The sequence below is a fragment of the Stenotrophomonas sp. YJH_SMC_6 genome, assembly GCF_059371335.1.
In genome coordinates this window covers 54,987-111,576 of record NZ_JCAFUM010000013.1, presented here as the reverse complement: position 1 = coordinate 111,576, position 56,590 = coordinate 54,987, and the positions used below count along the sequence as shown (strand labels likewise).

General features: G+C 65.8%; 50 protein-coding genes, 1 tRNA gene and 2 pseudogenes (2 of these 53 only partly in view). 37 read left to right on the top strand and 16 right to left on the bottom strand.

Features of this window, described 5'->3' with window-relative positions; all coding sequences use genetic code 11:
• From AC5P9N_RS15865 to AC5P9N_RS15850, 4 genes are all read right to left on the bottom strand, one after another.
• On the bottom strand, positions 1-2,101 hold the 5' portion of the coding sequence (locus tag AC5P9N_RS15865) for a TonB-dependent receptor (protein WP_208180523.1). 995 nt of this gene lie to the left of the window's left edge; 2,101 of the gene's 3,096 nt are visible here — the first part of the coding sequence; its start codon is at positions 2,099-2,101; the stop codon falls past the left edge of the window.
• 272 nt (positions 2,102-2,373) lie between these two features.
• Positions 2,374-4,476 carry a M13 family metallopeptidase gene (locus AC5P9N_RS15860; protein ID WP_043034822.1) on the bottom strand — a complete coding sequence of 701 codons (2,103 nt, stop codon included), beginning with the start codon at positions 4,474-4,476 and terminating at the stop codon, positions 2,374-2,376.
• A gap of 296 nt (positions 4,477-4,772) precedes the next feature.
• Entirely contained in the window at positions 4,773-7,595 is a 2,823-nt protein-coding gene (locus AC5P9N_RS15855; RefSeq protein ID WP_043034756.1) for a TonB-dependent receptor domain-containing protein, read from the bottom strand.
• A gap of 362 nt (positions 7,596-7,957) precedes the next feature.
• Positions 7,958-10,765: a TonB-dependent receptor plug domain-containing protein gene (locus tag AC5P9N_RS15850; RefSeq protein ID WP_005410501.1), complete on the bottom strand. Its 2,808-nt coding sequence runs from the start codon at positions 10,763-10,765 to the stop codon at positions 7,958-7,960.
• Between the two features lie 213 nt (positions 10,766-10,978).
• Here AC5P9N_RS15850 and apbC point away from each other — a divergent pair, with 213 nt between their 5' ends.
• Both apbC and dcd read left to right on the top strand, forming a co-directional pair.
• Complete coding sequence (gene apbC / locus AC5P9N_RS15845; RefSeq protein ID WP_005414099.1) at positions 10,979-11,833, top strand: iron-sulfur cluster carrier protein ApbC; 855 nt, start codon at positions 10,979-10,981, stop codon at positions 11,831-11,833.
• 78 nt (positions 11,834-11,911) lie between these two features.
• Positions 11,912-12,484, top strand: coding sequence for a dCTP deaminase (gene dcd, locus AC5P9N_RS15840; protein WP_005410499.1), 573 nt, complete (start codon positions 11,912-11,914; stop codon positions 12,482-12,484).
• 106 nt (positions 12,485-12,590) lie between these two features.
• On the opposite strand, the gene AC5P9N_RS15835 is transcribed toward dcd, so the two are convergent.
• From AC5P9N_RS15835 to AC5P9N_RS15825, 3 genes are read right to left on the bottom strand one after another with little or no spacing between them, the layout of a single operon-like run.
• A complete protein-coding gene (locus tag AC5P9N_RS15835) occupies positions 12,591-12,758 on the bottom strand; it encodes a LiaI-LiaF-like domain-containing protein (protein WP_005410498.1) in 168 nt (55 codons plus the stop codon).
• Between the two features lie 15 nt (positions 12,759-12,773).
• Positions 12,774-13,196 (bottom strand): HIT domain-containing protein, encoded by a 423-nt coding sequence (locus tag AC5P9N_RS15830; RefSeq protein ID WP_005410497.1) that lies wholly within the window; start codon positions 13,194-13,196, stop codon positions 12,774-12,776.
• The gene (locus AC5P9N_RS15825) at positions 13,193-13,864 is read right to left on the bottom strand and encodes a dienelactone hydrolase family protein (protein ID WP_005410496.1); all 672 of its coding nucleotides are present in this window, start codon (positions 13,862-13,864) and stop codon (positions 13,193-13,195) included. Before AC5P9N_RS15825 ends, AC5P9N_RS15830 begins: the two co-directional genes overlap by 4 nt.
• A 204-nt stretch (positions 13,865-14,068) precedes the next feature.
• Between AC5P9N_RS15825 and rimO the strand changes: the two genes are divergently transcribed.
• Together rimO and AC5P9N_RS15815 are read left to right on the top strand one after the other, a co-directional pair.
• A complete protein-coding gene (rimO, locus tag AC5P9N_RS15820; protein ID WP_164212688.1) occupies positions 14,069-15,430 on the top strand; it encodes a 30S ribosomal protein S12 methylthiotransferase RimO in 1,362 nt (453 codons plus the stop codon).
• Complete coding sequence (locus tag AC5P9N_RS15815; protein WP_099484893.1) at positions 15,427-16,263, top strand: DUF3025 domain-containing protein; 837 nt, start codon at positions 15,427-15,429, stop codon at positions 16,261-16,263. The genes rimO and AC5P9N_RS15815 overlap by 4 nt, the downstream gene beginning before the upstream one ends.
• 157 nt (positions 16,264-16,420) lie before the next feature.
• Here the strand turns inward: AC5P9N_RS15815 and greB are convergent, their stop codons facing one another.
• Positions 16,421-16,927: a transcription elongation factor GreB gene (gene greB, locus AC5P9N_RS15810; protein ID WP_099484892.1), complete on the bottom strand. Its 507-nt coding sequence runs from the start codon at positions 16,925-16,927 to the stop codon at positions 16,421-16,423.
• 79 nt (positions 16,928-17,006) lie between these two features.
• Positions 17,007-18,512: a helicase HerA-like domain-containing protein gene (locus AC5P9N_RS15805; RefSeq protein WP_012480897.1), complete on the bottom strand. Its 1,506-nt coding sequence runs from the start codon at positions 18,510-18,512 to the stop codon at positions 17,007-17,009.
• 122 nt (positions 18,513-18,634) lie between these two features.
• On the opposite strand from AC5P9N_RS15805, the gene AC5P9N_RS15800 reads away from it, so the two are divergent.
• Entirely contained in the window at positions 18,635-20,239 is a 1,605-nt protein-coding gene (locus tag AC5P9N_RS15800; protein WP_043034818.1) for a transglycosylase SLT domain-containing protein, read from the top strand.
• 22 nt (positions 20,240-20,261) lie between these two features.
• On the top strand, positions 20,262-20,609 hold the full coding sequence (locus tag AC5P9N_RS15795; protein WP_005410490.1) for a ribonuclease E inhibitor RraB: 348 nt from the start codon (positions 20,262-20,264) through the stop codon (positions 20,607-20,609).
• A 91-nt stretch (positions 20,610-20,700) separates the two neighbouring features.
• Here the strand turns inward: AC5P9N_RS15795 and asd are convergent, their stop codons facing one another.
• Both asd and AC5P9N_RS15785 read right to left on the bottom strand, forming a co-directional pair.
• Positions 20,701-21,543, bottom strand: coding sequence for an archaetidylserine decarboxylase (gene asd, locus AC5P9N_RS15790; protein ID WP_005410489.1), 843 nt, complete (start codon positions 21,541-21,543; stop codon positions 20,701-20,703).
• On the bottom strand, positions 21,540-22,190 hold the full coding sequence (locus tag AC5P9N_RS15785) for an SCO family protein (RefSeq protein ID WP_005410488.1): 651 nt from the start codon (positions 22,188-22,190) through the stop codon (positions 21,540-21,542). Before AC5P9N_RS15785 ends, asd begins: the two co-directional genes overlap by 4 nt.
• Before the next feature lie 123 nt (positions 22,191-22,313).
• On the opposite strand from AC5P9N_RS15785, the gene prmB reads away from it, so the two are divergent.
• The 10 genes and pseudogenes from prmB to AC5P9N_RS15735 all read left to right on the top strand — a co-directional run.
• Entirely contained in the window at positions 22,314-23,243 is a 930-nt protein-coding gene (gene prmB, locus AC5P9N_RS15780) for a 50S ribosomal protein L3 N(5)-glutamine methyltransferase (protein ID WP_005410487.1), read from the top strand.
• The gene (gene aroC, locus AC5P9N_RS15775; protein ID WP_005410486.1) at positions 23,240-24,343 is read left to right on the top strand and encodes a chorismate synthase; all 1,104 of its coding nucleotides are present in this window, start codon (positions 23,240-23,242) and stop codon (positions 24,341-24,343) included. The genes prmB and aroC overlap by 4 nt, the downstream gene beginning before the upstream one ends.
• Positions 24,336-25,373: a 2-hydroxyacid dehydrogenase gene (locus AC5P9N_RS15770; RefSeq protein ID WP_099484891.1), complete on the top strand. Its 1,038-nt coding sequence runs from the start codon at positions 24,336-24,338 to the stop codon at positions 25,371-25,373. The genes aroC and AC5P9N_RS15770 overlap by 8 nt, the downstream gene beginning before the upstream one ends.
• Positions 25,374-25,464: 91 nt before the next feature.
• The gene (locus AC5P9N_RS15765) at positions 25,465-26,493 is read left to right on the top strand and encodes an aspartate-semialdehyde dehydrogenase (protein ID WP_005410484.1); all 1,029 of its coding nucleotides are present in this window, start codon (positions 25,465-25,467) and stop codon (positions 26,491-26,493) included.
• 150 nt (positions 26,494-26,643) lie between these two features.
• Complete coding sequence (locus AC5P9N_RS15760) at positions 26,644-28,704, top strand: FimV/HubP family polar landmark protein (protein WP_099484890.1); 2,061 nt, start codon at positions 26,644-26,646, stop codon at positions 28,702-28,704.
• 26 nt (positions 28,705-28,730) lie between these two features.
• On the top strand, positions 28,731-29,093 hold the full coding sequence (locus AC5P9N_RS15755; RefSeq protein WP_099484889.1) for a VOC family protein: 363 nt from the start codon (positions 28,731-28,733) through the stop codon (positions 29,091-29,093).
• Between the two features lie 32 nt (positions 29,094-29,125).
• On the top strand, positions 29,126-29,896 hold the full coding sequence (truA, locus tag AC5P9N_RS15750; RefSeq protein WP_005410481.1) for a tRNA pseudouridine(38-40) synthase TruA: 771 nt from the start codon (positions 29,126-29,128) through the stop codon (positions 29,894-29,896).
• The gene (locus AC5P9N_RS15745; RefSeq protein WP_005410480.1) at positions 29,893-30,549 is read left to right on the top strand and encodes a phosphoribosylanthranilate isomerase; all 657 of its coding nucleotides are present in this window, start codon (positions 29,893-29,895) and stop codon (positions 30,547-30,549) included. Before truA ends, AC5P9N_RS15745 begins: the two co-directional genes overlap by 4 nt.
• 281 nt (positions 30,550-30,830) lie before the next feature.
• Positions 30,831-31,521 (top strand): annotated as a pseudogene (locus AC5P9N_RS15740) (hypothetical protein).
• Between the two features lie 4 nt (positions 31,522-31,525).
• Positions 31,526-31,735, top strand: a pseudogene (locus tag AC5P9N_RS15735) (peptidoglycan-binding protein); the annotation flags it as partial.
• Between the two features lie 47 nt (positions 31,736-31,782).
• On the opposite strand, the gene AC5P9N_RS15730 reads toward AC5P9N_RS15735, so the two are convergent.
• Positions 31,783-32,670, bottom strand: a complete 888-nt coding sequence (locus AC5P9N_RS15730; RefSeq protein WP_043035579.1) for a LysR family transcriptional regulator — start codon at positions 32,668-32,670, stop codon at positions 31,783-31,785.
• A 96-nt stretch (positions 32,671-32,766) separates the two neighbouring features.
• On the opposite strand from AC5P9N_RS15730, the gene trpB reads away from it, so the two are divergent.
• From trpB to glmM, 5 genes are all read left to right on the top strand, one after another.
• Positions 32,767-33,984 (top strand): tryptophan synthase subunit beta, encoded by a 1,218-nt coding sequence (trpB, locus tag AC5P9N_RS15725; RefSeq protein ID WP_005414084.1) that lies wholly within the window; start codon positions 32,767-32,769, stop codon positions 33,982-33,984.
• A complete protein-coding gene (locus tag AC5P9N_RS15720) occupies positions 33,981-34,661 on the top strand; it encodes a hypothetical protein (protein ID WP_024958315.1) in 681 nt (226 codons plus the stop codon). The genes trpB and AC5P9N_RS15720 overlap by 4 nt, the downstream gene beginning before the upstream one ends.
• A 1-nt stretch (position 34,662) precedes the next feature.
• Positions 34,663-35,472, top strand: a complete 810-nt coding sequence (gene trpA, locus AC5P9N_RS15715) for a tryptophan synthase subunit alpha (RefSeq protein WP_024958316.1) — start codon at positions 34,663-34,665, stop codon at positions 35,470-35,472.
• Positions 35,473-35,732: 260 nt separating this feature from the next.
• The gene (accD, locus tag AC5P9N_RS15710; protein WP_005410473.1) at positions 35,733-36,608 is read left to right on the top strand and encodes an acetyl-CoA carboxylase, carboxyltransferase subunit beta; all 876 of its coding nucleotides are present in this window, start codon (positions 35,733-35,735) and stop codon (positions 36,606-36,608) included.
• Positions 36,608-37,969 carry a phosphoglucosamine mutase gene (gene glmM / locus AC5P9N_RS15705; RefSeq protein WP_043035581.1) on the top strand — a complete coding sequence of 454 codons (1,362 nt, stop codon included), beginning with the start codon at positions 36,608-36,610 and terminating at the stop codon, positions 37,967-37,969. The genes accD and glmM overlap by 1 nt, the downstream gene beginning before the upstream one ends.
• A gap of 168 nt (positions 37,970-38,137) precedes the next feature.
• Here the strand turns inward: glmM and galE are convergent, their stop codons facing one another.
• The 4 genes from galE to AC5P9N_RS15685 form a co-directional block, all read right to left on the bottom strand.
• Entirely contained in the window at positions 38,138-39,178 is a 1,041-nt protein-coding gene (galE, locus tag AC5P9N_RS15700; RefSeq protein ID WP_099479367.1) for a UDP-glucose 4-epimerase GalE, read from the bottom strand.
• 67 nt (positions 39,179-39,245) lie between these two features.
• Positions 39,246-40,103 carry a polysaccharide deacetylase family protein gene (locus AC5P9N_RS15695; RefSeq protein ID WP_005410470.1) on the bottom strand — a complete coding sequence of 286 codons (858 nt, stop codon included), beginning with the start codon at positions 40,101-40,103 and terminating at the stop codon, positions 39,246-39,248.
• Complete coding sequence (locus AC5P9N_RS15690) at positions 40,096-41,241, bottom strand: glycosyltransferase family 4 protein (RefSeq protein ID WP_005410469.1); 1,146 nt, start codon at positions 41,239-41,241, stop codon at positions 40,096-40,098. The genes AC5P9N_RS15695 and AC5P9N_RS15690 overlap by 8 nt, the downstream gene beginning before the upstream one ends.
• Positions 41,242-41,259: 18 nt before the next feature.
• The gene (locus AC5P9N_RS15685; protein ID WP_012480882.1) at positions 41,260-43,140 is read right to left on the bottom strand and encodes a DUF3413 domain-containing protein; all 1,881 of its coding nucleotides are present in this window, start codon (positions 43,138-43,140) and stop codon (positions 41,260-41,262) included.
• Positions 43,141-43,293: 153 nt separating this feature from the next.
• Between AC5P9N_RS15685 and AC5P9N_RS15680 the strand changes: the two genes are divergently transcribed.
• The 16 genes from AC5P9N_RS15680 to nuoL form a co-directional block, all read left to right on the top strand.
• Positions 43,294-44,271, top strand: a complete 978-nt coding sequence (locus AC5P9N_RS15680) for an isopenicillin N synthase family dioxygenase (protein ID WP_099484888.1) — start codon at positions 43,294-43,296, stop codon at positions 44,269-44,271.
• 787 nt (positions 44,272-45,058) lie between these two features.
• On the top strand, positions 45,059-45,814 hold the full coding sequence (gene tpiA, locus AC5P9N_RS15675) for a triose-phosphate isomerase (protein WP_005410466.1): 756 nt from the start codon (positions 45,059-45,061) through the stop codon (positions 45,812-45,814).
• A 31-nt stretch (positions 45,815-45,845) separates the two neighbouring features.
• Positions 45,846-46,283, top strand: coding sequence for a preprotein translocase subunit SecG (secG, locus tag AC5P9N_RS15670; protein WP_005410465.1), 438 nt, complete (start codon positions 45,846-45,848; stop codon positions 46,281-46,283).
• A 51-nt stretch (positions 46,284-46,334) separates the two neighbouring features.
• Positions 46,335-46,419 (top strand) — tRNA-Leu (locus AC5P9N_RS15665).
• Between the two features lie 111 nt (positions 46,420-46,530).
• A complete protein-coding gene (locus AC5P9N_RS15660) occupies positions 46,531-46,887 on the top strand; it encodes an NADH-quinone oxidoreductase subunit A (RefSeq protein WP_005414075.1) in 357 nt (118 codons plus the stop codon).
• Complete coding sequence (locus AC5P9N_RS15655) at positions 46,878-47,432, top strand: NuoB/complex I 20 kDa subunit family protein (protein WP_005410463.1); 555 nt, start codon at positions 46,878-46,880, stop codon at positions 47,430-47,432. The genes AC5P9N_RS15660 and AC5P9N_RS15655 overlap by 10 nt, the downstream gene beginning before the upstream one ends.
• Before the next feature lie 33 nt (positions 47,433-47,465).
• Positions 47,466-48,215, top strand: a complete 750-nt coding sequence (locus AC5P9N_RS15650) for an NADH-quinone oxidoreductase subunit C (protein ID WP_005410462.1) — start codon at positions 47,466-47,468, stop codon at positions 48,213-48,215.
• On the top strand, positions 48,212-49,519 hold the full coding sequence (locus AC5P9N_RS15645; RefSeq protein ID WP_005410461.1) for an NADH-quinone oxidoreductase subunit D: 1,308 nt from the start codon (positions 48,212-48,214) through the stop codon (positions 49,517-49,519). The genes AC5P9N_RS15650 and AC5P9N_RS15645 overlap by 4 nt, the downstream gene beginning before the upstream one ends.
• Positions 49,520-49,616: 97 nt before the next feature.
• Positions 49,617-50,144 (top strand): NADH-quinone oxidoreductase subunit NuoE, encoded by a 528-nt coding sequence (gene nuoE, locus AC5P9N_RS15640; RefSeq protein WP_005410460.1) that lies wholly within the window; start codon positions 49,617-49,619, stop codon positions 50,142-50,144.
• 4 nt (positions 50,145-50,148) lie between these two features.
• Positions 50,149-51,489: an NADH-quinone oxidoreductase subunit NuoF gene (gene nuoF, locus AC5P9N_RS15635; RefSeq protein ID WP_010486436.1), complete on the top strand. Its 1,341-nt coding sequence runs from the start codon at positions 50,149-50,151 to the stop codon at positions 51,487-51,489.
• A complete protein-coding gene (gene nuoG, locus AC5P9N_RS15630; protein WP_099484387.1) occupies positions 51,486-53,720 on the top strand; it encodes an NADH-quinone oxidoreductase subunit NuoG in 2,235 nt (744 codons plus the stop codon). Before nuoF ends, nuoG begins: the two co-directional genes overlap by 4 nt.
• On the top strand, positions 53,717-54,811 hold the full coding sequence (nuoH, locus tag AC5P9N_RS15625; RefSeq protein WP_005410457.1) for an NADH-quinone oxidoreductase subunit NuoH: 1,095 nt from the start codon (positions 53,717-53,719) through the stop codon (positions 54,809-54,811). The genes nuoG and nuoH overlap by 4 nt, the downstream gene beginning before the upstream one ends.
• 4 nt (positions 54,812-54,815) lie before the next feature.
• Positions 54,816-55,304, top strand: a complete 489-nt coding sequence (nuoI, locus tag AC5P9N_RS15620; RefSeq protein WP_005410456.1) for an NADH-quinone oxidoreductase subunit NuoI — start codon at positions 54,816-54,818, stop codon at positions 55,302-55,304.
• Between the two features lie 9 nt (positions 55,305-55,313).
• Positions 55,314-55,970: an NADH-quinone oxidoreductase subunit J gene (locus tag AC5P9N_RS15615; RefSeq protein WP_010486441.1), complete on the top strand. Its 657-nt coding sequence runs from the start codon at positions 55,314-55,316 to the stop codon at positions 55,968-55,970.
• The gene (nuoK, locus tag AC5P9N_RS15610) at positions 55,967-56,272 is read left to right on the top strand and encodes an NADH-quinone oxidoreductase subunit NuoK (protein WP_005410454.1); all 306 of its coding nucleotides are present in this window, start codon (positions 55,967-55,969) and stop codon (positions 56,270-56,272) included. Before AC5P9N_RS15615 ends, nuoK begins: the two co-directional genes overlap by 4 nt.
• Before the next feature lie 7 nt (positions 56,273-56,279).
• Positions 56,280-56,590: the 5' portion of an NADH-quinone oxidoreductase subunit L gene (gene nuoL, locus AC5P9N_RS15605; RefSeq protein ID WP_076739788.1), read on the top strand. It continues 1,849 nt past the right edge of the window; only the first 311 of its 2,160 coding nucleotides appear in the window; the start codon lies at positions 56,280-56,282; its stop codon lies off the right edge, out of view.

Here is a 56,590-nt window from a genome sequence, read left to right as displayed (position 1 = left end):
CGAGGTTGGACGAGATTGCATTCGGCTTGCCGGGGCAGGTGTAGCCCTTGCTCTGGTCCACGGGCACGTTCACCAGGCCGGTCGGCGTACCATCGGCGGCGACGCCGGTGTAGGTGAAGTACTCCATGGTGTACAGAGAGCCGGAAGCGGCGCGCACGGCGACGTTGTTCGGCAGTGCCAGGTGGTAACGGCCGGCATTGGCAAACAGCTTCAGGGTCGAATCACCATGGACGTCCCAGACAGCGCCCAGGCGCGGAGCCCACTGGTTGTCCTGCTTGACGTACACCTCACCGGCGCTGGTGTAGTTCTTGAAGGTCTCGTTGCGCAGGCCCAGCTGCAGCAACAGGTTGTCGGTAACCTGCCAGCGATCTTCGATGTACTGCGCGCTCTGCTTGGTCTTCACCTGAGCAATCTGGGTGTAGTACTGCTGGCGCACGTAGTAGCCCTGGTTGCCCAGGCCGCCGGCTGCGGCCGGGGAGCCTACGCCATGGGAGGCGTCAATGGCGGCGTTCGGGTTGTTGGTGCGCGAGTAGACCCAGACGAAACCGCCACCGTATTCGCTACCGGTGAACGACTCCGCTTCCATGTTGTCCAGACCCGCTCGAAGGTCGTGGTTGCCCAGACGATAGTTGACGTCGAAGCGGAAGCCCTTGGTTTCGTCATAGGCGCCCGGGACGTTGACGGTAGCCGCAGTCCAGCAACCTGCGTAGTTGGCAGCCGGAATGCCTGGTGCGCGCGTGGTGGCCGAAGACGAGGTGCGCGGGCACGCCGGGTTGTAGCCCCAGGGCGACTGGCTGTGATCGACCTTCTGCGTACCGTACAGGGCCGAGATGGTCAGGTCGTCAGTCAGGTAGCCGGTGTACTTGCCGACGTACAGACGTGCCTTGTCTTCGTTGTAGGTGCCTGCGTTCTGGACGTTGCCCGGGGTTCCGGTGGCGTAGTCGTAGGTGTAGCCATCGCTGTAGTACTTGGTGACGTCGGATACACCGGTCAGCTCAAGGAGATGGTTGTCGGTGATGTTCCAGTCGATCTTCGCAGCCCAGCGGGGGTACTCGTACTCGTACTCCTGCCATGCATTGGTGGTGGTCGCCGCTGCCTGCGATGTGGAGGCCACGCCTTCACCCTGTCGCTTGGTCAGTTCGACGTTTGCGTAGAAGAACAGCTTGTCCTGCACGATCGGGCCGCTGGCATAGATGCCGCTGCTCTGGGTCCAGCTCTGGGACTTCTTGCGAGTCTGGTACAGCTTGCCGTCGGTGCGCTTGGTCGGGTCGGCGTTGTCATCGCCGTAGAAGCCCGTATTCGGGAAGTACAGGTCCTTGGGTTCCGAACGAAGCGATTCCGGGCTCCAGTAGGTGTACGCACCGGCATGGAACTCGTTGGAGCCGCGCTTGGTGACCACGTTCACCACACCACCGGTGGCGCGACCAAACTCGGCACCATAGCCGCCCGTGAGCGTCTGCTGCTGGGCCAGGGCATCGAAGGGCAGCGTGGTGAAGCCGATGGAGGTCAGCGGATTGGTGACCGGATAGCCGTTGATGTAATAGGCATTCTCGGAGGAGGCTGCACCACCGAAGCTCGGTACCGTATTGCCATTGGCGGTATAGGCGGAGTTGGACACCACGCTCGGTGCCAACAGGGCGATGCTGGCAATGTCACGGCCGACGGCGATCTTGTTGATCTGCTCGGCGGTGAACACGGTGCGGGTGTCGATCTGGGTAACGTCCACGCGCGGAACAGCTGCAGCGGTTACTTCCACGCGGTCCAGATTCTGCACATTGCCGCCCGCGCCGAAGGAGACGTCGGTACCGCTGGCAATGATCACCTGCACGGAGTCGCGGGTCGCCACGACCTCGCCGTTCTTCTGCAGGGTGACCTTGTAGTTGCCGTTGGGCAGGTCAGCTGCACGGTAGCGGCCGTTCTTGTCCACGGTCACGGTGCGGCTCAAGCCGGTGCCCAGATTCTGGACGGTCACGGTGCTGCCAGGCTCGCCAGAACCATAGATGTTGCCGGTCACGGATTGGGCGTGTGCGGCGCCCGCCAGGCACAGGCCCAGCGCCACAGTCAGACCCGCGCGACGCAGCTGCTTGGAATGCTTGCTCATCGAGTTCCCCGAAAGTGAATATTGAAAATTAACAGGGGTTGAACAGACCCCTGAATCAATGAATAACAGATGAACTCACATGGGCGCAACCGATTCGTAATGTTTTTTTCACAGATCTGCGCTAAGCCCTTGTGGCACAAGGGCTTGACGTCGATCACAAAAAAGGCCCGGAACCAGGTCCGGGCCTTCAACAGCCTTCCGACATCGCCGGATGGCGCCAAAAACTCACATTTTATTCAGGTTGAGTGGACGTTCTGATCGCTCTTCACGGCTTACCAGATCACCACCTGCTGGTCGCCGCTGCGGGCCATCGGCGAACCGGCCTTGCACTGGAACGCGGCGGCGAAGGTCGGCAGGTTCGACGGCGCACCCATGGCGCGGAACTGCGCCGGGGCGTGCGGGTCGGTCGCCAGGCGGACCTTGGCGTTCTCCGGGGTGTACTTGGTGCGCCACACGGTGGCCCAGTTGAAGAAGAAGCGCTGGTCGCGGGTGAAGCCGTCCACCTTCGGGTCTTCCTTGCCGGCGCTGGCCTTCTGCAGGGCATCGTAGGCGGTAGCCAGGCCGCCCAGGTCGGCGATGTTCTCACCCAGGGTCAGGTGGCCGTTCACCGCCTGGCCGTCGACCTTGTACTGGTCGAACTGCTTGACCAGCTTGCCGGTCAGGCCTTCGAAGTTCTTCTTGTCAGCGGCGGTCCACCAGTCTTCCATGTTGCCGGTCGGCCCGAAACGTGCGCCCTGGTCGTCGTAACCGTGGGTCATTTCGTGGCCGATCACCGCGCCGATGCCGCCGTAGTTCAGTGCGTCGTCGGCCTTCGGATCGAAGAACGGCGGCTGCAGGATGGCGGCCGGGAACACGATCTCGTTCTGCAGCGGGTTGTAGTAGGCGTTGACCGTCTGCGGGGTCATGCCCCACTCGGTCTTGTCCACCGGCTTGCCGATCTTGGACAGGTTGAACTTGTAGTTGAACTCGTTGGCCGCGCGCACGTTGCCCAGGAAGCTGTCGCGCTGGGTCTGCAGGCCCGACCAGTCACGCCACTTGTCCGGGTAGCCGATCTTCGGGGTGAAGGTTTCCCACTTGGCGATGGCCTTGGCCTTGGTTTCATCGCTCATCCAGCTCAGGCCCTGGATGCGGTCCTTCAGCGAGGCGGCCAGGTTCTTCACCAGTTCTTCCATCTTCGCCTTGGCTTCCGGCGAGAAGGCCACCTTCACGTACAGCTGGCCAAAGGCTTCACCGGCGTCATTCTCGATGGTGCCCAGCACACGCTTCCAGCGCGGCTTCTGCTCCTTCTGGCCGTTGAGGGTTTTGCCGTAGAACTCGTAGTTCTCCTGCACGAAGGCATCGGCCAGGTACGGCGAGGCGCTGTCCACGGTGTGGAAGCGCAGGTAGGCACGCCACACCGACGGATCGGTGTCGCCCAGCGCCTTGCTCACTTCCTCATGGAAGGCCGGCATGGCCAGCGAGAACTTCTCCGGTGCGGCCACGCCCTGCGACTTGAAGAACTCGGTCCAGCTGAAGTTCGGGGTCAGCTTGTCCGCGTCGGCCACGGTGACCGGGTTGTAGTACAGCTCGACGTTGCGCGAAAGTTCGACACGCGACTTGGACGCCTTGGCCAGGCGGGTCTCGAACTTGACCACGTCCTCGGCCTGCTTGGCAGCGTCGGCAGCAGCGACGCCGGACAGCTCCAGCACCTTGGCGACGTGCGCCTGGTAGGCCTTCAGCTTGTCGGCGTTCTTGGCATCGGTGTAGTAGGTGCTGTCCGGCAGGCCCAGGCCGCCCTGGCTGGCGTAGGCCATGTTCACGGCCGAGTTCTTGAAGTCGGCTTCGGCGCCGAAGCCGAACAGGACGTTGTCACCCTTGGCGGCGCTGGTGCGCAGGTAGTTGGCGATGGCCGCCTTGTCCTGCAGGCCATCGATCGCGGTCAGGTCGGCCTTCAGCGGCTCGATGCCCTGGGCGTTGATCTTGGCCTCGTCCATGCCGGTGGCCCACAGGTCACCGACGATCTTCTCGATGTGGTTCGGGGTCTTCACCTGCGCGACCTGTTCGGCCAGCTGGTGCTGCACGGCCACCGAACGCTCGTCGAGGATGGTGAAGGCGCCCCAGCTGGTGCGGTCGCCCGGGATTTCATTGGCGGCCAGCCACTTGCTGTTGACGTAGTCGCCGAAGGCGCCACAGGCGTCCTTGCTGGTATCGAGGTCGCTGGGCTGGAAGGCGTTGTAGGCCGGCAGCTTGCTCTCGTCCAGCGTGTAGTTTGTGGCTTCGGCGGCAGCCGGCGTGGAGGCGGTGGCATCCTTGGCCGGGGTTTCGTTCTTGCCGCAGCCAACCAGCGCGGCCGAAACGGCCAGGGTCAGCAGCACGATCTTGGGAGTACGGGTCACTTTGATGGCCTCCAGGCCGAGTGAGTCAGGGAAGGGCCGCAGGGACGGCCGTGGGCCGAACGATACGCCGCCGGCCTGGCCTGCAAGGGTGTCGAAGGTCATGGGCGGGCGCAAGGGCCAGAAACGGAAAAGACCCGATGCGGGACATCGGGTCTCAGGGCGGCCTCAGTCATGGGAGGCGCTGTTCAGGGTAACGCTCCGGGTGCGATGAGCAGCACCGATGCCCTTGCGGGCAAGCATCCGGTTTCCGCAGGGAGGCCCCTCGATGAGAGGCTCCCACCATCCTGCGGCTGTGCTTACTTCCTGCCGAAGTCGTACTGGGCCTGGACGTAGATCGCCCTTCCGTAGGCGTTGTACAGGGAGTTGTTGTACGGCACGTCGATGTTGCCCGCGTAGGAGTGCTGCTGGTTGTCCGGCACCTTGTTGAACAGGTTGTTGACCATCAGCGAGAACGTCAGGTTGTCCATCGCGCGGTAGTTCACGCTCAGGTTGTACGTCGTGTAAGAGCCCCACTTGCCAGCCTTGTAGCCGGACGTCGGATCGACATAGTCATAGCCACGGCCCAGGTAGGACAGGTAGTTCGGCGTGCGGCCGATGTAATTGAAGTACAGCGTGGTGGTGAACTTGTCGATCGCCCAGCCGATCGAGCCGTCAGCCCGGACCTTGGCGTAGGAGTCGTACACCCACATTGCGTACGGGTTGCCCAGCAGATCCAGGAACGGGTCGTTGAGCTGCGGCTGCAGTTCACGCTTGAGCATGTTGGTGTAGTTGCTGGAGAACTGCAGCGAACCGAAGCGACCGATGTCCTGTACGTACTTGAAGCTGGCAGTGACCGCCTCGAGGTTCTGCCGTGCCACGTTCAGCTTCGGCGTGTAGATCTCCTCCAGCGCGCCGGTGGCATCACGGGTGACCCAGTTGGCCACTTCCTCGCAGGTGGCGCCGGCGGTGTTGGTCAGGCCGTTGCGGCAGTAGTACTCGGCCAGCAGCAACTGGTCGGAGCTGAGGGTGTTGACCTCGTTCTTGATCTTCCAGTTGTAGTAGTCCAGGGACACCGACAGGTTGTTGATCGGCGCCCACACCAGGCCCGCGTTCCACACATCGGCGGTAATCGGCTTCAGCTCCGGATTGCCCGACTGGGTGCCGAACACCGACACGCTGCCGTAGCGGCAGTCGACCGTGTTGGACGGATCGAACCCGAGCTGGCCACAGCGGTAGTAATCCTTGGACCCATTGGCGTAGTAGCCGCTCTTGCCCTGGAAGGCATCGGGCAGGGACGGGGCGCGGAACGCGGTGCCGTACTTGCCGCGGACCAGCAGGCTTTCGAAGGGGCGGAACTCGAGGCCGATGCTGTAGGTGGGCTTGTCTACGGTATGGCCGGCGATCTTGAAGTTGTCGTAGCGGCCGGAAGCGGTGACCGTCAGCATGTCATGCAACGGCAGACGCAGTTCGCTGGTGACAGCGTAGTTGCTGCGATGGCCGTTGCCCGCCACCGAGGTGGTACCGAACACCGTACCGTCGGTCAGGCGCACGTCCGGCGTGTAGTTCCACCCTTCGCTGCCGCCTTCAACCACGGCGGCAAAGCCGGCGTCGCCACCGGGCAGCCTGAACAGCGAGCTGTTGGTGATCTGCGCGCGGGTCTGGGTCTGCCAGGTGCGGCTGCGGCTGGTGGTGAAGCCGGTGAAGCTCTGGAAGGCCCCTTGCGGCAGCTGGGAATAGAAAGCGCCCCAGTTCGGGTTGTAGATGTTGTAGCCGTCGTCGGTCTGGCCCAGCACCGGTCCCAGCACGTTGTCGGCAAACCAGTTGTTGATCGGGTCGTTCCAGCGTGCATAGCCACGCTCGTTGAGCTTGTACTCGCCGCGGGTGACGCTGGCCTCGTAGTCCCAGTTGCTGCCGATCGCGCCGCGTGCACCGAGCGTGACCTGATAGGACTTGCTGCGGTCGGTATTCATGATGTCGCGGTAGCCAATGCCGCCGATGTCTTCGGGTGCGAACACGCGTTGCAGCCCCAGATAGCGACCACTGGACTGATCGAAGAACGGACCCATGCTGATGTCCGTGCCCCAGTAGTTGTAGCCGGCACCGGTGTTGTACTTGACGGTTTCGTAGCTGTAGAGGACATCGCCGAACAGCTGCAGGTTGTCATTCACATCGTAGGTCAGCGACGAATAGAACTGGCTGCTTTCCTTGCTGTTCTTGATCGTCTTGTAACCCGCACCGAACGCGGAGCCGCAGGATTGTCCAGCGCGGCGCGTACCGAGGATGGTGGTGCCGCCGAACTGGCCGGAAACGCCGGCGCAGTTGTTCGGATCCATCATCAGGAAATCATTGGTATCCGCGTCGAAGACCAGGAAGTCGTTCGAGGGCAGCTGGCGCGTGTAGCCATGCGGATTGTTCTGCTTGGTGATGTCGCGCTGGTAACCCCAGATCGGGTTGGTCTTTTCATACTGCACATTGACCAGGGCGCGGAAGCGATCGTCCTTGCTGTTGAAGCCATTGGCGCCGCTCACGCGGAAGCTGGCGCCACCGCCATCGGAATAGGCGCCGCCGCGCACGTTCAGCGTGCCGCCGTCCATGCGTTCCTTGAGGATGATGTTGACCACGCCGGCGATCGCGTCCGAACCGTACAGGGATGACTGGCCACCCGGCAGCACCTCGATGCGGTCGACGATGTCGATGGGGATGCCGCTGATGTTGTTGAACGCGTCGCTGCCGTTGTACAGCGCCGGATACGAGAGCATCGGGCGGCCGTTGATCAGGTACTTGGTGTAGCCCGGGTTCAAGCCGAACATGCCAGCCGCTTCAGCACCCTGGGTGAAGGATGCCGAGGTCTGGCCGCCTTGCAGGCCGCCGGTGGTCAACGAGGACTGCTGCAACACTTCGGCAACGCTGGAGAAACCGCGCGCCTGAATCGCCTCGGCGCTGATGGTCAGCACCGGCGTCTGGTTTTCGATCTGCGTCTGCGGGATCAGCGAGCCGGTGACCGTGACCCGGTCCAGGTTGGTCGCGGCCTTGCTGCTGTCCTGGGCGAGTACGGTGGCGCTGCTGCCGGTCAGCAACAAGCCGCAGGCGACGGCGTGGGTGAGCGGGTGGTGCGAGAATGCGAAGCGACGACGAGACATGCGATTACTCCGTGTGATCGTGATGACGCGTGTATCCCTTTCCTGGGATTTCGATTCTGTTCAGCTGCCTTGCCTATGCGGTTTGGCGGCGTGGCGTCAACGTAACACACGCTTAACGTGCCTTGCGTAGTTCTGTAACGGTCGGTGACGGACGGTTGCGCGCTTGGTGAAAAGCCCCTTCTCCACAGGCATTTCTGCCCTTTTCCGGATTATCGGAAAGCAGGAAAAATGAATATTTGATAAATTCAACTGACATTAACAATCGATACGTCGCGGGCTTTCCCCATGCCGCATAGAAGTAAAAAAAAAGGCCCCGCCGAAGCGGGGCCTGGTCCAGACACGAAGTCCGGAAAACGACGGGATCAGAAGTTGTACTTGACCTGGGCCGAGATCTGGCGGCCGTAGACGCTGTAGAAGCCGTCATTGAACGGGGTCGATTCGTTGCCCGGGTAGTTGTAGCGCTGGCCTTCCGGCAGCTTGTTGAACACGTTGTTGACCATCAGCGACAGGACCAGATCGTCCTGTGCCTGGTAGTTCATGCTCAGGTTGTACGTGGTGTACGAACCCCACTTACCGGCCTTGGCACCGGAAGAGTGGACATAGCCGTAGCTGCGGCCGGTGTAGGCCAGGTAGTTCGGGGTGCTGCCGACGTAGTTGGCGTACACGGTGGTGGTGAACTTGGCGATGTTCCAGGCCACCGACAGATCGCCACGGACCTTGGCGAAGTTGTCGTAGTACCACATGTTGTACGGATCGCTCAGCAGGTCGAGCTTGGCGGCGCCCGGCATCGGCTGCACTTCACGCTTCAGCATGTTCGTGTAGTTGCCGGAGAACATCAGCGAGCCGAAGCGGCCGATATCCTGCTGGTACTTGGCCGCCACCGTCACCGCTTCCAGGTTCTGGCTGGCGACGTTGAGCTTCGGCGTGTACACCCGGGTCAGGTTGCCGCCGGCATCGCGCGACACCCAGTCGGTGACGTTCTGGCAGCTGGCCGAGGTGTTGTTCGGCAGGCCGTTGTGGCACTGGTACTCGGCCAGCAGCAGCTGGTCGGTGCTGAGGGTCTTGACCTCGTTCTTGATCTTCCAGTTGTAGTAGTCGGCCGACAGCGAGAAGTTGCTCACCGGGGCCCACACCACGCCTGCGCTCCACACGTCGGCGGTGATCGGCTTCAGGTCCGGATTGCCGGACTTTTCGCTGTACACCGAGGTGTTCTTGTAGAACGAGCAGGCCTCGTCACGCAGGCCGTAGCCCAGCTGGCTGCAGCGGTAGTAGTCATTCTGGCCGGACGAGTACGAGCCGCTCATGCCCTGGAAGGCATCGGACAGGGTCGGTGCACGGAAGGCGGTGCCGTACTTGCCGCGCAGCAGCAGGCTCTCGATCGGACGGAATTCCAGGCCGATGCTGTAAGTGGCCTTGTCGACGGTCTTGTCGGCGATCTTGAAAGCGTCATAACGGCCCGAGGCGCTGACGGTCAGCTTCTCCAGCAGCGGCATGCGCAGTTCGCTGGTGACCGCGTAGTTGCTGCGGTGGCCGGCGCCCGCGACGGCGGTGGTGCCCCACACGTTGCCGTCGACGAAGGCCTGGTCCGGCGAGTAGTCCCAACCTTCGCTGCCACCTTCCAGCACGACGGCCAGGCCGGCGTCACCGCCCGGCAGGCTGAACAGCGAGCCGTTGGTCACCTGCACGCGACCCAGGTTCTGCCAGGTCTTGCTGCGGTGGGTGCCGTAGCCGGTGAAGCTGGCGAACTGGTCCGGGGTGATCGGCGAGTAAAAGGCAGCGTAGTTCGGGTTGTAGATGCCGAACGTGGCGGTCGGGTCCTTCGGGTCGGTGTAGGTGCCCAGGCGCGGGCCCAGCACGGTCTGGCCGAAGAAGTCCTCGATCTTGTCCTTCCAGCGCACGAAGCGGTTCTGGTCCAGGCGGTACTCGCCACGGGTGAAGCTGGCGCTGTAATCCCAGTCGCCGACCATGCCCTTGCCGCCCAGGGTGACCTGGTAGGCGCGGCTCTCATCGGAATTCAGGATGTTGTTGTAGTCGCCTGCGCCGATCTCCTCCGGCGCGAAGGCGCGCTGCAGGTTCACGACCTTGCCTGCGCCCTGGTCGTAGAAGCCACCCATGACCGACTTCGTGCCCCACCAAAGGGCGCTGGAGCCGGAGGTGAACTCGGTCTTTTCCTTGCTGTACAGCACGTCGGCGAACAGCTGGAAGTTGTCGTTCACGTCGAAGGTCATCGACGAGTAGAACTGGCCGCTGTTCTTGCCGTTCTTCAGGGTCTTGTAGCCGGCGCTGTACACCGAACCGCAGGACTCGCCCGACGCGCGCTTGCCGACGACGGTGGTGCCGTCGTACAGGCCTGCCACGTTGGCGCAGCGGCTCGGGTCCATCATCAGCAGCTTGTTGTCTGCATTGGTGATGACGGCGAAGTCGTTCGACGGCACCTGCGCGGTGTAGCCGACCGGGTTGTTCTGCTTGGTGATGTCACGCTGGTAGCCCCAGATCGGGCTGCCGTTCTCGATCTGCACGTTGACCAGCGCGTGGAAGCGGTCGTCGAACGCGTTGAAGCCCTTGGCTGCGCTGAAGCGGATATTGCTGCCGCCGCCTTCGGTGTAGGTGCCGCCACGGACGGTCATCGTACCGCCGTCCATGCGCTCCTTCAGGATGATGTTGACCACACCGGCGATCGCGTCCGAGCCGTACAGCGAGGACTGGCCACCGGGCAGCACTTCGATGCGCTCGACGATGTCGATCGGAATGCCGCTGATGTTGTTGAAGGTGTCGCTACCGTTGTACAGCGCCGGATACGAGAGCATCGGGCGGCCGTTGATCAGGTACTTGGTGTAACCCGGGTTCAGGCCGAACATGCCGGCTGCTTCAGCGCCCTGGGTGAACGAACCCGAGGTCTGGCCACCCTGCAGGCCGCCGGTGGTCAGCGAGGACTGCTGCAGCACTTCAGCAACGCTGCTGAAGCCGCGGGTCTGGATGTCTTCGGCGGTGATGGACATCACCGGGGTCTGGGTTTCAACCTGGGTCTGCGGGATCAGCGAACCGGTGACGGTGATCTTGTCCAGGTTGGTCGCCTTGTCCTGGGCCATTGCCGGGGCGGCGGCCATCAGGGCGGAAATCAGGGCGACGGCGAGCGTGTTGCGACGTGCGGTGTTGCTTGCGTATTTCATGTAGTTCCAATAGAGAGCAAAAACAAAAATCGGCACTGCGCATGCGCCATCGTGCGCGCTGGAAACCAGCTCCGCAGCCCAAAACAGTGCTTCAGGAACGTAACATGAACTTAACAATCTGTGCACGAATCTGTAGCAATCCTGAATTTCAGTCAGGCTACGTCCAGCTTGTATGATGTTGGGTTATTCCCCCTGATACAGCTGGTGCCCGTTGTGAACAGTTCCCCCCGCCGCCCCCATGCCAGCCAGGTCCAGAAGGGACTGACGCCACATGCCCGCATCCGCAATGTCATCGCGGTCGGCTCCGGCAAGGGCGGCGTGGGCAAGTCGACCACCGCGGTCAATCTGGCCGTGGCGCTGCAGCAGCTGGGCGCACGTGTCGGCGTGCTGGACGCGGACATCTACGGCCCCAGCGTGCCCGCCATGCTGGGCTTGTCCGGGCGGCCGGAAAGTCCCGACAACAAGAGCATCGAGCCCCTGCGCGCGTTCGGCGTGGACACGATGTCGATCGGTTACCTGATCGAAGAGGACACGCCGATGATCTGGCGCGGTCCGATGGCCACCTCGGCAATGACCCAGCTGTTCAACGACACGCTGTGGGATGACCTGGATTTCCTGCTGATCGACCTGCCGCCGGGCACCGGCGACATCCAGCTGACCCTGACCCAGAAGATTCCGCTGGCCGGTGCGGTGATCGTCACCACGCCGCAGGACATCGCCACGCTGGATGCGAAGAAGGCGCTGAAGATGTTCGAGAAGGTCGAGGTGCCGGTGCTGGGCATTGTCGAGAACATGGCCGTGCACACCTGCAGCAACTGCGGGCATGTCGAGCATCTGTTCGGCGAGGGCGGTGGCGAGCGCATGGCCGCGCAGTACGGCGTGCCGCTGCTGGGATCGCTGCCGCTGCAGATCGGCATCCGCGAGCAGGGCGATAGCGGTACCCCGATCACCGTGGCGCAGCCCGATTCGGTGCCGGCGCAGGCCTACCGCCATGCCGCGCAGCGCCTGATCGAGGAAGTGGGCAAGCGCCCGCGGGCGTCGATTCCGATCCTGTCGTCGCTGCTGTAAGCACCTCGGCCGGGGCCGTCGGCGATGCCCGGCCCCCTGCTAGAATCCTCGCGCCCCTCGTATCCCCCAGGACAAAGCATGAGCATCAAGAGTGACCGTTGGATCCGCCGCATGTCCGAGCAGCACGGCATGATCGAGCCGTTCGAGGCAGGGCAGGTCAAGCAGGCCAACGGCGAGCGCATCGTCAGCTACGGCACGTCCAGCTATGGCTACGACGTGCGCTGCTCGCGCGAGTTCAAGGTGTTCACCAACATCAACTCGACCATCGTCGATCCCAAGCATTTCGACTCGGGCAGCTTCGTCGACATCACCGCCGACGAGTGCATCATTCCGCCGAACAGCTTCGCCCTGGCGCGTACCGTCGAGTACTTCCGCATCCCCCGCGACACCCTGGTGGTGTGCCTGGGCAAGAGCACCTATGCGCGCTGCGGCATCATCGTCAACGTGACGCCGCTGGAGCCGGAATGGGAAGGCCACGTCACCCTGGAATTCAGCAACACCACGCCGCTGCCGGCGCGCATCTACGCCAACGAAGGCGTTGCACAGATGCTGTTCTTCCAGGCCGCGGCCGATGATATCTGCGAGACGTCGTACCGCGATCGTGGCGGCAAGTACCAGGGCCAGACCGGTGTGACCCTGCCGCGGACCTGAAGATTGCAGGCGGTTTGTGGAGCCGAGCCATGCTCGGCTTCAAGGCGGGGCAGCCGAGCATGGCTCGGCTCTGCATGAACGAGGGCGGCGCAATGCGCCGCCTTCGTTACTTTCCGCGCCCGAACAGCATCGCGATCCCGACACCCACCAGCGCCACCGGCCACCAGGTCAGCAGCAGCTTTGACAGGTTCAGGTGCGTCCAGCCGAGGTTGCTGGCGAGCATGAACAGGCCGATCAGGATCAGCAGGATGGCGGCAACGAGGTTGAATCGCATCGGGTCGGCGAAGGCTCAGGTGTGGGCCGGATATCCTAGCCGTTCCTTCCAGTAGGCGACATGCTGGTCCAGTGCGGCCGCTTCGTAGCGGTGCGCGGGACCGCTGCCCCAGACCGGGCCCGGCCAGGCCGGATCACCGTCATGGCGGCCGATCACGTGGAAGTGCAGCTGGCGCACGATGTTGCCCAACGCGCCGATGTTGATCTTCTCCACCCCGTCGGCGCCCTTCAGGGCCTTGCAGGCGCGGTTGAGCTCGGTGCGCAGCTTGTCCTGCTGCTCGCCGTCCAGCTCGATCCACTCGGTGACCCCGGCCAGGCGCGGTACCAGTACCAGCCACGGGAATCGTTCGTCGTTCATCAGCCGCACTTGCGACAACGGTCCTTCGGCCACCAGCACGCTATCGGTGGCCAGGCGTGAATCGAGTTCGAATTCGCTCATCCAAGATGCTCCGAGAAGAAGTCCAGGGTGCGTTGCAGCGCCAGGGCGGCGCTGTCTGGATCATACGCATGTCCGACCTCCCGGTTGAAGGCGTGGTCGGCCGGATAGACGAAGGTGGCCATCTGCGGCAGCTTCTCGCGATGGGCCTGGACCGCTTCCGGCGGGATGCTGCGGTCCTGGGCGCCGAAGTGGAAGATCACCGGCGCCTTCGGCGTCTCATCGAGGAACTGGACGTTGCGCGCGCCGTAGTAGCTGACAGAGGGCAGGCCCAGGCGCACTGCGGACAGCATCGCTACCGTACCGCCCCAGCAGTAGCCGACGGTGCCGACCTTGCCGTAGGGGGCCAGCCGGGTGGCCGCCGCGCGGACCACTTCCAGCGCCTTCTCCATGCCCAGCGCGCTGACCCGTTCCAAGCCCTGCTTCACGCCGTCGGCGTCGTAGGGCAGGGCATCCGGGTCGGCATCGGGGCCATCGACCAGGTCAAAGAACGACGGTGCCAGCACCGCATAGCCCTCGGCGGCGAAGCGTTCGGCCACGCCGCGGATGTGCGGGTTGGCGCCGAAGATTTCCTGCACCACCACCAGCCCGCCTCGCGCGGTGCCCTCGGGGAGTGCCTGCCAGGCCCGTACCGCGCCGTGGTGCGTATCCAGGGTGATCCACTCGGCCATCGTCATCTACTCTCGTTGCAGGGACAGGACTGCATTGTCGGTGCTGCGCGGGTTAGCGCGGTGTCAGCGGCTGTGCGCGATCGGGCGGCTGGCCATTCAGAGCCCGGCCGCCAACCCCGGTATACTTGCGCCCTTTCAGGCCCCGGCCCCCAGGACCCCCTGCCATGCCGGCAGGGGCCCAGGCCCCCAGAGTCCCGCGATTCCATGTCCCAGCTGAACCCCAAAGTCGGCTTCGTCAGCCTTGGCTGCCCGAAGGCCCTTGTCGATTCCGAGCGCATCCTCACCCAGCTCCGCTCGGAAGGTTACGACATCGTCCCGTCCTACGATTCGGCCGATGTGGTGGTGGTCAACACCTGCGGCTTCATCGATTCGGCGGTGACCGAGTCGCTGGACGCGATTGGCGAGGCGATGAACCAGAACGGCAAGGTCATCGTCACCGGCTGCCTGGGCAAGCGCCCGGAGCAGATCCGCGAGGCGTATCCGAACGTGCTGGCGGTGTCCGGCCCGCAGGACTACCACAGCGTGATGGAAGCGGTGCATGAAGCACTGCCGCCCAAGCACGATCCGTTCGTGGACCTGGTGCCTGACTACGGCATCAAGCTGACCCCGCGCCACTATGCCTACCTGAAGATTTCCGAAGGCTGCAACCACAAGTGCAGCTTCTGCATCATCCCGTCGATGCGCGGCAAGCTGGTCTCGCGCCCGGTCGACGAGGTGCTGCGTGAGGCCGAGCGCCTGGTGCGTGGTGGCGTGCGCGAGCTGCTGGTGGTGTCGCAGGACACCTCGGCCTATGGCGTGGACGTGAAGTACGCCGAGAAGATGTGGCGCAACAAGGCCTACCAGACCTGCCTGAAGGCACTGTGCGAAGGTCTGTCCGAGCTGGATGCGTGGGTTCGCATGCACTACGTCTACCCGTACCCGCACGTGGACGAGGTGGTGCCGCTGATGGCCGAGAACCGCATCCTGCCGTACCTGGACATTCCGTTCCAGCATGCCAGCCCGCGCATCCTGCGCCTGATGAAGCGTCCGGGTGCGGTCGAGAAGACCCTGGAGCGTGTGCAGAACTGGCGCCGCATCGCGCCGGACATCACCGTGCGTTCGACTTTCATCGTCGGCTTCCCGGGCGAGACCGAGGCCGAGTTCGAAGAACTGCTGTCGTTCCTGGACGAGGCACAGCTGGATCGCGTCGGTGCGTTTGCCTACTCACCGGTCGAAGGTGCCACCGCCAACGACCTGCCCGATGCGGTGCCGGAAGAAGTGAAGCAGGAACGCCTGGCCCGTTTCATGGAGAAGCAGGCGCAGATTTCCGCCGCGCGCCTGGAAGCCAAGATCGGTACCGTGCAGCAGTGCCTGGTCGATGCCATCGAAGGTGATATCGCCGTGGCCCGTTCCAAGGCCGATGCGCCGGAGATCGACGGCCTGGTGCATATCCAGAACGCCGACCAGGTGCCGCTGCGCGTGGGTGAGTTCGTCGACGTGGAAATCACCGAGAGCGATGAGCACGACCTGTACGGTGATGCGCTGCCGGCCGCTACCCGCCCGGTATTCGATCTCAAGATGCTGTGACCGCGGCGACGACCGCCGCCGGTGACGGCAGCGGTGTCCGCCGCTTCGTGCCGCCGCCGCGTGCGGCGGTCGATCCGCAGGTGTTCGCGCACCCGGTGTTTGCCGGGTTGCGCGACGTCCATGACCTGCTGGTCAGCCCTGAGTGGCCGTCCATTGCAGCGCTCGAGGCACGCCTCACGCTGCCCGGCAAGCACCTGGTCGAGCAGGATGCCGCGCTGCTGGCCGACGGCCTGCACTACGAAGCCCGCATCGCACAGGGGCGCATCGCCACCCGCGCCGACAACTGGCATGACCTGTTCAATGCACTGGTGTGGGCCCGTTACCCGCAGCTCAAGCAGGTGCTCAATGTGCAGCAGTGCAGGCATATCGCATCCATGCCGCCGGGCCAGCGCAATCGCGCGCAGGCCGCGCTGACCCAGTTCGACGAAACCGGTGTGATCGTGCGTGTGCGCGATGAGGACGTGTTGGCCGCATGGGACGTGCATGATTGGCCGGCGTTGTTCGAGCCTGCGCGCTGGCAGAGTGGTGACATCGCTATCGCTGCGATATTCGGGCACGCGTTGATGGAGCAGGCGCTGCTACCGGGGCGCCTGCTGGTCGGCAAGTGCGTGGTGGTGCACGGTGAAGTCGATGATGCCTGCGTTGACGCAGTGACCGCGGCCATCGCCGAGGGCAGGGCAGTGACCGATCCCCTGCAGTTGCGTCCGCTGCCGCTGGCGGGAATCCCGGGCTGGCACCAGGGACAGGATGCCGCCTTCTATGCAGATGCCGCGTACTTCCGCCCGCTGCGTGCCGGCCGCCAGTACCCGCCGCCGTTGCACAGGGCTATGTAGAGTCGACTGTCAGTCGACTGCTCTTCGTTCCGAGGCCGTGAACGCCCGACAGATGGCTTCGACGAGTCATCAACCGCGATGAGGAGCGCGGTGCGTTCACCGTCCGGCTGCGGAGGTTTGTGCCGCGCTTGGCGCGGTAGTCGACTGACAGTCGACGCTACAGCGGTTCGTATTCCACGCTGATCACCGCGAAGTTGAACTGGCTGCCGGGCAGTTCCACCGAAAATTCATCATCCAGCCGCTTCTTCAGCAGCGCACGCGCCAGGGGGGAATCGATGCTGATCCAACCCAGCCCAGCATCGGTCTCATCCGGCCCGACAATGCGATAGCGGCTGGTCTCACCGCTGTCCACGTTCTCCAGTTCCACCCATGCGCCGAAGAACACCGCCAGCGGATCGGTCGGCGTGGTATCAACCACGCGTAGCGATTCCAACCGCTTGGTCAGGTAGCGCACACGACGGTCGATCTCGCCCAGCTGCTTCTTGCGATAGGTGTACTCGGCGTTTTCCGAACGGTCGCCTTCCGCAGCGGCCGCGGCCAGTGCCTTCACCACCTCGGGGCGGCGCACACGCCATAGGTCATCCAGCTCGGCCTTCAGCCGGGCATGGCCGGAGGCGGTGATCAGGGCGGTACTCTTTTCTGCAGGGGGACGCCAACGCGACATGTGGTGCGATTTCTTTTCAGGGGGACGATGGGGTCGGATCCTTTCCGCAGGAAAGGGATCCGACCCCAGTAGTGGCGGATCAGCGCTTGCCGCCGAAAATGCCACCCAGGATGCCACGCACGATCTGGTTGCCCAGCTTGGTGCCGACGGTGCGCGTGGTCTGCTTGGCCATGGTTTCGATCATGCCCTGGCGGCGCTTGGTGCCGAAGATCGCGTCCTTGATCGCCTGGCCGAAACCGCCTTCCTGCGCTTCGTCCTGCTCGCGGCTGCGCGCGGCCGGTGCCTGCGCCTGTTCGACGGTCTTCTGCGCACGCTGGGCCAGCAGTTCGGCGGCCGATTCGCGGTTGATCGCGGTGTCGTAGCGGCTGCCGACCGGGCTGCCGGCACGCACCTGGGCACGCTCGGCGTCGGTGATCGGCCCCATCCGGCAGCGCGGCGGCGCGATCATCGTCTGCTGCACCGGCATCGGCACACCCTTGTCCTGCAGCGTGGACACCAGCGCTTCGCCGGTACCGAGCTGGCTGAGCACCTTGGCCACGTCCAGCTTCGGGTTCGGCACGAAGGTCTCGGCAGCAGTCTTCACTGCCTTCTGGTCGCGCGGGGTGAATGCACGCAGCGCATGCTGCACGCGGTTGCCGAGCTGGCCGAGGATGTTGCCCGGCACGTCATCAGGGAACTGCGAGCAGAAGTACACGCCCACGCCCTTGGAGCGGATCAGGCGCACCACCTGCTCGATGCGCTGCACCAGCGACGGCGGTGCATCGTCGAACAGCAGGTGCGCTTCGTCGAAGATGAAGACCAGCTTCGGCTTGTCCAGGTCGCCCACCTCCGGCAGCTGCTCGAACAGCTCCGACAGCAGCCACAACAGGAAGGTGGAATACAGCTTCGGCTTGAGCACCAGCTGGTCGGCGGCAAGGATGCCGATCATGCCGCGGCCGTCGTGATTGACCCGCATGATGTCGGCCAGTTCCAGGGCCGGCTCACCGAAGAAGTTCTCGCCGCCATCCTGCGCCAGGCGCAGCACCGACCGCTGGATCGCAGCGATGGACTGCGCGCTGACCAGGCCGTACTCGGTGGAGATGTCCTTGCGCTCCTCGGCCACCAGGCCGAGCAGCGCGCGCAGGTCATCCATGTCCAGCAGCAGCAGGCCACGGTCGTCGGCCAGCTTGAACACGATGTCGAGCACGCCGGACTGGGTGTCGTTCAACTCGAGGATGCGCGCCAGCAGGGTCGGGCCCATCTCGCTGACCGTGGTGCGCACCGGGTGACCCAGCTTGCCGTACAGGTCCCAGAAAATGGTCGGGCTGGCGGCCGGTGCGTAGTCGGCCACGCCGATCTCGGCGGCGCGCTTGAGCAGGTTCTCGGCGCCGGTGCCGGGCACCGCCAGGCCGGACACATCGCCCTTCACATCGGCCAGGAACACCGGCACGCCCAGCCGCGAGAAGCCCTCGGCCAGGGTCATCAGGGTCACGGTCTTGCCGGTACCGGTGGCGCCGGCCACCAGGCCGTGGCGGTTGCCGAGTTTCGGCAGCAGGGTGACGGCCACATCGTCGGTGATGCCTTTGCCGAGCAGAATCGGATCCATGGTCCAGCCCTTGTGGTGAATAGCCCAATGTTAACCGCCGGCGGTGACGGTCCGAAGGTCGGCTTGCCCGGACCTTGGCGGCGCCGCTACTCTGCCTGCCTGTTTCGCACACAGTGCCATCAATGCCCGTTCCTGTCCTGATTTCCCGCGGTTGGCCGCTGCTGGCCCTGGCCGGCCTGGTTTCCCTGGCGCCCGACGCCCATGCGCAGCGGGTTTCGGCCCGGGACAAGGTGAAGGTGGATGCGCTGCAGCAGCGCATGACCGTCGCCGAGAAGCGTTACAGCGATGCGCTGCTGCTGGTCGCCAATGCCGACCCCAAGGGCAGCAACGAAGCCGACGCCGCGCTGGAGGACATGGAAGATGTCCTCAACGACTGCGTGAAGCAGAAGGGCTGCCAGATGGGCACCCTGCTGGCCAGCTACAAGCGCCTGCTCAAGCACGACGCCGACGCGGCCGCCAGCGATGACGTGGCCGACGAGGGCGGTGATCGCCTGGAAGCCGACCCCGACCACATCGGCCCGCTTACCGCCGACGTACCGGAGGCCGCGCGCGCTGCCGCGCTGCTGAACGACAAGCGGCACGCCTTCGACAGCATGGTCGAATACAACCCGGCGGTGCAGGCCGGCATCCGCCGCTGGCTGACCGACATGCGCCCGGCGTTGCTGACCAGCTACGAGAACTACCAGAACCTGCGTGCGGTGATGTGGCCGGAGTGGGAGAAGCGTGGCCTGCCCGAAGCGCTGCTGTTCGGCATCATGGCCAAGGAATCCAACGGCCGCGTGCATGCCTCCTCGCGCGCCGGCGCGGCGGGCCTGATGCAGTTCATGCCGGCCACCGGCCGCCGCTTCGGCCTCGGCCCGGACGGCACCGGCTTCGACACCCGCTTTGACGCGCGCAGCGCCGCCGAAGCCAGCGCCAGCTACCTCAACGAACGCCTGCGCGAACTGAACAACAACGTGGAAATGTCGGTGGCCGCCTACAATGGTGGCGAAGGCCGCGCCGCGCGCGTGTTCAAGCAGAGCGCCGGGCAGAGCTTCTGGACCGACAGCGTCTACAACCAGTTCCCCGGCGAGACCAAGGACTACGTGCCGATGGTGATCGCCGCGGCCTGGATCTTCCTGCACCCGCAGCAGTACGGCGTGGAGTTCCCGAAGATCAGCGCGCAGCCGGCCACGCTGCGCCTGGCCAAGTCGACCACCATCTACGAACTGACCATCTGCCTGGGCAGCCACGGCACCCGCGATGGCTACATGCGCGCGCTGCGCAACCTCAACCCGCGCTATGAGGCCGATGGCTGGATCCCGGCCGGCACGCTGATCAATGCCACCACCCGCATCGCCGGCCTGTACCAGCGCAACTGCGTCAGTGGCCCGCGTGCCGACCTGGCCCGCACGCTGATCACCGCCGATCTGAACGCAGCAATCAAGCGCCCGGCCGCGACCAGCTACACCGGAAGCGTGGCCGTGGGCGGCGTGGTGCCGGTGGCCGATGCGGCCGCGTCCACCAGCGTGCCGACCACGCCGGTTGCTCCGGTGGTCACGCCGCGCCCGGCGGCGCGCCCGAAGCCGGTGCGCAGCCACAAGGTGGGCCGGGGTGAAACCCTGGGCGCCATCGCGGCCAAGTTCCAGTGCGACGTGCCCACCCTGGCCCGCGCCAATGGCCTGAAGGCCCCGGCCTACAGCCTGCGCCACGGCCAGACGCTGAAGCTGCAGGGCTGCGACAAGTAATCCCCCCGACCCTGGAATCCGCATGGACCTCGAAGACACCCGCAACCTGTTCGCCAACCTCCGCGAAAACACCGACTGGGACATCACCGGCCCGTTGCTGTGGGGGTACTTCTTCGTGCACTCCACTGCCGAGCCGTTGCAGGCACTGGCGCAGCACCTGCAGGCGCAGGGTTACACCTTCGTGGAATTGTTCGAACAGGATCCGGAAGAGGGCGACGCGCCGTTCCACGTGCTGCATGTGGAGCGCGTGGAGATCCACGACGAAGCCTCGCTTGACCGCCGCAACCAGGAATTCGCAGCGCTGGCCGCGGAGAAGGGCGTGGAAGACTACGACGGCATGGACGTCGGTCCGGCCCCGTCCCTGCAGTAACGCGCGTACCGGTAGTGCCGGCCGCTGGCCGGCAATGCTCGACGCGTTGGATCAGCGGAGATGCCGGCCAGCGGCCGGCACTACCGAAGCCTCAGCGCAGCTTCGCCAGCGCCTGGCCCAGCTGCACCGGGCTTTCAGCGCCCAGCTGCGGGGCGAAGTCAGCCACGCCCGGCGGCAGCAGTACGATCACGGTGGAGCCGTAGTTGAAGCGCGCCATCTCGGCAAAGCGCTCCAGCCTGATGCCCTGGCCGCGGTAGTCCTTGCGGGTGATGCGGTCGCCATAGTGCGGAATCTCTTCGCCGCTCCACACGGTTTCCACCCCGGACACCAGCAGCGCACCGACCATCACGCTGACCATCGGCCCGAAGCTGGTGTCGAAGTGGCAGACCAGGCGCTCGTTGCGGGCGAACAGGCGCGGTACGCCGTTCACTGCCGCCGGACCAACGCTGAACAGGCGCCCCGGCACGTGCACGGTCTCACGCAGGGTTCCGGTCCACGGCATGTGCACGCGGTGGTAATCGCGCGGCGACAGGTACACCGTGGCGTAGAGGCCATCGTTATATGGCTTGGCGTCCTCGTCACTGCCCAGCAGTTCGGCAGCGGTGAATGACTGGCCCTTGGCCTGGAAGATGCGGCCGGCCTCGATCTTCCCCAGCTGGCTGATGCGGCCGTCGGCCGGCATCACCAGGCTGCGCGGATCGGCGTCAGCCACGCGCGCACCCGGCTTCAGCGCACGGGTGAAGAACTGGTTGAAGGTCGCATAGCTGCGCGGGTCCGGGTTGGCCGCTTCGTCCAGGTTGACGTTGAACTTGCGGGTGACCGTGTCGATCAGCCAGCGCGATACGCGCGGATCGTCCGAGTACGCCAGCGAACGCGCCATCGAGGACAGCAGGCGGTGTGGCAGGGCGTACGTCAGGGCGGTGGTGAGGCTCATGGGGCGGTTTTCTCGGTCAGCTTCTGCAGGTCGCGGGCAATGGCCGGCGCGTTGAACGGGGGGCGTACCAGGCCGGCAAGTCGGCCCTGCGGGTCGAGCACGGCCAGGCTGGCCGAATGCTCGACGGTGTAATCCTCGGGGTTCTCGTCGAAATGCTTGCCCGGCACCTTCTGGAACACGAAGCCCAACGAGGTGGCGAAGCGCTCCAGCGAGGGAACGTCAGCGGTGGCGGCCAGGGTGTCCTTGTGGAAACCGTGCACGTACTCGCCGAGGCGGGTGGCGCTGTCGCGGTCGGGGTCGACCGAGATGAACAGCACGCGTGGGCGCAGGCTGTCGGGCAGGGCTTCCCACTGGTTCTGCGCGCCGGCCAGCTCGGCCAGGGTGGTCGGGCAGACGTCCGGGCAGAAGGTGAAGCCCAGGAATACCAGGGTCCAGTGGCCCTTCAGTTCGCCCGGGATCAGGCGGGTGCCGTCGGACTGGGCCAGGTTGAAGTCGGGCAGTTCGCGCGGCTGCGGGTACAGCGTGATCGCTTCGGTGGCCGGGGCATTGGCCGGCGGCTTCGGCGCGAACAGCTGCTGGGCGGCCAGCAGGCCGAGACCCGCCGCCAGGGCGATCAGCAGGATGATGCCGGCGTTGCGATTGAACATGGGGGCTCCCGCGCGAAGTGGGCCCCATCATACCGGCTGTGGCCCGAATCGTTTCCGCCGCAACGGATGCCGCCACGGGCGCCAGCCCCTATAATCGGGGGCCACTTTGCCCGCAGTACCGCCATGACCGCTGAAACGGCCGCCGAACTCCACACGATCATCGATCTGATCCGCTACGGCACCAGCCGTTTCAACGAAGCCGGACTGACCTTCGGGCACAGCTACGACAACGCGCTGGACGAGGCCACCCAGCTGGTGCTGCACAGCCTGCACCTGCCGCATGACCTCGGCCCGGCCTATGGCCAGGCGCGCCTGCTGCAGGCCGAGAAGCTGCGCGTGCTGGAGCTGTTCCAGCGTCGCATCGACGAACGCATCCCGGCCGCCTACCTGACCGGTGAGGCCTGGTTCGCTGGCCTGAGCTTCAAGAGCGACAAGCGCGCCCTGGTGCCGCGCTCGCCGATCGCCGAACTGATCGAATGCGGCTTCGAGCCGTGGCTGGCCGGCCGCGATGTCAGCCGTGCGTTGGACCTGTGCACCGGTTCGGGCTGCATCGCCATTGCCATGGGCCACTACTACCCGAACTGGGAAGTGGACGGCGTCGACCTGAGCGACGATGCACTGTCGCTGGCCGAAGAAAACAAGGAGCGCCTGCAGGCGCACAACGTCACCCTGCTCAAGTCGGACCTGTTCAACGGCCTGACCGGCCGCCACTACGACCTGATCGTCACCAATCCGCCGTACGTCACCAACGACGAAACCGATGCCCTGCCGCAGGAATACTCCTACGAGCCGGAAATGGGCCTGCGTGCCGGCGACGACGGCCTGGACCTGGTGCTGAAGATCCTGCGCGACGCCCCGCTGCACCTGAGCGAGGACGGCCTGCTGATCTGCGAAGTGGGCGAATCCGAGCAGCACCTGATCAAGCTGCTGCCGGAAGTCGACTTCGCCTGGATCGAGTTCAAGGTCGGCCAGATGGGCATCTTCGCGGTCGAGTGCCGCGAGCTGATCGCCCACAGCGCGCGCATCACCGAACTGGCGGCGCAGCGCCCGTGAGCTCCAATTCGTTCGGCAAGCTGTTCACCGTCACCACGTTCGGTGAGTCGCACGGGCCGGCCATCGGCTGCGTGATCGATGGCTGCCCTCCGGGGCTGGCGCTGGACGCGGCCGAATTCGCCCATGACCTGCAGCGTCGCGCGACCGGCAAGAGCCGGCACACCTCGGCCCGCCGCGAGGCCGATGAGGTCGAGATCCTGTCCGGCGTGTACGAGGGCCTGACCACCGGCACCCCGATCGCGCTGCTGATCCGCAACACCGACCAGCGCAGCAAGGATTACGCGAACATCGGCCAGCAGTTCCGGCCAGGTCATGCCGACTACAGCTACTGGCACAAGTACGGCATCCGTGACCCGCGCGGTGGCGGTCGTTCCTCGGCGCGCGAGACCACCATGCGCGTGGCCGCCGGCGTGGTCGCCAAGAAGTGGCTGGCCGAACGCTTCGGCGTCACCGTGCGCGGTTACCTGTCGCAGCTGGGCGACATCACTCCGGCTGGTTTCGACTGGTCGGCGGTGGAAGACAATCCGTTCTTCTGGCCGCATGCCGCGCAGGTGCCCGAGCTGGAGGCGTACATGGATGCGCTGCGCAAGTCCGGTGATTCGGTCGGCGCGCGCGTGGACGTGGTCGCCGACAACGTGCCGCCGGGCTGGGGCGAGCCGATCTACGGCAAGCTCGATGGCGAACTGGCCGCCGCGCTGATGAGCATCAACGCGGTGAAGGGCGTTGAGATCGGTGACGGTTTCGCCAGCGCCGCACAGAAGGGCACCGAACACCGTGACCTGCTGACCCCGCAGGGCTTCGCCAGCAATCACGCCGGCGGCATCCTCGGTGGCATCTCCACCGGCCAGCCGGTGGTCGCCTCGATCGCCCTGAAGCCGACCTCCAGCCTGCGCCTGCCGGGCCCGTCGCTGGACACCGCCGGCAACGTGGTCGAGGTGGTCACCACCGGTCGCCACGATCCCTGCGTCGGCATCCGCGCCACCCCGATCGCCGAGGCGATGGTGGCGATGGTGCTGATGGACCAGGCGCTGCGCCATCGCGCGCAGTGCGGCGATGTCGGCACGATCACCCCGCGCATTCCCGGGCAGATCGATGGCTGACACGCGGCCGACCGTGTGGGTGAGCCAGCCGCTGATCGACGCGGCCATCGCGCCGCTGCGCGATCGCGTGCAGCTGCGCAGCACCGATGCGGTCACCGCCTGGTCGCCCGACCAGATCGCCGAACAGCTGGCCGGCGTCGACGGCGCGATCATCACCCTCAACGAGCGCATCGGTGCGGCCCAGGTGGCCGACGCCGCGCAGCTGCAGGTGATCGCCAATGTCGGCGTCGGCTACAACAACCTGGATGTCGATGCGCTCAGCGCAGCCGGCATCCTCGCCAGCAACACGCCGGACGTCCTGACCGAAACCACCGCCGATCTCGGTTTCGCCCTGTTGATGGCGACCGCGCGCCGGATCACCGAATCCGAGCGCTGGCTGCGCGAAGGCCAGTGGCAGCAATGGTCGTTCCAGACCATGCTTGGCGCAGACATCCATGGCAGCACGCTGGGCATCCTCGGCATGGGCCGCATCGGCCAGGGCATCGCCCGCCGCGGCGCGCATGGTTTCGGCATGAAGGTGCTGTACCACAACCGTTCGCGCCTTCCGGCCGAGACCGAGGCTGCGCTCGGCGCGACCTACGTGGACCTGGACACGCTGCTGGCGCAGTCCGACCACCTGGTCACCGTGCTGCCCTACACGCCGGCCTCGCATCACATCATCGATGCGGCTGCGCTGGCGAAGATGAGGCCCTCAGCCACCCTGGTGAACATCGCCCGCGGCGGCATCGTCGACGAACTGGCGTTGGCCGACGCGGTTGCCCGAGGCCGTCTGGCCGCTGCCGGCCTGGATGTCTACGAGGGTGAGCCGGCGGTGCGCCCCGAACTGCTGGCGCTGCGCAATGTCGTGCTCACGCCGCACATCGGCAGCGCCTCGCTGGCCACGCGCACGGCGATGGTACAGCTGGCCGTGGATAATCTGGTTGCCGGGCTCGGCCTGGACGGCGGCCCGTCGCGCATGCCGAGCGCGATCAACGCTGATGCGGCGATGGCCGCGCGCGTGACGCTGGGCAAAAAAACCGGGAAACGATAGGGAACCTCCGCGCGCCCCGCTTGAGGAGGTTCCCCGAACCCAGCTGTCGTGCGTGTTTCTTCCCCATTCCCGTTTTCGTGAGAGTTCCCCCATGAGCAATGCACAGCGCAGTTTCCACGTTGCCGTCGTCGGTGCCACCGGTGCGGTCGGCGAGACCATGTTGTCGATCCTGGCCGAGCGTGGTTTCCCGGTCGGTACCCTGAGCGTCCTGGCTTCCGAGCGTTCGGCCGGCGGCGAGATCGAATTCAACGGCCAGAAGGTCAAGGTGCAGGACCTGGCCACCTTTGATCCGAGCGGTGTCGAGATCGCGCTGTTCTCGGCCGGTGGCAGCGTGTCCAAGGAATACGCACCGAAGTTCGCCGCTGCCGGTGCGGTGGTGATCGACAACTCTTCGGCCTTCCGTTACGACGATGACGTGCCGCTGGTGGTGTCCGAGGTCAATCCGGAACAGGTGGCCAACCGTCCGCGCGGCATCATCGCCAACCCGAACTGCTCGACCATGCAGATGCTGGTGGCGCTGGCGCCACTGCACCGCAAGTACGGCATCGAGCGTATCAACGTCTCCACCTACCAGTCGGTGTCCGGCGGCGGCCGTTCGGCTACCGAGGAACTGGGCAAGCAGACCGGCCAGCTGCTGAGCTTCCAGGAAATCGATCCGCAGCGCTTCCCGGTGCAGATCGCCTTCAACCTGATCCCGCACATCGACGACTTCCAGGACAATGGCTTCACCAAGGAAGAAATGAAGCTGATCTGGGAAACCCGCAAGATCCTCGGCGACGACAGCATCCTGGTGAACCCGACTGCGGTGCGCGTGCCGGTGTTCTACGGCCACTCCGAGTCGGTGGCGATCGAGACCCGCGACAAGGTCACCGTCGCCGAAGCGCGCGCGCTGCTGGAGCAGTCGCCGGGCATCGAAGTGGTGGATCGTCACGAAGCCGGTGGTTACCCAACCCCGGTCACCCACGCCTCGGGCACGGACGCGGTGTACGTCGGCCGCATCCGCGAGGACCTCTCGCACCCGCGCGGCCTGAACCTGTGGATCGTGTCGGACAACGTGCGCAAGGGCGCGGCGTTGAATGCCGTGCAGCTGGCCGAGCTGGTCGCCGCCGAGCAGCGCTGATCACAGCGGTTGCCTCACCGGTAGTGCCGGCCGCTGGCCGGCATTGCCGTGATCCTTGTGCCGGAGTGCATGCCGGCCAGCGGCCGGCACTACCTCAAGGGTCTTTCCGGTGGGTGCGGACCCCGGTCCGCACGCTTTATAGTGTCGCCCATGAATAAACGGGCCAGGGGCGCAAAGCGCCCGCTCCTCTATCTTTCCACCGCGCTGCTGGCCCTGGCCAGCAGTTCGGCACTCGCATTGGGCCTGGGAGACATCCGTGTCCTGTCCAAGCCGGGGCAGCCATTGCTGGCCGAAATCCCGGTGGTGTCGGCGGACCCGTCCGAACTGGAAAACCTGCGCGTGGCGCTGGCCTCGCCGGTCACCTTCGAACGCGTCGGCCTGCAACGGCCGACCGGGCTGGTCAGCGAGCTGCAGTTCGAGCTGACCCGCAATGCGCAGGGCAGGGCGGTGGTGCGCGTCACCTCGCAGGCCCCGGTGGAGACGCCATCGCTGAGCTTCCTGATCGAAGCTGACTGGGGCCAGGGCCGCCTGGTGCGCGAGTACTCCGCGCTGGTCGACGCGCCGTCCAGCGCGCTGGCCGTGGCCGAGCCGGAGATCGTCGCGCCGGCAGGCACGCTCTCCAATACCATCGTGCGCGAACCTGCACCGGCTTCGGCAACGGTGCCAGCGGCAGAGGCGCCCACTACGCCGCCACCTGTGGTGGCGCCTGCACCGGCACGCCCGCGTGCGGCCTCCGCGCCGGTCGCTGCACCGGCGGCCGATGGCAGCGTCACCGTGCAGCGCGGTCAGACCCTGTCGCAGATCGCCAGCGCGGTGGCGCGTGGCAACCAGGTCAGCCGCGACCGCGCGATGATCGCCCTGCTGCGCGCCAATCCCGAAGCCTTCATCCGTGGCAACGTCAATCTGCTCAAGCAGGGCGCGGTGCTGCGCATGCCGGGCAGCGATGCGCTTGCCGCTGTCGATGCCGCCGAGGCCGCCGCGCTGGTGCGCGAGCACGCCGCGCAATGGCGGCAGGCGCGCACCGTGCCGCAACCGGCGGGTGCGGTCGCGCCGGCCGCCAGGGCGGCAACCGCGAACGCTTCTTCCCCGGCTGCCGCCAACGGGGCACGACTTGAGATCGCTCCGGCGCTGGCGTCCGACGCCGCGCACGCGGGCACAACCACCGGCACCGCTGCCGGCAGCGAGGGTGACATGCTGGGCAACGAACAACTGCGACAGGCGCGTGAGGACATCGCCACCCGCGATGCCGAGATCGGTGAACTGAAGCAGCGCGTGGCTGATCTGGAGAAGCTGAAGGAGCAGCAGCAGTCGTTGATCGCGATGAAGGACAACGACCTGGCTGCCGCGCAGCAGCGCCTGGCACAGGCGCCGGGTTCCCGTGATGCGGCAACGCCGTGGTACTGGCTGGGGCTGCCGGTGCTGCTGTTGGCGGCGGGCGCGGCCTGGCTGCTGCGTCGTCGCAAGCCGTCGCCGCTGCCGCCGCTGCGTGAGGAAGACGATGCCGCCGGCCTGGCCGCAGCGGTGCCGGCAGGTGCGGCGCTGGATACGCTGGCCGAGCAGTCCTCGTGGTCGTCGGCTGTTGCCGACAATGGCCGCCAGGAACCGGCGATGCCTGCCTGGGCGACCGAAACCGAAGTGCACGACGTGGTGGTCGCCGAACCCGTTGCCGAGCACGCGGTGCGGGCCGAATGGCAGGCCGAGACACTGCGCGACGAGGACGCGGTGGCATTGCCCGAAGCGGTGACCGATCTGCCGCGCTGGGACGATTCCGCAACCACCGGCGACGAGGTTGTCGTCGCCGAGCCGCTGCAGGACGAACGCGTTGTACCGCAGGCGCCGGCCGAAGTGGCGGTGCCGGACTACGCACTGCATGCCGAACAGCAGCCGCAGTTCCGCGGAGTGTTCGATCTGCCGGCTGACGCGCATGAGAACGAGGCTCCGGCGGATACCGTACGTCCGGAAGCCATCGACAGCATCGACCATGGCAGCGTCGAGGCCCCTCATTCCGACGATATCGCGCCGAGCGCGGCCGCGCCCGCCGGCGACGCGGGCTGGTCGCCGCGTGCCGGCCAGGAGCGCCTGGAACTGGCCATTGCCTACCTCGATCTGGGCGACGCGCAGACTGCGCGCACCCTGTTGCTGGAAGTCGCCGAAGGCGGTGACCTGCACAGCCAGGCCCAGGCCCGCGAACTGCTGGCCCGCCTGCCGTGACCGAACCTGCCGACAAGGACCCTGCCATGAGCCGCGAGCGTCGCATCGACTACGTTGAATTCGCTTCCAGCGACCTGGCCGCAAGCCGCGCCTTCTTCGAGAAGGTGTTCGGCTGGTCGTTCGTCGATTACGGCAGCGACTACACGGCGTTCGACGATGGCCGCCTGCAGGGCGGCTTCTTCCGCGGCCAGCCGCAGCGGGCCAGCGACAGCGGCGCACCGCTGCTGGTGCTGTATGCCGACGCACTGGCACCGGTCGAGGCCGCCGTGCGCGACGCCGGCGGTGAGATCGTGCGCCCGGTGTTTTCCTTCCCCGGTGGCAGCCGCTTCCAGTTCGTCGAGCCCGGTGGCAACGAACTGGCGGTCTGGTCCGAACGCGATCCGGCCTGAGCGCCGCCCCATACGCAATATCGAGGTAGCACATGCGTTACGCGCTTGGCGTCGAATACGACGGCAGCGATTTCAGGGGCTGGCAGAACCTGGGCGAGGGCGGTCCCAGCGTGCAGGCCAGCCTTGAGCAGGCCCTGTCGTCGGTTGCCGATTCGCCGCTGCAGGTGGTCTGCGCCGGCCGCACCGATGCCGGCGTGCATGGCCAGTGCCAGGTCGTCCATTTCGATACCGACGTGGTGCGCGATCCGCGCGCCTGGATGCTGGGCACCACCACCCGCCTGCCGCGCTCGATCGCGGTGCGCTGGTGCGTGCCGGTGGCCGACGATTTCCACGCCCGCTTCTCGGCACGCGCGCGCCGCTACCGCTACCGCCTGCTCAACCGCGAGGTGCGGCCGGCGCTGGACCGGCAGACCCTCAGCTGGGAGCGCCGGGCGCTGGACGAGACGCTGATGCACGCCGCCGGCCAGGCCCTGATCGGCGAAAATGACTTCAGCGCGTTCCGCTCCGTGCAGTGCCAGGCGCTGCATGCGCGGCGTGAGCTGCAATCACTGCAGGTCAGCCGCCAGGGCGAAGTGATTGAAGTGGCCGTGCAGGGCAATGCATTCCTTCATCACATGGTCCGCAATATCGTCGGATCGTTGATCCTGGTGGGCAGCGGTGAAAAACCGGTGGAATGGATCGCCGAACTGCTGGCCGGGCGCGATCGCACCGTAGCCGGTCCCACCGCACCGCCGCAGGGCCTGGTGTTCCTTGGGCCCCTGTACCCCGACAACTGGCATCTGCCCGCCGAGGTCACGCTATGAGCCGCTCCTACTACCGCACGCGCATCAAGTTCTGTGGCATGACCCGTGCCGGCGATGTCCGCCTGGCCGGTGAGCTGGGCGTGGACGCAGTGGGTTTCATCTTTGCCCGCGAGAGCAGCCGCCGGGTTGCTCCTGCCGAAGCACGCGCGATGCGCCAGGCGATCGCGCCGATGGTCGATGTGGTGGCCCTGTTCCGCAACAACAGCAAGGAAGAGGTGCGCGAGGTGCTGCGCACGGTGCGGCCAACCCTGCTGCAGTTCCACGGCGAGGAAGACGAGAGCTTCTGCCGCAGCTTCAACATGCCCTACCTGAAGGCGATCGCCATGGGGGGGCGGGAAGAGGTCAATGCGCGCACGTTGCAGCTGCGTTACCCGAGCGCGGCGGGGTTCCTGTTCGACAGCCACGCTCCCGGCGGCGGCGGCGGTACCGGCGTGGCCTTCGACTGGGGCCGTATCCCGACCGGCCTGCACCGGCCGTTCCTGCTGGCCGGTGGGCTGAACCCGGAAAACGTCTACGACGCTGTGCTGGCCACGCTTCCCTGGGGCGTGGACGTGTCCAGCGGCATCGAACTGGAGCCGGGCATCAAGGACGGTTACAGGATGCGCACCTTCGTCGAGGAAGTGCGCCGCGCGGACTGCACGGTCCTGGAGTGATCCGCGCCCCCTGAGGGCGCACCCGGAACGTCATCGCCGACGGTGCATTCCGCCGGGTCTGTGTTCTTGCCTGTCGCGTGCCGTGCCATGAAGGCGGACGTCTACTGAATGCGGTGAGCATCCCACTTTCGGGTAATTCAGGATCCAGCGCCAGGAAGTCGACACCCCCCGAGCATCTGATCGGACACCATGGGCCCAGCCTGACCTGGCTGGGTGCGATGTGGTGTGCGTGTCGCTGGCCGCACCCCTGAGATACGCCTTGGCTTTCGAACGAGGACGCAATGGATATGCCCCATCTCTCGTCCCATCGTATCCGCCTGGCCCGCCTGACGATCATGCCCGGCCTGCTGCTTGCATTGGGCGCGTGTGCGGCCGGTGACTCGTCCGCCCCGACTGCATCGGCACCGGCCGCTGCCACACCGGCAGGCGCACCCGCCACAGCACCGGCCACGGTTCCGGCGGCAGCACCGGCTGCCGACGGCCTGGCGGCGCTGATCCAGGCCAGTGGCGTGAAATGCAGCAACGCCAGTACGGGCAGCGGCTGCACGGCCGGCGATGTGGACAGCGGTGATTTCTACGATGTCGAACTGTCGCCGGACTGTGGTGACCAGGGCTTCTTCGCGGGCGTAGCCGACGCCAAGGGTGTGGAGACGTTGAATGCGATGCCATCTGCCGGCAGCAAGGCCAGCGTGACCACAAAGCTGTCGAAGGGGCAGCTGGTCTGCGTGCAGGGCATCGGGCGTACCGGACAGAATCCGCTGTTCTATTACGTCGTGGCGGTTCCCGCAGCAACGGTCGGCAAGTGCAAGGGCAACACGTTGTGTGACACCTATGGCGACAGGCCGATCACTGGCCTGGCGAACACGGGGGGGCGAGGCCTGCCATGTGGCGGCGCCGGGACGTTACGCCGGGAACTGCGCGCAGGGCTGGGTCAGTGCGGACGTGCTCGACGTGTTTTCCAACGGAATGTAATTACGGTATCGATGCGGCCGACAAGCTGCAGAGCATCACGGTGCAGGATGGCAAGGCGTTCGTGATGGGCACGACGCCGGGCTTCCGCACCGCCATCGATCTGGCTCAGGCGCCACCGCCGCTGGAGCAGACCAGTGCCAAGCTGCTGGCAGATCCGCCGCATCAGCAGCAGGTGCATGAGGAGCAGCAGCGGGTCGCGATGGGCGGTCGCTGAGGCTTGTGTTGCCGGCTTCGGGAGCGAACGCCACCCGGAGCCTTGTCTCATCGCAGCTGTGCTGCTGCCCAGTCGGCCAGGGCGTCCACCCGTGCATCGGCCGGGCCATCCGGCCGCGCCAGCACCCAGAAGCCGCCGGTGGCGGTAAATCCCCACGGTGCGACCAGCCGGCCTGCGGCCAGGTCTTCGGCCACCAGCGGTTCCGGTGCGATTGCCGGGCCCAGCCCGGCCACCGCGGCTTCCAGCAGGTAGTACAGGTGCTCGAAGGCGGTGCCCAGCTGCAGCTTCGACACCTCCAGATCGTGCGCCTGTGCCCATGCCGGCCATGCCTGCGGCCGTGAGCTGGTGTGCAGCAGCGTCTCCTGCAGCAGCGCCGACGGCGGTGCATGCCGCAGGCGCTGCGCGGCCGGATGCGATGGCGCCACCACCACGCCGACCCGTTCCGGCGCCAGCTCGCGTACCTGCCAGCCTCGTGGCCACGGGCCCTGCGCCAGCAGCAGCACCGCGTCCAGCGCCGCCTGCGCTTCGGTGAAACTGCCATCCAGTGCCGACCACTGCAGGCGCACGCCGGGCAGGGCAGCCTGCAATGCTGGCAGTCGTGGAATCATCCAGCGCGCCAGCACGCTGCCACTGCAGCCCAGTACCAGCGCCGGGGCTGCCGTCGGCCGCCGCAGTTCGCGCACGCAGTCTTCGATACCGCTGAAGGCCTCGCTGCATGCTGCCTGCAGCCGCGTGCCCGCAGCGGTCAGGCGCAGGCCACGGCCGGCCCGCTGGAACAACGCCAGGCCAAGGTGATCCTCCAGCAGCTTCAACTGCCGGCTGACCGCGCCGTGGGTGACGTGCAGGTCCTGCGCGGCGCGCCCAACGCCGCCAAGGCGGGCCGTCGCTTCGAACGCGCGCAGCGCATTGAGGGGAGGCAGCAGGGAACGGCTCATGTGAGATTTCCTGACGATATGCGCCAGATAATATCCATTTTCCGGTCATGACCTGTGCGCTAGAGTATCCACCTGTCTGAACCACCGGTCGTATCCATGTCTGCCTCCCCCATTGCCGACTATCACGCCTTCCCGGATGCCCAGGGCCACTTCGGCCGCTATGGCGGCAGTTTCGTTGCCGAAACCCTGGTCGGCCCGCTGCAGGAACTGGCCCAGGCCTATGACCAGGCGCGCCAGGATCCCGCATTCCAGCTGGCCTATGACCGCGACCTGGCGCACTACGTGGGCCGGCCGAGCCCGATCTATCACGCCCAGCGCCTGAGCGATCACGTCGGTGGCGCGCAGATCCTGCTCAAGCGCGAGGACCTGAACCACACCGGCGCGCACAAGATCAACAACACCATCGGCCAGGCCTTGCTGGCCGCGCGGATGGGCAAGACGCGCATCATTGCCGAGACCGGTGCCGGCCAGCATGGCGTGGCCAGTGCCACGGTTGCCGCGCGGCTGGGCCTGGAATGCGTGGTGTACATGGGCGCCACCGACATCGAGCGGCAGAAGATCAATGTTTACCGCATGAAGCTGCTGGGCGCGACGGTGGTGCCGGTCACTTCCGGCTCGGCCACCCTGAAGGACGCACTTAACGAAGCCATGCGCGACTGGGTGACCAACGTGCAGGACACCTTCTACATCATCGGCACCGTGGCCGGCCCGGATCCGTATCCGCGCATGGTTCGTGACTTCAATGCCATCGTCGGCCGTGAGGCGCGCGAGCAGATGCTGGCCGAGTACGGCCGCCTGCCCGATGCGATCACCGCCTGCGTGGGCGGCGGCAGCAATGCCATCGGCCTGTTCCATGCCTTCCTCAACGACCGCCAGGTCGAGATCGTCGGCGCCGAAGCCGCCGGTGATGGCATCAACACCGGCCGTCACGCCGCGTCGATCGCTGCCGGTCGCCCGGGTGTGCTGCACGGCAACCGCACCTATGTGCTGTGCGACGACGACGGCCAGATCATCGAGACCCACTCGGTATCAGCCGGCCTGGATTATCCGGGCGTCGGCCCGGAGCACGCGTTCCTGGCCGATACCGGTCGCGCACGCTATCTGGGCATCACCGACGAGGAAGCGCTGCAGGCCTTCCACCTGCTGGCGCATACCGAGGGCATCCTGCCGGCACTGGAGTCCAGCCATGCGCTGGCACAGGCGATCAAGCTGGCGCGTGAGCGACCGCGTGACCAGATCGTGCTGTGCAATCTATCCGGCCGTGGCGACAAGGACGTGCACACCATCGCTGCGCGCGAAGGGCTGGTGCTGTGAGCGCGCGGCTGCGGAACAGCGGCGTGCTGCTGCTGGCGCTTGGGCTGGCCGCGTGCCAGCCGCCGGAGCCACCGGTACTGGCGCCGGCCGCCAAGGCCACCACGCAGCCGGCCCAGCAGCCGGCCGCCAACGATGACCTCGACCCGATGGCGCGTACGCCGATCGTCGATCCACCGTCTGCGCAAGGCGCGGACAGCGACGACGTGCCTGCAGTGGCCTCGGTGGCGCTGGATCATGCCGGCGAGGTGCTGGTCGGCCAGCACATGAGTGACCTGAAGGCCCTGGGTCCCTGGAAAGCGCAGGGCGCGAAGGAGTTCTTCGAAGGCGACTGCGAGTACTACGATGGCAAGGCGCTGCCGGCCGGCGTGTCGATGATGACCGATGACGAGCGCGTGGTGCGTTTCGATCTGAAGCCGGGTGACGACCCGGAGCTGCCGGTTGAGCAGCCCGGTCCGTTTGGCCTGCGCGTCGGCATGACCCGCGCACAGGCCATGGCGCAGTTTCCGAATCCGCCGGTGTCCAGTCCGCATGCCTATGACGGCGACCAGGGCGAGTACCTCACCTGGCAGGACCCGGGCTCGGACCTGGGCATCCGCCTGGAACTCTATGAAGGGAAGGTCACCCGGATGTACTGGGGGACCAGCGATGCGATTGAACTGATTGAAGGATGTGCCTGAGATGCCCGTATCCCGACTCGATGCCTGTTTCCAGCGCCTGCGCGAGCAGCAGCGCAAGGCACTTATCCCCTTCGTCACCGCCGGTGATCCCTCGCTGGAGGCCACGGTGCCGGTCATGCACGCGCTGGTCGATGCCGGTGCCGATGTGATCGAGCTGGGCGTGCCGTTCTCCGACCCGATGGCCGATGGCCCGACCATCCAGCGCAGCTCCGAGCGCGCGCTGGCACGGGGGGCTGGCAGCCGCTACGTCCTGCAGGCCGTGGCGCAGTTCCGCGAGCGCGACGCGCAGACCCCGGTGGTGCTGATGGGCTACCTCAACCCGGTGGAGATCCATGGCTACGCGGCCTTCGCCAAGGCCGCCGTCGACGCAGGCGTGGACGGCGTACTGCTGGTCGACCTGCCGCCGGAAGAAGCGGGTGAAGCGCAGCAGGCCTTCGATGCAGCCGGCCTGGCACTGGTCCTGCTGGCATCACCCACCACCAGCGAAGCGCGGGCCGACAAATTGCTGGCGCTGGCCCGTGGCTATCTCTATTACGTCAGCTTTGCCGGTGTCACCGGTGCGTCCGAGCGCCTGGACAGCGATGCCGCCAGTGCCCGTCTGCAGGCCCTGCGCGCGCGCGCTTCAGTGCCGGTGGTTGCTGGCTTCGGCATCAAGGATGCCGCCAGTGCTGCGGCGATGGCGCGCCAGGCCGATGGCGTGGTGGTTGGCAGTGCACTGGTGGCGGTGCTGGCCGAAGCGGGCTCGGCTGAAGAGGCCGCGCAGCGCGCTGGAGCTTTCCTGGCCCCGCTGCGGCAGGCGCTGGACGCGTAACGGTCGTGCCGGCCGCCGGCCGGCATCTTCCTGACGGCCACATGCAAATGCTGCCGGCCAGCGGCCGGCACTACCCATGGGTCTGCACGTAAGGGGCTGCCGGCCAGCGGCCGGCATGACCCAGCACCTAAACGTACGTCCCAGCATGGTTTTTTCCGGCGGCCCCGCGGCCGGCAAGGGGGTGCACGGGCGGGGAAAGCGGAGCTAGACTGTCCGCCTTTGCGGCCCTCGGGCCGCCCTGAACGGAAGTGTCCTCCCGCATGAGTTGGCTCAGCAAGTTGATGCCGTCCGGCATCCGCACCGACAACACCCCCAGCAAGAAGCGCAGTGTCCCCGAGGGCCTGTGGGAAAAGTGCAGCAACTGCGGCAGCGCGTTGTACCGTCCGGAACTGGAAGAGAACCTGGAGGTCTGCCCGAAGTGCGGCCACCACATGGCGATCCGCGCGCGTGCGCGCCTGGCCGCCCTGTTCGACGCCGACAGCACCACCGAGATCGGTGCGCGCCTGGGGCCGACCGACCTGCTCAAGTTCAAGGACCAGAAGAAGTACAGCGAGCGCATCAAGATCGCGCAGAAGAACACGGGTGAGTACGACGCGCTGATCGCCATGCGCGGTCTGCTCAAGGGCCGTGCACTGGTGGCCTCGTCGTTCGACTTCGCCTTCATGGGCGGCTCGATGGGCTCGGTGGTGGGTGAGCGTTTCGCGCTGGCCGCCGAAACCGCAGTCGAAATCGGTGCCCCCTACGTGTGCTTCTCGCAGAGTGGCGGCGCGCGCATGCAGGAAGGCCTGTTCTCGCTGATGCAGATGGCCAAGACCTCGGCCGCACTGGGCAAGCTGCGTGAAGCGGGCCTGCCGTACATCTCGGTGCTGACCCACCCGACCACCGGTGGCGTGTCGGCCTCGTTCGCGATGCTGGGCGACATCAACATCGCCGAGCCGCAGGCGCTGATCGGCTTCGCGGGTCCGCGCGTGATCGAGCAGACCGTGCGCGAGAAGCTGCCGGAAGGCTTCCAGCGTTCGGAGTTCCTGCTGGAACACGGTGCCATCGACCAGATCTGTGACCGTCGCGAGATGCGCGACCGCCTGTCCGATCTGCTGGCGATGCTGGGTCGTCAGCCGGCGCCGGAGGTGGCTTGATGGGAGGCCGCAAGTACTTCGGTACTGACGGCATCCGTGGGCGGGTCGGCCAGGGCGTGATCTCGGCCGATTTCGTGCTGCGCCTGGGCAACGCCCTGGGCCGTGTCCTGGTCGCCCAGCGCGGCCAGGACGGGCGCCGGCCGATCGTGGTGATCGGCAAGGACACCCGCATTTCCGGCTACATGTTCGAAGCGGCGCTGGAGGCCGGCCTGGTCGCTGCCGGCGCCGACGTACAGCTGCTGGGGCCGATGCCGACCCCGGCGGTGGCGTTCCTGACCCGCACGCTGGGCGTGGACGCCGGCATCGTCATCAGCGCTTCGCACAACCCGCATTACGACAACGGCATCAAGTTCTTCTCCGCCCAGGGCGAGAAGCTCGACGACGCCACCGAACTGGCCCTGGAAGCGGCGCTGGACATTCCGTTCACCACCGCCGAATCGGAGAAGCTGGGCAAGGCGTCGCGCGCGCGCGAAGCGGTCGGCCGCTACATCGAGTTCTGCAAGGCCAGCGTGCCGCGCGCGTTCGACCTGCGTGGCGTGCGCCTGGTGCTGGATTGCGCACACGGCGCCACCTACCAGATCGCACCGCTGCTGTTCCGCGAACTGGGCGCCGAGGTGATCGGCATCGGTGCCGAGCCCAACGGCGTCAACATCAACGCCGGTGTGGGTTCCACCCATATCGACAACCTGGCGGCCAAGGTCCGCGAGACCCGCGCCGATCTCGGCATCGCCTTCGATGGTGATGGCGACCGTGTGCTGATGGCCGACGACCAGGGCAACCCGGTCGACGGCGATGACCTGCTGTACATCCTGGCCCGCGCCTGGAAGGACGAAGGCCGCCTGCGCGGCCCGGTGGTCGGCACGCTGATGAGCAACTACGGCGTGGAGAGAGCTTTCGCCGATCTGCAGATCCCGTTCGTGCGCAGCAACGTTGGTGATCGATACGTGCACCAGGCGCTGGTCGAAGGCGGGGGCGTGCTTGGCGGTGAGGCCTCAGGCCACCTGCTGTGCCTGGACCGGGCGACCACCGGCGACGGTATTGTCAGTGCCCTGCAGGTACTGGTGGCACTGCGCAACGGCGGCCAGACCCTGCGCCAGGCGCTGAAGGGTTTGGAGCGGGTGCCGCAGAAAACGGTCAACGTGCGGTTGGGCAATGTCTCGGCCAAGGCCACGGTGCAGGCCGACAGTGTGCAGGCCGCGCTGGCGGCCGCGCAGCAGTCGGTGGCCGGCCGCGGTCGCGCGTTCCTGCGCCCGTCGGGTACCGAGCCGGTGGTGCGGGTTACCGTCGAAGCCGATGACGCCACGCTGATGCAGGAGACACTCGATCGCTTGTCCGCTGCGGTGCGCGAAGCCGCTGCCTGAGCAGCGTGGCAATACCGCGTGTTGCACCCGACATGGCCGCGTTTGCGGCCATGTTTTTTTCTGGGAGGGGGACTCAACCGTGCGCGGCCCGCGATCGCGTTCAGCTGCGGCTGCGCACCTTGTGACGCGTCGTGTACGGGCGTTTCCGACCGCTGGGTCCTGCCCGCATCAGCGCGCGGGCAGGTGCTCTGGCATTGCACCGTGTGCGGTGCGTGACATCGCCCGCTGCCACTTCCAGGTGTCCCGGCACATGTCGGTGAGATCGTGACGCGCCTTCCAGCCCAGCTCGCGCAGCGCCAGCGAGGCATCGGCGAAGCTGACCGCGATGTCGCCATCGCGCCGCGGTACGATGCGGAACGGAACCCTTACGCCGGTGGTGAGCTCGAAGGCCTGGATCAGTTCCAGCACGCTGTGGCCCTGGCCGGTGCCAAGGTTGAGGGTGATGCTGCGCCGCTGGTCGCGAAGGAACTGCAGGGCCAGTACGTGGGCGCTGGCGACGTCCTGCACATGGATGTAGTCGCGCACGCCGGTACCATCATGGGTCGGATAGTCGTCCCCGAAGACCTGGACCTCCGGCAGCAGCCCGGCTGCGACCTGCGCGATGTAGGGCATCAGGTTGCTCGGCGTGCCATGCGGCAGCTCGCCGATCAGCGCGCTGGCGTGGGCGCCGACCGGGTTGAAGTAGCGCAGCGTCGCGATATGCAGGTCCTGGCCCGTTGCCGCCAGGTCGGCAAGCAGCTGCTCGACCACCAGCTTGGTGCGCCCATAGGGCGTCATCGCACAGGTTGAAGCGGTCTCGGCCACCGGGCAGTGGTCCTGGTTGCCGTACACCGTTGCCGAAGAGCTGAAGACCAGCAACTGCACGCCTGCATCCTGCATGGCACCGAGCAGGGCAATCGAACCGCTGATGTTGCTGTCGAAATACTGCAGTGGAATCTTCTGGGATTCGCCCACGGACTTGAGCGCTGCGAAGTGCAGTACGGCATCGATCGCGTGCTCCTGCATCAAGGCGGCCATGCGCGGCCGGTCCCGGATGTCAGCCTGCACAAACACCGGTGCCGTGCCGGTGATCCGTCCGATGCGCTCGACCACGCTGGCGTCGCTGTTGCACAGCGAGTCCACGATGACCACGCCGTGCCCCTGCTGCTGCAGCTCCACGCATGCATGCGAGCCGATGTAGCCAGCACCGCCGGTCACCAGTACGTTCATTGCCTTCACTGTTCCTTTGAGTCCATTCGAAAACGGGTGCTGCCGCGATCAAGATGAACGTGGCCTCCTACGGGCCAGGCACCATCTTCTTCTGCCGCGCCTTGAAGCCGTTGAAGATCGGCGCGATCAACGGGTTGTAGCTCCATGCGATGCGCTTGCGCAGCCAGCTGGCCGGCCGGTTGCGGATCGCGAAGCGATAGATCCGCTCCGGATCGCCGCCAATCACGTTGCGGCCGAAGGGATGGGTGGTGTGCAGGTAGCGGAAGCCCTGTTCGCGTGCCACTTCGATGTAGTCATCGTCGAAGTCACCATAGGGCCAGCACAGCGTATCGGAGACTTCGCCGAGCTTCTCCAGCAGCGTCTGCTTCGCCATGGCCAGGTCGCCGCTGATGCCTTCGCGGCGCTGCGCACGGTCCAGGTCATCGCGCTTGAGCCAACGGGTGTGGCTGTGGGTATGGCAGTGGACCTCGAACGTGCCGGCTTCGATTGCCGCACGCGCTTCGCTCCAGCGCATCATCACTTCGTCGCTGCGGCCCTGCTTGTAGATCAGGTCCTCGCAGGCGCGATGTTCCGGCGTGGCCGGCAGCTCGGCGCCTTCGATGCCTGCATGCGGGCGGATCGGACCTTCGTGCATCCAGCCGGTGACCACGAAGACCACCGCATGCATGCCGTATTTCTGCAGGATCGGATGGGCGTAGACCCAGTTGTCCAGGTAGCCGTCGTCGAACGTGATCACGATCGATTTGCGCGGCACCGGCTTCCCGGCGAGAAAGCCGGCGTACTGGTCCAGCGTCAGCGAGGTCCAGCCGGTCCGTGCGAGCCAGGCGATCTGGCTCTCGAAGTTCTCCGGGGATACGGTGATCATTCCCGGCGAGTTGCTGACATGGTGGTGCATCAGCACCGGTACGGTTCTGGCGTTAGCCATGACCCAGCTCCTTCAACCATTGGAGGTAGTAGTTTTCAGTGGCCTCTCCGTGACCGGCCGCGCTGAACTGCTTGGCGCTGCGGATCCAGTCCCAACCGGCGCGGCCCATCTGCCGGCGACGTTCCTGATCATCCACCAGCAGCCGCAACGCACCAGTGAGGGCGGCGTCATCACCCAGCCGGGTGAGGATGGCATTGCTGCCTTCCACCAGCATTTCAGGCACGCCGCCAACGCGATGCGAGACGATCGGCAGTGCCGCCTGCGCCGCCTCGAGGAACACGGTCCCCGAGGCTTCCTTGTGGGTGGCCAGGGCGAAGATGTCGAAACCGGCCATCAGCCGGTGTGCGTCGCTGCGGAAGCCGAGCAGGTGCACCTGGCGCTCCAGCCCGAGTTCGCTGCGCAGGGCCTGCAGGCGGCCCATGACCGGCTCGCCGTCGCCGACCACGGCCAGGTGCAGGTCGGGATTGGTCTTGCATAGTGGCGCCATGGCGCGCAGCAGCTCGGCATGGCCCTTGGGCTCGCGCAGCACGGCCACGCAGCCGACCACGATGTCGCGCTCGGCGAAACCGAGTTCGGCGCGGACCTGTGCGCGGGTGGCCTGCAGGTTCTCCCAGGGATCGCCCTGCTCGGTCATGCCCCAGCGCGGCGGCGTCGCCATGGGGGGCACGATGCCGATGTGCTCGGCGGCAATGCCGCGGTCGACCAGCAGCCGCTTGACGAAATCGCTGACGGTGATGATCCGGTGCGGAAGACCGGTATAGGTCAGCAACGAATTGACCGGACTCATCAGGTGGCGCGAGCGCACCACCAGTGGCGTGCCGCCCAGGCGTGCGCCGGCCGCGGCGATCAGTGCGTCGCGGCGGCTGGTGGTGTTGACCACGTCGTAGCGTTCGCGGCGTACCAGGCGTGACACCGACCAGATGCCGCGCAGCAGCCGTGCCAGGCCGCCCATGCGCAGAGTATGCACAGTGAAGCCATCGTCGCGCGCGAGCTGGGCCAGGCGGGCATCGGGCTGGCACAGCAGCGACACCTGGTGCCCACGCGCACGCATCACCTGCATGTGGCGGAAGATGTAGATCTCCTGGCCGCCCATTCCCCGGGCAGCTTCGGTATGCAGGATCCGCAGCGAGCGTTTCATGGAATCCATCCTCTGTGGTCAGCGGTTGCGGAAGCGGGTCAGCGCTTCCCATGCGGTACGGACGGCGCCGGCATCCGGGGCCTGGCGCGGCAGCGGGCGGTAATGCAGGTCAAGCGCCGTCGCATTGCCGAACTTGTCGAACACGTAGATGCCATTGCCATGGCGGACGGCGCGTTGTGACCAGCTTTCCACCACCAGTGCGCGCTCGCCTGCGGGTTCGGCCAGCAGATCCTGGCCGGTGCTGAAGTCGCTCAGTGCGTTCTCGCAGCCCAGGGCGTGGCGCATCAACGTCGGCACCCAGTCCTCATGTGAACTGGTGCGTGTCTCATGGCCGCTGGCCTGGCCGGGCCAGTGCAGCACGAACGGTACCTGCAGCTGGTAGTCGGAGAAGTTGCCGTTGTGGCCCCAGTAGTTCAGCTTCAGGTCGTTGAACTCCTCGGCGTGGTCGCCGGTGACCAGGACGATGGTGTTCTGATCCAGGCCCTGCGCGCGCAGATCGTCCAGCAGGGTGCCGACGAGGCTGTCGGCGTAATGCACGGCGGTCCGGTAACGGTTCAGTTCCGGGGCCGGGTCGTGGTCCGGACCGAACCTGAGGAAGTCGATTTCCTGCGCCATCGGGGTCGCCAGCGGCGGGTAGCCTGCGGGCATGTGGTAGGGCGCATGGGTGGAATCGAGGAAGACGAAGCCGAACCACGGCGTGTGCGCTGCCTGGCTTGCACGGATGTCCTTCTGAAGCGAGGCCACGATGCTGCTGTCACGGCCTTCCGAACCCAGGCCGGGCGGGCCCTGGTGCAGCTGGTCGCGGACGTCCGCAAATGCAGTGCGGTCGAATTCCGGGCTGTACATCGGCGCGCTGCCGTACAGATGCAGGTCGTACCCCTGCTGGCCCAGCACCTTGAACAGCTGTGAGCCGCGCTGTTCGTCAAGCATGCTTTGCCAGTAGCCGCCCGGCAGGCCGTAGAGCAGGCCGAACAGGCCATAGCGGGTGGCGTTGCCCGTGCTGAAATGGCGGTCGTAGACACGAGCGGAGGCCGCCAGTGCCGAGGTGTTCGGCATGATCTGCGGAGTAAGCGCATCGTGGCGCAGCGATTCCAGCACGACCATCAGTACATTGGGCCGCTGTGGGCTCTGGCAGCGCAGTGGCTGCAGCGGATACAGCAGCTGCGCATGGCGAGGATCGGGCAGGCCGACCTGCTGTTCACTGACCACGCCCAGCCTGCGCATGAAGCTCTTGGCGGTGATCGGCTGGGCCCAGGGCAGGTAGTTCCACTGGGCAATCACGTCACGGTCGCCGCGTGCGTCGTAGTAGGCGGTGGCCACCTGGCCGCTCGCCATCAGCAGGGCGACCACCGCCCAGGCCTGCAGCACCCTGCGCCGGCGGGGCGCGGCCGGCAGCAGCTTCCAGCACGCCCAGGCCAGGATGCCCTCGGCGGTGAAAATGGCCGCCACCAGCAGGCCGACCTGCACCCAGGTCTTCCACGACAACGCAACCTGGTCCTGCAGGGCGCCGCCGAACACCATGTTCAGGACCATGGCATTGAGGTGGAAGCGGTACAGGGTGAACACCTTGGCGTCGACCAGCAGCAGGCACAACCACAAGCCCTGCAGCAGTACCGCACTGATGTTCAGCGTGCGCGCGCTGCGCGGCCACAGGCCCAGCAGCAGTGGCAGCGCGCCGGCCAGCGCGCCGAAGGCGAGCAGGTGCCCGGGCAGGGCAATCGCGAGATAGGCCAGGCCCTGGTGGCCGCCCGGGTTGTCGTACAGCGGCACGTTGCCGAGGGTGATCATCGTCGCCAGCAGCGCATTGCCCAGAACGAACAGGGACCACCACGCAAGCCGGCGCCAGCGAAGGGCAGGGCCCGCAGAGGGAAGAGCGATGGCGGCTGGGGCGTCGGGCATGGTGCGTCGGGTCGGGGAGGCGCGGTCGGGGCTTGCGCTGCCAACGTGATGGATTCGTTAAATTGTGCGCAGGTCGCGCATTGTATCGATTTGTTTCCGAGGATCGAGTAGCGTCCGCCGGGTGATCTGTCACAATGTTCAGGCGGGCCATGAATGCGCAGGCCCCCCAGACCCAATGACAAGCCAGGAATTGCTGTGAGCCAGATCCCCACCCTCGACATCACCCGTTTCGACAGCGACCGCGAGGCCTTCGTGGCCGAGCTGGGCGCGGCCTACCGCCAATGGGGATTCGCGGGCATCCGCAACCACGGCATTCCGCAGGCCGACATCGACGCGGCCTACGTTGCCTTCAAGGCCTTCTTCGCGCTGCCGGAAGAGGTCAAGCGCAAGTACCACGTGGCCGGCAGCGGCGGCGCCCGCGGCTATACCCCGTTCGGCGTGGAAACCGCCAAGGGCTCCAAGCACTTCGACCTGAAGGAGTTCTGGCACATCGGTCGTGAAATCGCCGACGACTCCAAGTACCGCGATGTGATGGCACCGAACCTGTGGCCGACCGAGGTCGAGGGCTTCCGTGAGCGCGGCTACGGCCTGTACCAGGCGCTGGACAACCTGGGTTCGCGCGTGCTGTCCGCGCTGGCCCTGCACATCGGCCTGCCGGAAGACTTCTTCGCCGACAAGACCAACTTCGGCAACTCGATCCTGCGCCCGATCCACTACCCGCCGATCACCACCGACGACATCCCGAACGTGCGTGCCGGCGCGCATGGCGACATCAACTTCATCACCCTGCTGGTCGGCGCCAGCGCCGCGGGCCTGGAGGTGCAGTCGCATGAGGGCGAGTGGGTGCCGTTCACCTCGGACGCGGACACCATCGTGGTCAACATCGGCGACATGCTGCAGCGCCTGACCAACCATGTGTACCCGTCGACGATCCATCGCGTGGTCAACCCCCCGGGCGAGCTGGCCCGCCAGCCGCGCTACTCGGTGCCGTTCTTCCTGCACCCGAACCCGGATTTCCTGATCGACGTGCTGCCCTCGTGCATCACCCCGGAGAACCCGAGCCGGTACCCGGAGCCGATCACCGCCCACGGCTTCCTCGAGGAGCGCCTGCGCGAGATCAAGCTGAAGTAAAGAAAAGTGAGGCCGCCGAAAGGCGGCCTTTGTCTTTGCAGGGTTGCACCCTGCACCCGCGGTAGTGCCGGCCGCTGGCCGGCAAGTCCAAAGCCAAAGCGGCTCTGGGTTTCTGCGTGTTGGGCGGGGCGGTGTGGGTTGGCAGGACACGCCGTGAACCTCCAGACCGGCCCAGCCGCTGGCGGCTGTGCGTTCGGGCGCTTGCGAAGCAGTGCTTCGCAAGCAAAACGCCCTCACCCCGGGGGGGGGGGGGCTCGATGGCGCCATCCATGGCGCCAACGGTCCTGCCAACCCACACCTCCCCGCCTTCGACAGTTTCCCAGTGACGGTTGGTGGGTGTCGACCTTGGTCGACGCGGTAGATCCACGCCTTGCGTGGATGAGATCTGTCGGAACGAAGTGGGGTAGAGGTTGGTCCAGCCAGCATCAACCCGGAATGCAGCTTTTGCCTTTGCTCTTGCTCTTCTTTTTTCTTTCCGTGGCGGGCGGAACCGCCGGACTGTGTCAGAGGCCGGGTGGGTGGGGCTGCGCAGGGGCGTGAGCCGCATGGATGCGGCGATCGAGCTTACATGGACGTACTTGCAGCGTCCCCTGCGCAGTCCCACCCGCCCGGCCAAGCCCTGGATCTAGCCTGGCTCTCCGCGAGCAACCAAACCCCGCCCCCCGCCCCCCCCCGCCACGAGGGGCTGCGCCATTGGCTGAAAATCCATGTAACCGCTTACAAGGAAACGGATTTTTGCCGCAGCGGGTATCATGACCGGCTGACTTCACACAGGAGCCACCCGCTCATGCGCCGCAAGATCGTCGCCGGAAACTGGAAGCTGCATGGCAGCCGTCAATTCGCCAATGAACTGCTGGGGCAGGTGGCTGCCGGGCTGCCGCTGGAGGGGGTGGACGTGGTGATCCTGCCGCCGCTGCCGTACCTGGGCGAGCTGGTCGAGGACTTCGGCGAGACCGGCCTGGCCTTTGGCGCGCAGGACGTGAGCAGCAACGAGAAGGGCGCCTACACCGGCGAGGTCTGCGCGGCCATGCTGGTCGAGGTCGGGGCCCGCTATGGCCTGGTCGGCCATTCCGAGCGCCGCCAGTACCACCACGAGAGCAGCGAGCTGGTCGCGCGCAAGTTCGCCGCCGCCCAACACGCCGGCCTGGTGCCGGTGCTGTGCGTGGGCGAGACCCTGGAACAGCGCGAGGCCGGGCAGACCGAAGCGGTCATCGCCAGCCAGCTGGCACCGGTGCTGGAGCTGGTTGGCGCGGCCGGTTTCGCCCAGGCTGTGGTCGCCTATGAGCCGGTCTGGGCCATCGGTACCGGCCGTACCGCCACCAAGGAGCAGGCACAGCAGGTGCACGCGTTCATCCGTGGCGAAGTCGCGCGTATCGATGCTAGAATCGCTGATTCACTGCCCATTGTTTACGGCGGTAGCGTGAAGCCCGACAATGCCGGGGAACTGTTCGCGCAGCCGGATGTCGATGGTGGGCTGGTCGGCGGCGCCTCCCTGGTGGCTGCGGACTTCTTGGCCATCGCAAGGGCGGCGGCCGCGAACTAATCCTAGAAGTATTGTCCGAGGGCGGTTTCCAATGCTGATGTTGATCCTCAATGTCGTCTACGTGCTGGTCGCTGTGGCCATGATCGCGCTGATCCTGATGCAGCGTGGCTCGGGTGCGGCGGCGGGTTCGGGCTTTGGTGCCGGCGCCTCGGGTACGGTGTTCGGTGCGCGTGGCGCCTCGAACTTCCTGTCCAAGTCGACCAAGTGGCTGGCCGTCGTGTTCTTCGGCATCAGCCTCTTCATGGCCTGGTATGCCGGTCATGGCAGTCGTCCGGCGGCCGACCAGGATCTGGGCTTGATGTCCGCCCCGGCGGCGGTCGCTCCGGCGGCTCCGGCAGGCGAATTGCCGGCCGTTCCGAAGGCTGATGCGGTCCCGGCCGCCCCGGTTCCGGCCGCGAATGTGCCGGCTCAGGCGGAATCTTCGGTTTCTGGTGAAGAAAAGCCTTCGGAAGGCTCCCAGAAACACTGAAGCCGGTTACAATACGCGGCGCATCGGGAAGATAGTCTGATGTGATCGTTTGCCCAGGTGGCGGAATTGGTAGACGCACTACCTTGAGGTGGTAGCGACTTAGGTCGTAGGGGTTCGAGTCCCCTCTTGGGCACCATTTGTAAGTAAAGCGGGTTCGCCTGGCGCGCAAGGCGCCAGGTAGATTCCCGTCCACTCCCCCATGCCAAAGCGCCTGCAGGCGCAGCGGCAGAGGCAAGAGAGAATCGCTGTGCTGGCCGAATATTTGCCGTCTCTGCTGTTTCTGATCGTTGCCACCGGTATCGGCATTACGCTGATGCTGGTTGGTCGATTCCTCGGTCCCCGCCGCCCCGATCTGGAAAAGCTGTCGCCGTACGAGTGCGGCTTCGAGGCCTTCGAAGACGCGCGCATGAAGTTCGACGTGCGCTACTACCTGATCGCGATCCAGTTCATCGTCTTCGACCTGGAAATCATCTTCATCGTGCCGTGGACCCAGGTCTTCATGGAGCTGGGCGCGCGTTCGCTCGTCACCATGGGCCTGTTCGTCGGCATGCTGTTCCTCGGTTTCATTTACGTCTGGAAGAAGGGAGCGCTGGAATGGGAGTGATTCAGACTCTCGATGGCCTCATGAACAACCCCACGCCGGAAGGCCGGGTTGATGACATCCTGCGGCCGGAAGGCGACAACCCGCTGCTGGAAAAGGGCTTCGTCACCACCAGCGTCGATGCACTGCTGAACTGGGCGCGCACCGGCTCGATGTGGCCGATGACCTTTGGTCTGGCCTGCTGCGCGGTCGAGATGATGCACGCCGGCGCCGCGCGCCTGGACCTTGACCGCTACGGCGTGGTGTTCCGCCCGTCGCCGCGCCAGTCCGACGTGATGATCGTGGCCGGTACCCTGGTCAACAAGATGGCCCCGGCGCTGCGCAAGGTCTACGACCAGATGCCGGACCCGAAGTGGGTCATCTCGATGGGTAGCTGCGCCAATGGTGGCGGCTATTACCACTACTCCTATTCTGTCGTGCGCGGCTGTGATCGCGTGGTGCCGGTGGACGTCTACGTCCCGGGTTGCCCGCCGACCGCCGAGGCGCTGGTGTACGGGATCCTGCAGCTGCAGAAGAAGATCTGGCGTACACAGACCATCGCCCGCTGACCCTTCCACACTACAAGAGCGCGCCAAGCCCCCATGGCAGAGCAAGCATCCTTCATCGACCGACTCTCCGCACGTTTCGCTGGTGCGAAGGTCATCGTGGTCGAACCCCGCGGCGAAGTGACGCTGGAGGTGCCTGCCGCCGAGTGGCATGCCACCGCGCTGGCGCTGCGTGACGAGTTTGGTTTCGAGCAGGCCGTGGATCTCTGCGGCGTCGACTACCTCGGTTATGGCTCCGACGAATGGGACACCGCCGACGTGTCCTCGCAGGGCTTCAGCCGTGGCGTCGAAGGCAAGGCCCAGGGCCGCTTCGCGTGGGGCGAGTTCCCCACCGAGGAAAATGGCGCCGACGGCGCCCGCCCGCAGCACATGCCGACCCAGCGTTTCGCCGTGGTCGCCCAGCTGCGCTCGTACCAGCACAACCTGATGATGCACCTGCGCTGCTTCGCCCCTGACGAAGCACTGCCGGTGGTGTCCTCGCTGACCGGCATCTGGCCGGGCCTGAACTGGTTCGAGCGCGAAGCGTTCGACCTGTACGGCGTGATCTTCGAAGGCCACCCGGACCTGCGCCGGATCCTGACCGACTACGGTTTCGTCGGCCATCCGTTCCGCAAGGACTTCCCGCTGATCGGCAATGTCGAAGTCCGCTACGACGAAGAAAAGAAGCGCGTGATCTACGAACCGGTCACCTCGGTGGAGCCGCGCGTCGGCGTGCCGCGCGTGATCCGCGACGACGCCCGTCTGCAGACCGCAGAAGGTGAGCGCGCGCAGGAGGCAGTGAAGTGAGCCACGTACACCAGGCCGGCGAAGCATTCGCCAGCAACGCCGCCGAAAGCCGGCAGGAAATCCGCAACTACACCATGAACTTCGGCCCGCAGCATCCGGCCGCTCACGGTGTGCTGCGCCTGATCCTGGAAATGGACGGTGAAACCATCATGCGCGCCGACCCGCACGTGGGTCTGCTGCACCGTGGTACCGAAAAGCTGGCCGAGTCCAAGCCGTTCAACCAGTCGATCGGCTACATGGATCGCCTGGATTACGTGTCGATGATGTGCAACGAGCACGCCTACGTGCGCGCGATCGAGACCCTGATGGGCATCGAGGCGCCGGAGCGTGCGCAGTACATCCGCACCATGTACGACGAGATCACCCGCATCCTCAACCACCTGATGTGGCTGGGCTCCAACGCGCTCGACCTGGGTGCGATGGCGGTGATGCTGTACGCCTTCCGCGAGCGCGAAGAGCTGATGGACTGCTATGAAGCAGTCTCTGGCGCACGCATGCACGCGGCGTACTACCGTCCGGGCGGTGTCTACCGCGACCTGCCGGACCACATGCCGAAGTACAAGGAGTCGCGCTGGCACAAGGGCAAGGCGCTGAAGCAGCTCAATGCTTCGCGCGAGGGCTCGCTGCTGGACTTCCTGGAGAACTTCACCGTCGAGTTCCCCAAGCGCATCGACGAATACGAAACCCTGCTGACCGACAACCGTATCTGGAAGCAGCGTACCGTCGGCATCGGCGTGGTGACGCCGGAACTGGCGCACCAGTGGGGCATGACCGGCGTGATGCTGCGTGGCTCGGGCGTGGCCTGGGACCTGCGCAAGAAGCGCCCGTACGCCAAGTACGATGCCGTCGATTTCGACATCCCGCTGGGCAAGGAAGGCGACTGCTACGACCGTTACCTGGTCCGCGTTGCCGAAATGCGCGAATCCAACCGCATCATCAAGCAGTGCGTGGCGTGGCTGAAGGCCAACCCGGGCCCGGTGATGGTGAAGAACTTCAAGGTCGCTCCGCCCAGGCGCGAGGACATGAAGGACGACATGGAAGCGCTGATCCACCACTTCAAGCTGTTCAGCGAAGGCTACTGCGTGCCGGCCGGCGAGACCTACTCGGCGGTGGAAGCCCCGAAGGGCGAATTCGGCTGCTACCTGGTCTCCGATGGCGCCAACAAGCCGTTCCGCGTGCACCTGCGTGCGCCGGGCTTCGCCCACCTGTCCTCGATCGATTCGATCGTGCGCGGCCACATGCTGGCCGACGTGGTGGCGATGATCGGTACCTACGACCTGGTGTTCGGCGAGGTTGACCGGTAATGCCGTCCGCCACGCCAACGCCCGCTGCAGGCAGCCGGCGCAAGCCGGCGCCGCAGTTTCTGGAATTTCACGTTATGCATTTCGCTGAGGTCGGCCGATGAAGGCGACAGGTAATTTCGAGGCGGCGCGCGACGTCGACCCGATGGTGGTGCTGAGCGACAAGACCCGCGCTCACATCGATCACTGGCTGTCCAAGTTCCCGCCGGACCGCAAGCGCTCTGCCGTGCTGCAGGGCCTGCATGCGGCCCAGGAGCAGAACCAGGGCTGGCTGACCGACGAACTGATCGCCGGCGTGGCCAAGTACCTGGACCTGCCGCCGGTGTGGGCCTACGAGGTCGCCAGCTTCTACTCGATGTTCGAGACCGAGAAGGTGGGCCGCAACAACGTGGCCATCTGCACCAACATCAGCTGCTGGCTCAATGGCGCCGAGGACATCGTGCGCCATTGCGAGAAGAAGCTGGGCATCAAGCACGGTGAATCGACCCCGGACGGCCGCGTCTACCTCAAGCGCGAGGAAGAGTGCCTGGCTGGCTGCGGTGGCGCGCCGATGATGGTCATCAACGGTCACTACCATGAGCGTCTGACCCTGGAAAAGGTCGACGAGCTGCTGGACGGGCTGGAGTAAGGGCATGGCACATCACCACGAATCCAAGGGTCCAGTCGGCCCCGCGCCGCTGCCGCACCAGGTGGTCTACACCACCCTGCATTACGACACCCCGTGGTCGTACGAAAGCTACCTGAAGACCGGTGGCTACGCCGCCCTGCGCAAGATCCTCGAAGAGAAGATCCCGCCGGAGCAGGTCATCGAGATGGTCAAGGCCTCGGGCCTGCGCGGCCGCGGTGGCGCAGGCTTCCCGACCGGCCTGAAGTGGTCCTTCATGCCCAAGGGCAACATGCAGAAGTACATCCTCTGCAACTCGGACGAATCCGAGCCGGGCACCTGCAAGGACCGCGACATCCTGCGCTACAACCCGCATTCGGTGGTGGAAGGCATGGCGATCGCCTGCTACGCCACCGGTTCGACCGTGGGTTACAACTACCTGCGCGGTGAGTTCCACCACGAGCCGTTCGAGCACTTCGAGCAGGCCCTGGCCGACGCCTATGCGAACGGCTGGCTGGGCAAGAACATCCTCGGCAGCGGCGTGGACATCGACATCTACGGCGCGCTGGGCGCCGGCGCGTACATCTGCGGCGAAGAAACCGCGCTGATGGAATCGCTGGAGGGCAAGAAGGGCCAGCCGCGCTACAAGCCGCCGTTCCCGGCCAATTTCGGCCTGTACGGCAAGCCGTCGACGATCAACAACACCGAAACCTATGGCTCGGTGCCGGCGATCATCCGCAACGGTCCGGAGTGGTTCAAGGGCCTGAGCCTGACCGCCAACGGCGGTCCGAAGTGCTTCTCGGTGTCCGGCTGCGTGCAGAATGGCGGCAACTTCGAAGTGCCGCTCGGCACCAAATTCCACGACCTGCTGGAAATGGCCGGTGGCCTGCGTCCGGGCCGCACGCTGAAGGGTGCGATCCCGGGCGGCGTGTCGATGCCGGTGCTGACCGCGGCCGAGCTGAAGGACTTGCCGATGGACTACGACACCATCCGTGCACTGGGCTCCGGCCTGGGTTCGGGCGCGATCGTGGTGCTCGACGACAGCGTCTGCTGCGTCAAGTTCGCCTGCCGTATCAGCCAGTTCTTCCACAAGGAATCCTGTGGCCAGTGCACCCCGTGCCGTGAGGGCACCGGCTGGATGCACCGCGTGCTGGAGCGCATCGTCGCCGGCAAGGCCACGATGGAAGACCTGCACCAGCTGAAGGCGGTGGCCGGCCAGATCGAAGGCCACACCATCTGTGCGTTCGGTGAAGCGGCTGCATGGCCCATCCAGGGCTTCCTGCGCCAGTTCTGGGACGAATTCGAGTACTACATCGTCAACGGTCATTCGATGGTTGACGGCAAGAAGGTGGAGGCAGCCGCCGCATGAGCGCGCAACCCGTAAACCCGAACGTGCCACCGGATCACGTGACCATCGAAATCGATGGCAAGTCGCTGGTCGTGCCCAAGGGTTCGATGATCATCCAGGCGGCCGACAAGGCCGGCATTTCGATTCCGCGCTTCTGCTACCACGAGAAGCTGCCGATCGCCGCCAACTGCCGCATGTGCCTGGTGGACGTGGAAAAGTCGCCGAAGCCGGCGCCGGCCTGCGCCACTCCGGTGATGGATGGCATGAAGGTCGCCACCCGCAGCGAGAAGGCACTGAAGTTCCAGCGCTCGGTGATGGAGTTCCTGCTCATCAACCACCCCCTCGACTGCCCGATCTGCGATCAGGGCGGCGAGTGCGAGCTGCAGGACGTGTCGCTGGGCTATGGCCGTTCGGTCAGCCGCTTCAACGAGCGCAAGCGCGTGGTGCCGGACGAGGACATGGGCCCGCTGGTCGCCACCGAGATGACCCGCTGCATCCAGTGCACCCGCTGCGTCCGCTTCACCGCCGACGTCGCCGGTACCTACGAACTGGGTGGCATGTACCGCGGTGAGAACCTGCAGATCGGTACCTTCGACGGCAAGCCGCTGACCACCGAACTGTCCGGCAACGTCGTCGACGTCTGCCCGGTCGGCGCACTGACCAACAAGGTGTTCCAGTTCCGCGCCCGCCCGTGGGAACTGACCGCGCGCGAGTCGCTGGGCTACCACGACGCGATGGGTTCGAACCTGTTCCTGCACGTGCGTCGCGGCGAAGTGCTGCGCACCGTGCCGCGCGACAACGAAGCGGTGAACGAGTGCTGGCTGTCCGACCGTGACCGCTACTCGCACCAGGGTCTGTACAGCGAAGACCGTGCGGTCAAGCCGCTGCGCAAGGTCAATGGCGAGTGGAAGGAAGTGAGCTGGGCCGAAGGCCTGGCCGCGGCCGTCGAGATCCTCAAGGCCAACCAGGGCGACAACCTGGGCGTGCTGGTGCATCCGTCCACCTCGAACGAGGAAGGCGCGCTGCTGGCCCGCCTGGCCAAGGGCCTGGGCTCGAGCAACATCGACCACCGCATCAACAACCGTGATTTCTCCGACGCTGCAACCGCCGAAGTGTTCGGCCTGCCGCTGGCCGAAATCGAAGGCGCCGACCGCATCGTCGTTCTGGGCAGCAACATCCGCCACGAACTGCCGCTGCTGCACGCCCGCCTGCGCAAGGCGCAGACCACCAAGGGCGCGAAGATCCACGTCGTCAATCCGGTGGACTTCGACTTCGCCTTCAGCATTGCCGGCAAGCAGATCGTTGCACCGTCGAAGTTCGTCGACGCGCTGGCCAACGCCGAGCTGCGTTCGGCGGTGCAGGGCGGCAACAACACCGTGCTGATCGTTGGTGGCATCGCCGAAAACCACCCGCAGGCTGCCGCCATCCGCGCCGCCGCGCGTGACTTCGCCGCCGCCACCGGTGCCAAGCTGTGCCGCATCCCGCAGGGCGCCAACGCCGTGGGCCTGACCCGCGCCGGCGTGCTGCCGGCCGGCAAGGACGTCGCCGCGATGCTGGCGCAGCCGCGCCAGGCCTACGTGGTGTACGGCCTGGAGCCGGGCCTGGATTTCGCCGATGCACCTGCCGCGCGCAAGGCGCTGGCCGGTGCCCAGGTGGTGGCCTTCAGCCAGTTCGCCTGTGCCTCGACCCGCGACGTCGCCGACGTGATCCTGCCGATCGGTGCGCTGCCGGAAATCGACGCCACCCTGACCAATCTCGATGGTCGCGAGCAGTCGGCCCGTGCCGGCGGCAAGCTGCCGGGCGAGGCCCGTGAAGGCTGGCGCGTGCTGCGCGCACTGGGCGGCGACATGGCGCTGGCCGGTTTCGACTTCACCGACCTGGCCGGCCTGCGTGCCAGCCTGGCCCCGGTGTCGGTCACCGTTGCCGCTTCGGCGCAGCCGGTGATTGCCGGCGAAGGCCTGGAAGTGGCTTCGACCGCCGCGATCTACCGCACCGATGCGGTGGTCCGTCGCGCCCCGGCACTGCAGTCGCATCCGCTCAACAACGCCCCGCGCATCGTGCTGAACGCTGAAGATGCCGCTCGCCTGCAGCTGCAGGAAGGGCAGATGGCCAAGGTCGGCACCGATGCCGGCAAGGCCACCCTGCCGGTGGTGGTCGACGCCCGCGTCGCTGCGGGTTCGGTCTGGATTGAATCGGGCCACGGCGCGACCGCGCCGCTGGGTGCCGCTCGCGTAACGGTGGTGGCTGCATGAACGAATTGCTGTTGAACGCGGTCGACCCGCTGCACCAGTGGCTGCTTGGCCTCGGTGACATCGGCGCGCTGATCTGGATCATCCTGAAGATCCTGGTGATCACCGTTCCGGTGATCATCTCGGTGGCCTTCTACGTGGTCTGGGAACGCAAGCTGATCGGCTGGATGCACGTCCGCCACGGCCCGATGTACGTGGGCATGGGCATCTTCCAGGCCTTCGCCGACGTCTTCAAGCTGCTGTTCAAGGAAGTGGTCCAGCCGAGCAGCGCCAACAAGGCGATCTACCTGCTGGCACCGCTGATCACCCTGGCCCCGGCCTTCGCGGCCTGGTCGGTGGTCCCCTTCGATTCGCAGATCGTGCTGTCCAATGCCAACGCCGGCCTGCTGTACCTGCTGGCGATGACCTCGCTGGGCATCTACGGCATCATCCTGGCCGGTTGGGCGTCCAACTCGAAGTACGCGTTCCTGGGTGCCATGCGCGCCTCGGCGCAGATGATCAGCTACGAAATCGCCATGGGCTTCGCCCTGGTCGGCGTGATGATCGCCGCTGGCAGCCTGAACCTGAGCAACATCGTGATGGCGCAGGCCGGCAGCTCCGGCTTCTTCGACTGGTTCCTGCTGCCGCTGTTCCCGCTGTTCGTCATCTACTGGGTGTCGGGCGTGGCTGAAACCAACCGCGCGCCGTTCGACGTGGTGGAAGGCGAATCGGAAATCGTCGCCGGCCACATGGTCGAATACTCCGGCGGTGCCTTCGCGCTGTTCTTCCTGGCCGAATACGCGAACATGATCCTGATCAGCTTCCTGATCTCGATCTTCTTCCTCGGCGGCTGGCTGAGCCCGGTCCAGGGCTGGGTCAACTTCGGCGATGTCTCGCCGCTGGTCGACTGGATCTGGAAGGGCGGTGCACCGTGGCTGTTCGTCAAGGTGTTCTTCTTCGCCAGTGCCTACATCTGGTTCCGTGCCAGCTTCCCGCGTTTCCGCTACGACCAGATCATGCGCCTGGGCTGGAAGGTCTTCATCCCGCTGGCCATTCTGTGGATCGCGGTTACCGCCGTCATGGTGTTCTTCGGCGTGATTCAAAAGGGCGTCTAAAGTGATGAACAGGATTACCCATTACTTCAAGAGCCTGCTGCTGCTCGAACTGCTGGCGGGCCTCTGGCTGACGCTGAAGTACAGCTTCAAGCCGAAGTACACGATGATGTACCCGATGGAGAAGTTCCCGCAGTCGCCGCGCTTCCGTGGCCTGCACGCGCTGCGCCGTTACCCCAACGGCGAAGAGCGCTGCATTGCCTGCAAGCTGTGCGAAGCGGTGTGCCCGGCCCTGGCCATCACCATCGACTCGGCCAAGCGCGAGGACGGCACCCGCCGCACCACCCGCTACGACATCGACCTGTTCAAGTGCATCTTCTGCGGCTTCTGCGAAGAAAGCTGCCCGGTGGACTCGATCGTCGAAACCCACATCCTCGAGTACCACTTCGAGAACCGTGGCGAAAACATCGTTACCAAGCCGCAGCTGCTGGCCCTTGGCGATCGTCTCGAAAACGAGATCGCCGAGCGTCGTGCCGCCGATGCCGCTTACCGCTGAGGTCGAGAGATGGATTGGGTAAATATCGCTTTCTGGGTGTTCGCCATCGCGGCAACGGTTTCGGCCGGTGCGGTGATCAGCGTGCGCAACCCGGTGCATGCAGTGCTGTGCCTGGTGCTGACCTTCTTCTCCATTGCCTGCGTGTGGCTGCTGGTGGGCGCCGAGTTCCTCGGCGTGGCGCTGGTGCTGGTCTACGTCGGCGCGGTGATGGTGCTGTTCCTGTTCGTGGTGATGATGCTGGACATCGATCCCACCAAGATGCGTGAGGGCTGGGTGCGCTACCTGCCGGTCGGCCTGATCGTGGCAGTGGCGATGCTGGTGCAGATGCTGATCCTGATCGGCGTGAAGGGCAGGGCGGTCACTCCGTTCCCGGCCGACAACGCCGCTGCGGTCGCTGCCGACAGCTCCAACGTCACCTGGCTGGCGCGCACGCTGTTCACCGAATACCTGCTGCCGTTCGAGTTCGCCGCCGTCATCCTGACCGTGGCCGTGGTCGCCGCCGTGATGCTGACCCTGCGTCGCCGTACCGGCGTGAAGAGCCAGAACCCGGGTGAGCAGACCATGGTCAAGGCCGGCCAGCGCCTGCGCATGGTCAAGATGGGCGCCGAAGCACCGGTCGTGCACAGCAACAGCAAGCCGGCCACCGGCGAGGAGACCCAGCCGTGATTACCCTTGGCCACATGCTTGCGCTTGGCGCGGTGCTGTTCGCCATCAGCCTGGCCGGCATCTTCCTCAACCGGAAGAACGTCATTGTCCTGCTGATGTCGATCGAGCTGATGCTGCTGTCGGTGAACATCAATTTCGTCGGCTTCTCGCGTCAGCTGGGCGATCCGTCCGGCCAGCTGTTCGTGTTCTTCATCCTGACCGTCGCCGCCGCGGAAGCCGCCATCGGCCTGGCGATCCTGGTGACCCTGTTCCGTACCCGCCGCACGATCAATGTCGGCGAAGTCGATTCGTTGAAGGGCTGATCCACAGATGGAAATCACTCTCTCCAAGAGTCTGTTGATCGCAGTGGTGCTTGCACCGCTGTTCGGCAGCATCATCGCCGGCCTGTTCGGTCGCCAGGTCAAGCGCTTCGGCGCGCAGACCATCACCATCCTCGGCGTCGCGGTAGCCTGCGGCCTGTCGATGTACACGTTCTACCAGCTGATGTGGGGCGGCGCGCAGCCGTTCAACCAGAACATCTACACGTTCTTCGAAGTCGGCCAGTATTCGGCGCACGTCGGCTTCATGGTCGACAAGCTGACCGCGATGATGATGGTGGTGGTGACCTTCGTATCGCTGCT

Bases quoted from the DNA above. Each gene is read 5' to 3' on its own strand.
- AC5P9N_RS15765 (WP_005410484.1), top strand. From the start codon at position 25,465: ATGAGCAATGCACAGCGCAGTTTCCACGTTGCCGTCGTCGGTGCCACC.
- truA (WP_005410481.1), top strand. From the start codon at position 29,126: ATGCGTTACGCGCTTGGCGTCGAATACGACGGCAGCGATTTCAGGGGC.
- greB (WP_099484892.1), bottom strand. From the start codon at position 16,927: ATGTCGCGTTGGCGTCCCCCTGCAGAAAAGAGTACCGCCCTGATCACC.
- AC5P9N_RS15655 (WP_005410463.1), top strand. From the start codon at position 46,878: ATGGGAGTGATTCAGACTCTCGATGGCCTCATGAACAACCCCACGCCG.
- dcd (WP_005410499.1), top strand. From the start codon at position 11,912: ATGAGCATCAAGAGTGACCGTTGGATCCGCCGCATGTCCGAGCAGCAC.
- AC5P9N_RS15850 (WP_005410501.1), bottom strand. From the start codon at position 10,765: ATGAAATACGCAAGCAACACCGCACGTCGCAACACGCTCGCCGTCGCC.
- AC5P9N_RS15760 (WP_099484890.1), top strand. From the start codon at position 26,644: ATGAATAAACGGGCCAGGGGCGCAAAGCGCCCGCTCCTCTATCTTTCC.
- rimO (WP_164212688.1), top strand. From the start codon at position 14,069: ATGTCCCAGCTGAACCCCAAAGTCGGCTTCGTCAGCCTTGGCTGCCCG.
- trpA (WP_024958316.1), top strand. From the start codon at position 34,663: ATGCCCGTATCCCGACTCGATGCCTGTTTCCAGCGCCTGCGCGAGCAG.
- tpiA (WP_005410466.1), top strand. From the start codon at position 45,059: ATGCGCCGCAAGATCGTCGCCGGAAACTGGAAGCTGCATGGCAGCCGT.
- AC5P9N_RS15615 (WP_010486441.1), top strand. From the start codon at position 55,314: ATGGATTGGGTAAATATCGCTTTCTGGGTGTTCGCCATCGCGGCAACG.
- AC5P9N_RS15785 (WP_005410488.1), bottom strand. From the start codon at position 22,190: ATGTTCAATCGCAACGCCGGCATCATCCTGCTGATCGCCCTGGCGGCG.
- prmB (WP_005410487.1), top strand. From the start codon at position 22,314: ATGACCGCTGAAACGGCCGCCGAACTCCACACGATCATCGATCTGATC.
- AC5P9N_RS15805 (WP_012480897.1), bottom strand. From the start codon at position 18,512: ATGGATCCGATTCTGCTCGGCAAAGGCATCACCGACGATGTGGCCGTC.
- AC5P9N_RS15730 (WP_043035579.1), bottom strand. From the start codon at position 32,670: ATGAGCCGTTCCCTGCTGCCTCCCCTCAATGCGCTGCGCGCGTTCGAA.
- AC5P9N_RS15680 (WP_099484888.1), top strand. From the start codon at position 43,294: ATGCGCAGGCCCCCCAGACCCAATGACAAGCCAGGAATTGCTGTGAGC.
- AC5P9N_RS15755 (WP_099484889.1), top strand. From the start codon at position 28,731: ATGAGCCGCGAGCGTCGCATCGACTACGTTGAATTCGCTTCCAGCGAC.
- galE (WP_099479367.1), bottom strand. From the start codon at position 39,178: ATGAACGTACTGGTGACCGGCGGTGCTGGCTACATCGGCTCGCATGCA.
- nuoG (WP_099484387.1), top strand. From the start codon at position 51,486: ATGAGCGCGCAACCCGTAAACCCGAACGTGCCACCGGATCACGTGACC.
- AC5P9N_RS15745 (WP_005410480.1), top strand. From the start codon at position 29,893: ATGAGCCGCTCCTACTACCGCACGCGCATCAAGTTCTGTGGCATGACC.
- AC5P9N_RS15825 (WP_005410496.1), bottom strand. From the start codon at position 13,864: ATGGCCGAGTGGATCACCCTGGATACGCACCACGGCGCGGTACGGGCC.
- AC5P9N_RS15795 (WP_005410490.1), top strand. From the start codon at position 20,262: ATGGACCTCGAAGACACCCGCAACCTGTTCGCCAACCTCCGCGAAAAC.
- asd (WP_005410489.1), bottom strand. From the start codon at position 21,543: ATGAGCCTCACCACCGCCCTGACGTACGCCCTGCCACACCGCCTGCTG.
- accD (WP_005410473.1), top strand. From the start codon at position 35,733: ATGAGTTGGCTCAGCAAGTTGATGCCGTCCGGCATCCGCACCGACAAC.
- AC5P9N_RS15770 (WP_099484891.1), top strand. From the start codon at position 24,336: ATGGCTGACACGCGGCCGACCGTGTGGGTGAGCCAGCCGCTGATCGAC.
- AC5P9N_RS15685 (WP_012480882.1), bottom strand. From the start codon at position 43,140: ATGCCCGACGCCCCAGCCGCCATCGCTCTTCCCTCTGCGGGCCCTGCC.
- nuoE (WP_005410460.1), top strand. From the start codon at position 49,617: ATGAAGGCGACAGGTAATTTCGAGGCGGCGCGCGACGTCGACCCGATG.
- nuoF (WP_010486436.1), top strand. From the start codon at position 50,149: ATGGCACATCACCACGAATCCAAGGGTCCAGTCGGCCCCGCGCCGCTG.
- AC5P9N_RS15650 (WP_005410462.1), top strand. From the start codon at position 47,466: ATGGCAGAGCAAGCATCCTTCATCGACCGACTCTCCGCACGTTTCGCT.
- trpB (WP_005414084.1), top strand. From the start codon at position 32,767: ATGTCTGCCTCCCCCATTGCCGACTATCACGCCTTCCCGGATGCCCAG.
- secG (WP_005410465.1), top strand. From the start codon at position 45,846: ATGCTGATGTTGATCCTCAATGTCGTCTACGTGCTGGTCGCTGTGGCC.
- glmM (WP_043035581.1), top strand. From the start codon at position 36,608: ATGGGAGGCCGCAAGTACTTCGGTACTGACGGCATCCGTGGGCGGGTC.
- AC5P9N_RS15830 (WP_005410497.1), bottom strand. From the start codon at position 13,196: ATGAGCGAATTCGAACTCGATTCACGCCTGGCCACCGATAGCGTGCTG.
- nuoI (WP_005410456.1), top strand. From the start codon at position 54,816: ATGAACAGGATTACCCATTACTTCAAGAGCCTGCTGCTGCTCGAACTG.
- AC5P9N_RS15835 (WP_005410498.1), bottom strand. From the start codon at position 12,758: ATGCGATTCAACCTCGTTGCCGCCATCCTGCTGATCCTGATCGGCCTG.
- AC5P9N_RS15855 (WP_043034756.1), bottom strand. From the start codon at position 7,595: ATGTCTCGTCGTCGCTTCGCATTCTCGCACCACCCGCTCACCCACGCC.
- AC5P9N_RS15695 (WP_005410470.1), bottom strand. From the start codon at position 40,103: ATGGCTAACGCCAGAACCGTACCGGTGCTGATGCACCACCATGTCAGC.
- nuoH (WP_005410457.1), top strand. From the start codon at position 53,717: ATGAACGAATTGCTGTTGAACGCGGTCGACCCGCTGCACCAGTGGCTG.
- AC5P9N_RS15800 (WP_043034818.1), top strand. From the start codon at position 18,635: ATGCCCGTTCCTGTCCTGATTTCCCGCGGTTGGCCGCTGCTGGCCCTG.
- AC5P9N_RS15690 (WP_005410469.1), bottom strand. From the start codon at position 41,241: ATGAAACGCTCGCTGCGGATCCTGCATACCGAAGCTGCCCGGGGAATG.